The 57,671-nt window shown below is 31.0% G+C and carries 55 protein-coding genes, 1 tRNA gene and 1 other annotated feature (2 of these 57 only partly in view); of the genes, 6 read left to right on the top strand and 50 right to left on the bottom strand.

Annotated features, from left to right (window positions below; translation table 11 throughout):
- Window positions 1-375 carry the 3' end of an RluA family pseudouridine synthase gene (locus DWW96_RS04570; protein WP_022089595.1) on the top strand. It extends 534 nt beyond the left edge of the window, so only the last 375 of its 909 coding nucleotides appear in the window; its start codon lies off the left edge, out of view; it ends in the stop codon at window positions 373-375.
- Window positions 376-757: 382 nt separating this feature from the next.
- Here DWW96_RS04570 and DWW96_RS04565 read toward each other — a convergent pair whose 3' ends face one another.
- The 9 genes from DWW96_RS04565 to DWW96_RS04525 all read right to left on the bottom strand — a co-directional run bounded on the left by DWW96_RS04565 (window position 758) and on the right by DWW96_RS04525 (window position 11,812).
- A complete protein-coding gene (locus tag DWW96_RS04565) occupies window positions 758-1,060 on the bottom strand; it encodes a hypothetical protein (protein WP_117909396.1) in 303 nt (100 codons plus the stop codon).
- Between the two features lie 101 nt (window positions 1,061-1,161).
- Window positions 1,162-1,740: a recombinase family protein gene (locus tag DWW96_RS04560; RefSeq protein ID WP_117909394.1), complete on the bottom strand. Its 579-nt coding sequence runs from the start codon at window positions 1,738-1,740 to the stop codon at window positions 1,162-1,164.
- A 597-nt stretch (window positions 1,741-2,337) separates the two neighbouring features.
- Complete coding sequence (locus DWW96_RS04555) at window positions 2,338-4,362, bottom strand: leucine-rich repeat domain-containing protein (protein WP_117909392.1); 2,025 nt, start codon at window positions 4,360-4,362, stop codon at window positions 2,338-2,340.
- A 571-nt stretch (window positions 4,363-4,933) separates the two neighbouring features.
- Entirely contained in the window at window positions 4,934-5,827 is an 894-nt protein-coding gene (locus DWW96_RS04550; RefSeq protein ID WP_243003018.1) for a zinc-ribbon domain-containing protein, read from the bottom strand.
- Between the two features lie 53 nt (window positions 5,828-5,880).
- The gene (locus DWW96_RS04545) at window positions 5,881-6,177 is read right to left on the bottom strand and encodes a hypothetical protein (RefSeq protein ID WP_117909388.1); all 297 of its coding nucleotides are present in this window, start codon (window positions 6,175-6,177) and stop codon (window positions 5,881-5,883) included.
- A complete protein-coding gene (locus tag DWW96_RS04540) occupies window positions 6,177-6,950 on the bottom strand; it encodes a hypothetical protein (protein WP_117909386.1) in 774 nt (257 codons plus the stop codon). Before DWW96_RS04540 ends, DWW96_RS04545 begins: the two co-directional genes overlap by 1 nt.
- Before the next feature lie 5 nt (window positions 6,951-6,955).
- A complete protein-coding gene (locus DWW96_RS04535; RefSeq protein WP_117909384.1) occupies window positions 6,956-8,635 on the bottom strand; it encodes a hypothetical protein in 1,680 nt (559 codons plus the stop codon).
- Window positions 8,628-10,532, bottom strand: coding sequence for a hypothetical protein (locus DWW96_RS04530; RefSeq protein WP_117909382.1), 1,905 nt, complete (start codon window positions 10,530-10,532; stop codon window positions 8,628-8,630). Before DWW96_RS04530 ends, DWW96_RS04535 begins: the two co-directional genes overlap by 8 nt.
- Window positions 10,532-11,812 carry a site-specific integrase gene (locus DWW96_RS04525; protein WP_117909380.1) on the bottom strand — a complete coding sequence of 427 codons (1,281 nt, stop codon included), beginning with the start codon at window positions 11,810-11,812 and terminating at the stop codon, window positions 10,532-10,534. The genes DWW96_RS04530 and DWW96_RS04525 overlap by 1 nt, the downstream gene beginning before the upstream one ends.
- 440 nt (window positions 11,813-12,252) lie before the next feature.
- Between DWW96_RS04525 and DWW96_RS04520 the strand changes: the two genes are divergently transcribed.
- The 3 genes from DWW96_RS04520 to DWW96_RS04510 all read left to right on the top strand — a co-directional run bounded on the left by DWW96_RS04520 (window position 12,253) and on the right by DWW96_RS04510 (window position 15,006).
- Window positions 12,253-12,831, top strand: a complete 579-nt coding sequence (locus tag DWW96_RS04520) for a hypothetical protein (protein WP_147339807.1) — start codon at window positions 12,253-12,255, stop codon at window positions 12,829-12,831.
- 316 nt (window positions 12,832-13,147) lie between these two features.
- The gene (locus DWW96_RS04515; RefSeq protein ID WP_117909376.1) at window positions 13,148-13,861 is read left to right on the top strand and encodes an ATP-binding protein; all 714 of its coding nucleotides are present in this window, start codon (window positions 13,148-13,150) and stop codon (window positions 13,859-13,861) included.
- An 89-nt stretch (window positions 13,862-13,950) separates the two neighbouring features.
- A complete protein-coding gene (locus DWW96_RS04510) occupies window positions 13,951-15,006 on the top strand; it encodes a tyrosine-type recombinase/integrase (protein ID WP_117909374.1) in 1,056 nt (351 codons plus the stop codon).
- Window positions 15,007-15,126: 120 nt separating this feature from the next.
- Here DWW96_RS04510 and DWW96_RS04505 read toward each other — a convergent pair whose 3' ends face one another.
- Window positions 15,127-15,450 (bottom strand): LysM domain-containing protein, encoded by a 324-nt coding sequence (locus DWW96_RS04505; protein ID WP_117909372.1) that lies wholly within the window; start codon window positions 15,448-15,450, stop codon window positions 15,127-15,129.
- Between the two features lie 266 nt (window positions 15,451-15,716).
- Here DWW96_RS04505 and lexA point away from each other — a divergent pair, with 266 nt between their 5' ends.
- Window positions 15,717-16,334 (top strand): transcriptional repressor LexA, encoded by a 618-nt coding sequence (gene lexA / locus DWW96_RS04500; RefSeq protein WP_022089591.1) that lies wholly within the window; start codon window positions 15,717-15,719, stop codon window positions 16,332-16,334.
- Window positions 16,335-16,481: 147 nt separating this feature from the next.
- Here the strand turns inward: lexA and DWW96_RS04495 are convergent, their stop codons facing one another.
- The 36 genes from DWW96_RS04495 to DWW96_RS04320 form a co-directional block, all read right to left on the bottom strand.
- Complete coding sequence (locus tag DWW96_RS04495) at window positions 16,482-17,798, bottom strand: GTP-binding protein (protein ID WP_117909370.1); 1,317 nt, start codon at window positions 17,796-17,798, stop codon at window positions 16,482-16,484.
- Between the two features lie 272 nt (window positions 17,799-18,070).
- A complete protein-coding gene (locus DWW96_RS04490) occupies window positions 18,071-19,375 on the bottom strand; it encodes an alpha-amylase family glycosyl hydrolase (RefSeq protein ID WP_117909368.1) in 1,305 nt (434 codons plus the stop codon).
- Between the two features lie 14 nt (window positions 19,376-19,389).
- The gene (rsfS, locus tag DWW96_RS04485; RefSeq protein ID WP_117909366.1) at window positions 19,390-19,728 is read right to left on the bottom strand and encodes a ribosome silencing factor; all 339 of its coding nucleotides are present in this window, start codon (window positions 19,726-19,728) and stop codon (window positions 19,390-19,392) included.
- A 102-nt stretch (window positions 19,729-19,830) separates the two neighbouring features.
- Complete coding sequence (gene nadD, locus DWW96_RS04480) at window positions 19,831-21,021, bottom strand: nicotinate-nucleotide adenylyltransferase (RefSeq protein WP_117909364.1); 1,191 nt, start codon at window positions 21,019-21,021, stop codon at window positions 19,831-19,833.
- A gap of 15 nt (window positions 21,022-21,036) precedes the next feature.
- The gene (gene yhbY / locus DWW96_RS04475; RefSeq protein WP_117909362.1) at window positions 21,037-21,330 is read right to left on the bottom strand and encodes a ribosome assembly RNA-binding protein YhbY; all 294 of its coding nucleotides are present in this window, start codon (window positions 21,328-21,330) and stop codon (window positions 21,037-21,039) included.
- A gap of 51 nt (window positions 21,331-21,381) precedes the next feature.
- Complete coding sequence (gene obgE / locus DWW96_RS04470) at window positions 21,382-22,665, bottom strand: GTPase ObgE (protein WP_022089585.1); 1,284 nt, start codon at window positions 22,663-22,665, stop codon at window positions 21,382-21,384.
- A 101-nt stretch (window positions 22,666-22,766) separates the two neighbouring features.
- Window positions 22,767-23,051 (bottom strand): 50S ribosomal protein L27, encoded by a 285-nt coding sequence (rpmA, locus tag DWW96_RS04465; protein WP_117909360.1) that lies wholly within the window; start codon window positions 23,049-23,051, stop codon window positions 22,767-22,769.
- Between the two features lie 2 nt (window positions 23,052-23,053).
- Window positions 23,054-23,377, bottom strand: a complete 324-nt coding sequence (locus DWW96_RS04460; RefSeq protein ID WP_022089583.1) for a ribosomal-processing cysteine protease Prp — start codon at window positions 23,375-23,377, stop codon at window positions 23,054-23,056.
- A gap of 30 nt (window positions 23,378-23,407) precedes the next feature.
- Window positions 23,408-23,716 (bottom strand): 50S ribosomal protein L21, encoded by a 309-nt coding sequence (rplU, locus tag DWW96_RS04455; RefSeq protein ID WP_022089582.1) that lies wholly within the window; start codon window positions 23,714-23,716, stop codon window positions 23,408-23,410.
- 307 nt (window positions 23,717-24,023) lie between these two features.
- A complete protein-coding gene (locus tag DWW96_RS04450) occupies window positions 24,024-24,524 on the bottom strand; it encodes an isochorismatase family cysteine hydrolase (protein ID WP_117909358.1) in 501 nt (166 codons plus the stop codon).
- A 130-nt stretch (window positions 24,525-24,654) separates the two neighbouring features.
- Window positions 24,655-25,434, bottom strand: coding sequence for a tryptophan synthase subunit alpha (trpA, locus tag DWW96_RS04445; protein ID WP_022089580.1), 780 nt, complete (start codon window positions 25,432-25,434; stop codon window positions 24,655-24,657).
- Window positions 25,427-26,611 (bottom strand): tryptophan synthase subunit beta, encoded by a 1,185-nt coding sequence (gene trpB / locus DWW96_RS04440; protein ID WP_117909356.1) that lies wholly within the window; start codon window positions 26,609-26,611, stop codon window positions 25,427-25,429. The genes trpA and trpB overlap by 8 nt, the downstream gene beginning before the upstream one ends.
- A gap of 179 nt (window positions 26,612-26,790) precedes the next feature.
- Window positions 26,791-27,045, bottom strand: a binding site (T-box leader).
- A gap of 101 nt (window positions 27,046-27,146) precedes the next feature.
- Window positions 27,147-27,842 (bottom strand): ElyC/SanA/YdcF family protein, encoded by a 696-nt coding sequence (locus DWW96_RS04435; protein ID WP_022089578.1) that lies wholly within the window; start codon window positions 27,840-27,842, stop codon window positions 27,147-27,149.
- A 10-nt stretch (window positions 27,843-27,852) separates the two neighbouring features.
- The gene (locus tag DWW96_RS04430) at window positions 27,853-29,298 is read right to left on the bottom strand and encodes a response regulator (protein WP_022089577.1); all 1,446 of its coding nucleotides are present in this window, start codon (window positions 29,296-29,298) and stop codon (window positions 27,853-27,855) included.
- A gap of 3 nt (window positions 29,299-29,301) precedes the next feature.
- Window positions 29,302-30,393 (bottom strand): histidine kinase, encoded by a 1,092-nt coding sequence (locus DWW96_RS04425; protein WP_022089576.1) that lies wholly within the window; start codon window positions 30,391-30,393, stop codon window positions 29,302-29,304.
- Window positions 30,394-30,410: 17 nt separating this feature from the next.
- Window positions 30,411-31,592 carry a ribonuclease E/G gene (locus DWW96_RS04420; RefSeq protein ID WP_117909354.1) on the bottom strand — a complete coding sequence of 394 codons (1,182 nt, stop codon included), beginning with the start codon at window positions 31,590-31,592 and terminating at the stop codon, window positions 30,411-30,413.
- On the bottom strand, window positions 31,585-32,262 hold the full coding sequence (locus DWW96_RS04415; RefSeq protein ID WP_117909352.1) for a TIGR03936 family radical SAM-associated protein: 678 nt from the start codon (window positions 32,260-32,262) through the stop codon (window positions 31,585-31,587). The genes DWW96_RS04420 and DWW96_RS04415 overlap by 8 nt, the downstream gene beginning before the upstream one ends.
- The gene (locus DWW96_RS04410; protein WP_117909350.1) at window positions 32,246-34,114 is read right to left on the bottom strand and encodes a TIGR03960 family B12-binding radical SAM protein; all 1,869 of its coding nucleotides are present in this window, start codon (window positions 34,112-34,114) and stop codon (window positions 32,246-32,248) included. Before DWW96_RS04410 ends, DWW96_RS04415 begins: the two co-directional genes overlap by 17 nt.
- A gap of 9 nt (window positions 34,115-34,123) precedes the next feature.
- A complete protein-coding gene (locus tag DWW96_RS04405; RefSeq protein WP_117909348.1) occupies window positions 34,124-34,762 on the bottom strand; it encodes an HAD family hydrolase in 639 nt (212 codons plus the stop codon).
- A 303-nt stretch (window positions 34,763-35,065) separates the two neighbouring features.
- Entirely contained in the window at window positions 35,066-36,334 is a 1,269-nt protein-coding gene (hisIE, locus tag DWW96_RS04400; protein WP_022089571.1) for a bifunctional phosphoribosyl-AMP cyclohydrolase/phosphoribosyl-ATP diphosphatase HisIE, read from the bottom strand.
- 3 nt (window positions 36,335-36,337) lie between these two features.
- Complete coding sequence (gene hisB / locus DWW96_RS04395; protein WP_117909346.1) at window positions 36,338-36,925, bottom strand: imidazoleglycerol-phosphate dehydratase HisB; 588 nt, start codon at window positions 36,923-36,925, stop codon at window positions 36,338-36,340.
- A 22-nt stretch (window positions 36,926-36,947) separates the two neighbouring features.
- Entirely contained in the window at window positions 36,948-38,255 is a 1,308-nt protein-coding gene (gene hisD, locus DWW96_RS04390; protein WP_117909344.1) for a histidinol dehydrogenase, read from the bottom strand.
- Window positions 38,256-38,316: 61 nt separating this feature from the next.
- Complete coding sequence (gene hisG, locus DWW96_RS04385; RefSeq protein WP_022089568.1) at window positions 38,317-38,955, bottom strand: ATP phosphoribosyltransferase; 639 nt, start codon at window positions 38,953-38,955, stop codon at window positions 38,317-38,319.
- Window positions 38,956-38,968: 13 nt separating this feature from the next.
- Window positions 38,969-40,174 (bottom strand): ATP phosphoribosyltransferase regulatory subunit, encoded by a 1,206-nt coding sequence (gene hisZ / locus DWW96_RS04380; RefSeq protein ID WP_117909342.1) that lies wholly within the window; start codon window positions 40,172-40,174, stop codon window positions 38,969-38,971.
- A 90-nt stretch (window positions 40,175-40,264) separates the two neighbouring features.
- On the bottom strand, window positions 40,265-40,801 hold the full coding sequence (locus DWW96_RS04375) for a Holliday junction resolvase RecU (protein WP_022089566.1): 537 nt from the start codon (window positions 40,799-40,801) through the stop codon (window positions 40,265-40,267).
- Window positions 40,802-40,811: 10 nt separating this feature from the next.
- A complete protein-coding gene (locus DWW96_RS04370; protein WP_022089565.1) occupies window positions 40,812-41,798 on the bottom strand; it encodes an RluA family pseudouridine synthase in 987 nt (328 codons plus the stop codon).
- Between the two features lie 131 nt (window positions 41,799-41,929).
- Window positions 41,930-42,703, bottom strand: coding sequence for an SDR family NAD(P)-dependent oxidoreductase (locus tag DWW96_RS04365; protein WP_022089564.1), 774 nt, complete (start codon window positions 42,701-42,703; stop codon window positions 41,930-41,932).
- Entirely contained in the window at window positions 42,700-43,410 is a 711-nt protein-coding gene (locus DWW96_RS04360; protein WP_022089563.1) for a pseudouridine synthase, read from the bottom strand. Before DWW96_RS04360 ends, DWW96_RS04365 begins: the two co-directional genes overlap by 4 nt.
- 283 nt (window positions 43,411-43,693) lie before the next feature.
- The gene (locus tag DWW96_RS04355; protein WP_117909340.1) at window positions 43,694-44,116 is read right to left on the bottom strand and encodes a hypothetical protein; all 423 of its coding nucleotides are present in this window, start codon (window positions 44,114-44,116) and stop codon (window positions 43,694-43,696) included.
- A 142-nt stretch (window positions 44,117-44,258) separates the two neighbouring features.
- Entirely contained in the window at window positions 44,259-44,633 is a 375-nt protein-coding gene (locus DWW96_RS04350; RefSeq protein WP_022089561.1) for a RidA family protein, read from the bottom strand.
- 146 nt (window positions 44,634-44,779) lie between these two features.
- Window positions 44,780-46,729 (bottom strand): ABC transporter ATP-binding protein, encoded by a 1,950-nt coding sequence (locus DWW96_RS04345; protein WP_022089560.1) that lies wholly within the window; start codon window positions 46,727-46,729, stop codon window positions 44,780-44,782.
- Window positions 46,729-48,498, bottom strand: a complete 1,770-nt coding sequence (locus tag DWW96_RS04340; RefSeq protein WP_022089559.1) for an ABC transporter ATP-binding protein — start codon at window positions 48,496-48,498, stop codon at window positions 46,729-46,731. Before DWW96_RS04340 ends, DWW96_RS04345 begins: the two co-directional genes overlap by 1 nt.
- A 10-nt stretch (window positions 48,499-48,508) precedes the next feature.
- Window positions 48,509-48,928, bottom strand: coding sequence for a MarR family transcriptional regulator (locus tag DWW96_RS04335; protein ID WP_022089558.1), 420 nt, complete (start codon window positions 48,926-48,928; stop codon window positions 48,509-48,511).
- An 85-nt stretch (window positions 48,929-49,013) separates the two neighbouring features.
- Complete coding sequence (gene coaE, locus DWW96_RS04330) at window positions 49,014-49,595, bottom strand: dephospho-CoA kinase (RefSeq protein WP_117909338.1); 582 nt, start codon at window positions 49,593-49,595, stop codon at window positions 49,014-49,016.
- Between the two features lie 75 nt (window positions 49,596-49,670).
- On the bottom strand, window positions 49,671-52,307 hold the full coding sequence (gene polA, locus DWW96_RS04325) for a DNA polymerase I (RefSeq protein WP_117909336.1): 2,637 nt from the start codon (window positions 52,305-52,307) through the stop codon (window positions 49,671-49,673).
- 27 nt (window positions 52,308-52,334) lie between these two features.
- Window positions 52,335-52,700 (bottom strand): zf-HC2 domain-containing protein, encoded by a 366-nt coding sequence (locus tag DWW96_RS04320; protein WP_158562646.1) that lies wholly within the window; start codon window positions 52,698-52,700, stop codon window positions 52,335-52,337.
- A gap of 148 nt (window positions 52,701-52,848) precedes the next feature.
- Here DWW96_RS04320 and DWW96_RS04315 point away from each other — a divergent pair.
- Window positions 52,849-52,930 (top strand) — tRNA-Leu (locus tag DWW96_RS04315).
- Window positions 52,931-53,281: 351 nt separating this feature from the next.
- On the opposite strand, the gene DWW96_RS04310 is transcribed toward DWW96_RS04315, so the two are convergent.
- The 4 genes from DWW96_RS04310 to DWW96_RS04295 form a co-directional block, all read right to left on the bottom strand.
- The gene (locus DWW96_RS04310) at window positions 53,282-54,880 is read right to left on the bottom strand and encodes a chitobiase/beta-hexosaminidase C-terminal domain-containing protein (RefSeq protein WP_022089554.1); all 1,599 of its coding nucleotides are present in this window, start codon (window positions 54,878-54,880) and stop codon (window positions 53,282-53,284) included.
- A 73-nt stretch (window positions 54,881-54,953) separates the two neighbouring features.
- Entirely contained in the window at window positions 54,954-55,568 is a 615-nt protein-coding gene (locus DWW96_RS04305; protein ID WP_022089553.1) for an epoxyqueuosine reductase QueH, read from the bottom strand.
- A 44-nt stretch (window positions 55,569-55,612) separates the two neighbouring features.
- Complete coding sequence (locus DWW96_RS04300) at window positions 55,613-56,065, bottom strand: NUDIX hydrolase (RefSeq protein ID WP_022089552.1); 453 nt, start codon at window positions 56,063-56,065, stop codon at window positions 55,613-55,615.
- Between the two features lie 293 nt (window positions 56,066-56,358).
- Window positions 56,359-57,671: the 3' portion of a penicillin-binding transpeptidase domain-containing protein gene (locus DWW96_RS04295; RefSeq protein WP_117909334.1), read on the bottom strand. The gene runs 163 nt beyond the window's last position; 1,313 of the gene's 1,476 nt are visible here — the last part of the coding sequence; the start codon falls outside the window, past its right edge; its stop codon occupies window positions 56,359-56,361.

Raw genomic sequence — 57,671 nt, 5'->3', positions numbered from 1 at the left:
TCTGATGATGAAGGCACTATTGATGCACCAATTGGACGTCATGAAGTTAATCGCAAAAAAATGTCCATTAATTATAAAAATGGTAAAAATGCAGTGACTCACTATAAAGTTTTAAAGCGTTTCAAAAAATACACATACATTGAATGTCAGCTCGAGACAGGGCGTACACATCAAATAAGAGTTCACATGTCGAGTATTAATCATCCTATTTTGGGCGATGAACTCTACAATAACAATAAATGTCCGTTTAAATTACAGGGACAAACTCTTCATGCAAAAACTATTGGCTTTATTCATCCTACAACTAAAGAATATGTAGAGTTTGAAGCACCATTACCTGAATATTTTAAACATTTGCTTGAAATATTAGACTAAAGAACTTATTTTAATGCAATTTTATAAAAAATATAGTTTAAAAAGGCATAATATCAAGTATGTATGCATTAAATTATAAACGCTTATACAATATATGAATGAATTACATACAAAACATTTCGTTAAAGTTGTCTTTTGCGAACAGTTGTGTTACACTAATTATGTGGACGCAATACTTCATAACCAAAAAATTTTTTCCCGTTTATTTAGTACTTTTCCCCATTTTCAGAAAAACATAATTTTTGAAAATGAGTTTTTTAGTACTTTTATTTATCTGAATTCACAGATTAAATAAAAGTAAAAAATAAATAAAGTACATTTCTTAGATAAAATCTACTTTATTGCGACAAGATACAATAATTATTTTACATTCAATTTTGTATTATGCTAATACATTTATTATTAAAATTATAACGCCAATAATCGTTAGTACAACATATCCTATCATTATGCCAGCAATAGTGTCTAAGCATGATAATTGCTTTAGTTTTATGATTTTATCCATATCATCGTCTGTAAACAAATATTCATATTTATATAATTTTTCTTCATAATTGCCTGTTGCTTTTGGTACTTTTTCAATGAATGTATTTTCTTTATTTTTGTTTTCTTCAGTTAACTCGAGTTCTGTCTTGTTCATTAATCCATTTGATTTTAATAATTCAAAGTATTCTTTTTTTGTCATTCACATTTCATCCTTTTTCTATTATTTTTATTCTATTATTTTATCATTTTTATTTTATATTTGCTATGATATATGTTAATTTTTTCCTGTATTAAAAGCAATTATATCTTAGCGTTATTTATTTTTTTCTTTGCTCTAATAAGCGTGCTTTTACTTATTCCTGTTAATTCGGCAACTTGTGTATATGAATTATTGTTTAATAATTCTAATGCGTGGTCTATCTGTTTTCTACTAAATTTTTTAGGTCTACCTTCTTTGAAATCAGGATTTTGTTTTGCAATAGCTTTACCTTCCATTGTTCTTTCTACTATCATATCTCTTTCAAATTCAGCAAATGCAAAAAATACATTTCTGATTAATTTGGATGATGGTGTATTATCCATGACACCAATATTAAGAATGTAAACCTTGATTCCTTTTTCTATTAAATCTGAAACCAATACACTTCCCTGCATCATGCTCCTGGCAAATCTATCTAATTTTGTGACTATGAGTGTATCGCCTTCTTCTATTCTTTCCATTAGTTTATCAAATTCTGGTCTGTCAGTTTTTGTCCCGGTAAAAGCGTCAATATAAATCTCATTAGCTCCTGCTTCTTTCAATGCTCTTTCTTGTGCTTCCAAACTGTTTCCATCTTTAGCTTGTCCCTTTGTACTAACTCTTGCATACCCGTAAATCATGGCTTATTTCCCCTTTCTTTTTGACACCGAGTAATGACACCACTCTATTCCCCTATTTTACTTCCTTCTAATTTTGGTGTCAATACTTTTAAGTTATATACTTAGCAAACTCTTTGTATAGTTTGCGTATTTTTGGCAGTTGCCGGTTTTGTATTTCCGGTAACTGTTTTTTGTATTTATCAATATGCATACGTATAAATAAGTGAGCTTATCTTATTGCCACGCATCTATATAGGTTTTCTGCATACATGTTGCTGTATGTGCACGTGTATATATTTGCATTATCATTATTGACTTTATGTATATATGTGTATGTATTCCCTTATGTATATACCCATAAGGAGCATCATCCAATAATTGACTTATTTTGACACTTATCTTAAAATATAACTGTTTTTTTTACAGTTAATGTAAAATTGCTTAATGAAGGCACCTGCTCCTTTTTCATACCCCCCCGTATTTAAGGCAGGTGCTTTTATTATTATCTCCTTTCACATATTATAAAAAAACAATGGCAGGTACTTATGTGTATCTGCCATTACTTATATATGTATGCTTATTATCCGCTTATATTATTTAATTTATGATTGTAATAATCTACTGTTCTATAAACGTATATCCATTACTGTTTGCCCAGTTTTCTATGTATGAACCCTTTGTTCCCTTAATTGCCTGTAACTTTTCGCAATTATTAAACGGCATACTTCCTATTTTTGTCACGCTCTCTGGTATTGTTATGTTTTCCAAATTACTGCATCCAAAGAATGCGAAACTTCCAATACTTGTTACATTGTTTGGTATTATTATGTCTGTAAGTTTTTTACAATCACTAAATGCATTTTCTCCTATGGTAATTACACCATCAGGAATTGTTATGCTTTCCAATATACTGCATCCGTTAAAGGCATTATCTCCTATACTTGTTATTTTGCTCGGTAACTTTATGCTCTTTAAATAACTGATAGCTTTTAAATTCAAGTTATCAATGGTTGTCAGATTGTCTGAAAGTTCTATTGTTTCCAGATAATAGCAATTTTTAAATGGTTCATCTCCAAGACTTGTTACACTGTCTGGTATTGTTATTTTTTTTAGATTACATGATTCAAATGCATTTTTACCTATACTTGTCACACTGCCAGGTATTTCTATGTTTTTTAATCCACTGCAAGAATTGAATGCTTCATCTCCTATACTAATTACACTGTTTGGGATATTTATGGTTTCTAAGTAATAGCAGTAGTAAAATGCTTCATTTCCTATGCTTGTTACAGTGTTTGGTATAACTATTGTTGTTAAATTGTTGCAGTGGTAAAAGGTTCCGTTGTCAATTTTGGCTAAGTTATTTGGTAATGCGATTCTTTTTAAATGAGAACAACCTCTAAATGCTTCTTCTCCTATGTTTGTAACACTGTCAGGTATTGTTATGCTTAGTAAATCATCACATCCTAAAAATGCACCGTTACATATTTCTGTTACACTGTCTGGTATTTTTATGCTTTCCAAACCGGAATAACTAAACGTATTTGCATTTATTTTGGTTATACTGCTAGGAAGCGTTATGTTTGTTAGGCTACTACAACTTTCAAATGCTTCATCTCCTATAGTTACTACACTTTCAGGTATTGTAATGCTTGCTAAATCACTACATTCTGAAAATGCACCATTACATATTTCTGTTACGCTATCCGGTAGTAACATGGTTTTTAGGCTGGTGCAATACTCAAATGCTTCGTTTCCTATGACTGTTACACTGTCAGGTATTGTTATATCTTCTAAACTATTACATGATGCAAACGCGCGTTCCTTTATACTTACCAAATTTTCAGGTAATGATACACTGTTTAGGAAATTGCAATCATAAAAAGCGCTGACACCTATGCTCGCTACACTGTTCGGTATGACGACTCTTCTTATTTCATTATTGTTTCTAAATGCATTATCGCCAATTTCAACAACTGTCTTTCCATTTATATTATCGGGAATGATTACTTCAGCTTCTGAACCATAATATTTCTTTATTATGCATCCGCCGGATGTATTACTTATAGTCCAACTGCCTACTACTTCATCCTTCTTATTGTTTGCTGTAGTTTCTTCTGCAGGTTTTGTTGTTGGCTGTTCCGTTTGTATTTTTGTAGTTTCTTCTGCAGGTTTTGTTGTTGGCTGTTCCGTTTGTATTTTTGTAGTTTCTTCCACGTGCTTTGTTGTTATCTGCTCTGCTTGTTTTACTGTTGTTGTTTCTTTTGGTTTTACATTAGAATCCTGTTTCTTCGTTGTCACTTCGGCTTCACTTGGCATATTGTTAGAAGTCTTTGCCTTAACAGTAATTTTGCACTTATAGGCTTTCTTTCTAACCTTTGCTGTAATTACTGCCTTGCCTGCCTTTTTACCCGTTACCTTGCCTTTTTTTACCACGGCCACTTTCTTGTTAGAAGTAATCCATTTAACTTTTACCTTGTTATTTGTTACTTTTAACTTAATTGTGCCCCCAACATAGATTGTTGCAAATTTTTTGTTAAGTTTTGTTTTTGGAGCTGCATTTACATCTGTTAATGGCATTAGTGTTAAAGCCATTGCTAAGGATAAAATTACAGCTGCAAATTTTCTTGTCTGTCCTTTCATCTTTGACCTCCCATCTGATTTTATTTCATTGTTTTATTATACCATAAAGAAACGGTTATTGTCTTTTACACTTTATTGACCTTAAGATAAATTTAGTAATTAATAAATATAGAATTTTCAATTTAGGGTACACTAATGTACCCTTAAGTTGACTTTAGGGTACAGTGTTGTACCCTAAATTATTGGGAATTGAAATTATGCAGATATTGACACATATTTATCTTAAATTTATAATGAATTTGTTGCTCATATGACCTAATGGTCATACACACTTTTAAAGGCATTCGGTTTATTTTGATACAGTTTTTCCGGATGTCTTTTTTATGTTTAATTATACACGATTATTAGTTTCTTCCTATTAATATATATTTTTTTAAATTTTTATTAAATGAATTTTTTAGTCAAAATATGTAGTAATCATTTGACACTGTTATAACCAAAAAATTTTTTCCCGTTTATTTAGTACTTTTCCCCATTTTCAGAAAAACATAATTTTTGAAAATGGGTTTTTTTAGTACTTTTTATTAATCTAAATCCACAGATTCACTAAAACCACAAAAAATTTATATAATTAATTTCTTCTTATAATTCTTATTTTACCACGGCAATAAATACATGAATTTCTATTCCTTTTATAATCTTTAATTCGTTCGTATATGGAATATTTGTATGTTCGGTTACAAATAGAACATTTCCACCAAACCTTTTTGGTAGACATAGGAAATAAGTATCGCGGATTTGCTAAAAGTATATTGTTTTTCCATATCCATTCATTATCAATTAAATTTTTATAAAGTTGATATAATGATTTATTACAATATATACATTCTTTTCCTTCTACCCTTTCTGCTATTGTAGCTTTCCAAATACAGTTACATTTTTGACATTTCCACTTATATTTTCTTTCCGACTTATATGTTGGTAAAATCTTATCCGTATCAATAGTGTCACTTTCTTCTAATATTAATTGCCTTTCTATTTCCGGATACAATGCTTTAAACGATGTTTTACCAGGAATAGCATATTTTCCTGTACAATAAGGGCATCCTGAAACTTTAAAGAACCTTTCTTTAGGAGATAAAAAATATTGGTTATTGCACTCTTCACATATCCACCATTGTGGGGTTACTTGTGCTGGATTAAGATACTCTTTTTCTGAATTAACACCAGTTTCCCTATATATCCTTCTACTTTCTTCTTTCGTTATGCCAATGTTGCAAAATATACATTCGCCATTGATAAAATCATTGATAATATCAAATTTGACAACACCACATTTACTACATTTTAAATAGCGTTTCTTATTGTCATCTTCACATATTAAATTAAGTGCATAATTATTCAACTCATCAATCCAGAAATCAGACAAATTAGGATATAATGCTAAAATTGGTCGTTTATAATTTTCTATCTTTCCCTGACAATAAGGACATGCTTTTTCCTTTAATCGAACCTTTTTCCTCATATCTGTTTGATACTTCATTCCACACACATTACAATTCCATTCAAATTTATAATCTAAATCAGGATTATAAGATATTTCATCAGAAGAGACAAAATAAGTCTTGGATTTATATTTTTATTATTATTTTTGCATATTGGACAACCTGGATCGTTATTTTCATCTTCTCTATATGCTATAGTTGTTATATAAGTATGCTTTCCTGATGGACGCTTCCATTCTCCAAAATACATATTACTATCAGCTGGTATTGTTTCTTTTTTATACATATTTATGCCGTATTCGGGATAGAACTCTATTAATTCTTCATATGCTTTAGGATTTGTATTTTTAAGTAATCGTTGTTCGTGCATTACTCTTTCTCCTCGATATTGTTTATTAAATCATGCATTAACCTATTGATATCTGATGTATCCTTATCTGTTTTATTCAAAACTTCTTCTCTTTTATTAATAAACGATATTATTGATTCATTATCGTTCATAATATTTGTTTTTCCACTGTTACTTATAATGCTATTGTTCATCTTAATTAATCCTTTTTCTGCCAGCAATTCATTGGCAATCTCCGGATACACATTTGTATTAATAATATCCAACAAGACTCGTATTCGATTTTTTAATGCTTTAATTTCTTTCTTCAATGTACTTTCTGTTTTAATGCTAGTGTTTTTAGTACTGTGTTGCTCAGAAATTTCTGATTTTAACTTTCTATTTGCAACGAGCAGCTTGTTGTTTCTTTCTCGAATTCGCCTGTTTTCTTCATATATTTTTGTTGCTGACATGCATACTTCTTCATAACTGTTATCCAGCTGTATCAGAGCATTTCGTAACTTTGATTCTGTATCGTTCATACGTAAGAAATTATTGATGTCAAGTCTTTTAAAGTAAATTACTGAATTCAGAACAGTTCTCTCATTTTTATTTCTTATGTCTGTAATATATTCTTTTAATTCATGACATTTCTTCAAATCATAATCAGCTACGTTTATGTTAATCTTACTGCTTATGTACTCTGCTAGATTTTTATATGTCATTTTCTTAATATCTCCGTGACAGATAACAGAGAAATATTCTTTTGAACTATTTACAATTATCTCATTACTTATTTTTTTGGGACGTCCCATATCTACTACTCTCTTTCTCTTTGTTGTTTGTATTTTTGTAACAAATAGCACTCAAAATTTGTTCTATCGTTCTTGAATTTCAACATTGCACATTTTATATCTTCGTTGTTCCCTTTACCTCTACGTACCAATGAAATAAGGTTTTTCAGATAGTTCATGTCCTCATCTATCTTGTTCCTGTATAAATCATTATTATCAAGAAAATACTCAAAATCCGAATTTCGATAATATCTACATCCCTTACAGTATCCGATTTCTCCATTATCACCACACGCTTTTATGCAGTCCGACATATTTCCTTTTGCAAAAAAATTTGAATAGCATCTCCCTCCGTTTTCAACAGGAACATATCCGTCAATTTCTGCCGATGGATAAAAATTAGAACCTAAAACGTATCTTCCTTCATCCGATAATGAATTAATGTAATGAGCATAAGTTCTGCATTCTATATATGTACTCATATTAGAAAAATAATGTGCACTCATGGATATGGAATCATGTCCTGCCATTTCTGCGATTATTTCAAAGGATACTCCTTCTGCCACGGCATTAATCATTGCAATATGCCTTGTGTCTCCCAGGTTTATATATTGAATACTTTTTTTATCTCCAAATAAACTTTTTTCTTTGTTTCTTAAAATGTTAATACCGTATTTTTTCATTACTACATTGTAATAAAATAGCCTTAATGCACAGTTGAGATTTACATATGTGTAATACCTGCTCATTTTCAACTTTTTTTTCTCAAAAAATGAATAATGCGGCTCTGTCCGAAACAATGTATGAATCTCATTATCTTCAAAAGAATCTGTTAATTCAATGTACTTTAAGATTTCTTCATATAGAATTTTGGTAATCGGAAAGTTTCGTATACTGTAATCTTCATTGATATTGTATTTTACTTTTCCGTTTCCACCTTTTAGGTTATTTTTTCGCATTTTTATGTAATAATTATTGTTTTCTCTATATATGCAATCTCTCGGAAGTAAAAGATATTCTCGTGGTCTTGTAGGTATAATAGCTGTAAGTTTCCACCAAAGATAAATCGGAAAATAAAACAGCCATTCTTTTTCTGATAAATTACTATTCCAGTACAAATCAAGCACATGATCAAAACGGAAATAACTGTAAAAATCGCATAACTCTCTTTTGTCTGTTGTTTGATTTAAAATTTTTTCGTCACAACATTCACAAAGATATACGGATATCTGTTCTTTGGCATTTTCATCTGCAAAAGGTAATAGTTCAAAAAAATTATTAAGCTGCACTGGTATTGCAAGATATATTTTCTTTTCATTAAGCATATTAATTGGAATATTTATTATGTTTTTAATGTCATTTGCTATATTTATAAGTGTCGTTACCACTAAATCACCTATAGACATAACAAGATAAGATTTTAAATATCGAATAAATTCATCAAATACTAAGCCGGTTGCCTTTTGATAATTTAGACGGTATGAATCTTTGCTTACATTAAAATAAATTCCTCTTTTTTGATATTCATCATTTATAATCCACCTTTCATCCTCAAACGAATGATTAAGAAATATGTTGTTTTTTCTATATTCATCAAATTTTATTTTCATCTCTTTAATAGTATCTGAATCCATATAGGATTTATCACTTAAGACCTCAAACATATTCCAACTGCTTTTTACAATTGCCTGTAATTTTTCAGCCATTTTTTGTCACCTCTCTTACTACTTTTTCTAATTCAAGCACTTTATCTGTCCCCTTTTTTTCTTTGATCCATGTAAATATTTCATTCATTGCTGGAAGTATGGACTTTATCAGAATTGTTTTATATTTTTGCTTTAGCATAGGATTTTCTGTTTTTCCTAATAGTTTTCGATTTCTGTTAAATTCAGCAGATAATGTATACATTGTACTTTTGGTTAAGATTTCATATTCGCATCCGATACAATTTCCCCTGTCTTTATAAGGACAGTCTTTTCCCATTGCTGTCATAACACACATAACATCTTTATTTTTGGAAACTGCAGTACCTAAAGCTATATTGCTTAAGGCGATATTTACAAGGATTTTTCGTTTTTCTTCCGGTATTGTCATTATCTCTTCCGCTACTTTAACTGCATTATTTAGACTGTTTTCATATGTAATTATCGTATTTTCTATTTCATATGAATTAAGCCCTAATTCTTCAATTATCTTCGTCTGTTCACTCATTGTAAGTTTCTTGTATTCAGCCCCATATGTCATTTCCAACATTTCCGATACAACAAAAGAACATACTCCACGTTCTTCAAGCTGTCTTGCGATATATTCCATGGAATGTCCTGAAACGGACTGGTCCTGCAGATAAACTGCAGTCATTTTAGAAAATTCGGCATATGATACCTTGTGGGAACGAGCAAATGATGCAAACATATATCCTATCGGATGTTCACCAATTGTGGCACTATTATTTAAATCATAATCAACATAATTCTGAATGAACTGCATATATGTTTTATTCATTCTTCTTGTACTATAATCTTCTTCCCAAAATATTTCGGCAATATCTTCCCAAAGATATTCGTCAAATTCTTCATAGCTTTTCACCGGATATATATAATAAGCTCTTTTTTGTTCGCTTTTCATGAAATGAGCTTCTGCCGCCGAAAATAACTTCCCAAAATGTACCTTTATACTTTCCGGAATGAAAAGTTTTATGTAAGGTATATTGTTATATCTGGATGTTTTATTTGGCTTTGGCTGTAGCATATCTATTTCTCTTAATATTTTTTCAACAGAAATAAGTGCATCTTCATCAGATATGTTATTGTTCCTGATTGAATCAAGTACCTTATCCGGCTTATCCATAAGTTTTGGATGGGGAAGGCACTTGATATCTTCATCACGCAAGGCACATATCATATGTAATGATAAAAACAATAATGCTACGGCAGATTTTTCATTATCAGCAATCATTTCATATAGCCTGTTTTCTTCTAATGAATTTTCGGAAAAAAGCAGATAAAACAAACGCATATACATATCAAAACCATATGCGTATTTTCTATGACTTAAACCGTCACGACTACCACGCATTATGCATATTTTCTTATATTTTGTAATCCTTTGTTCTGTCAGCCAGTTAAGAAAATCAGCAAAGATACAACCTGTTGCTTTGGATTTTTCATTTGTAAATATCATTAAAATATGTTCCATGTTTTGAGAATTGATTGTGTATATTTCGTCATTTATATAAGTTATTATAAAATCAAGTATATGAATTCTTTGTTGATATTTTAAGTGGTTTTCTCTTGAATATTTTTTAAAATAGCCTGCTGTTTTCGGCAGTTTTCCATTCAACATATCCAAAAGTTCTTCTACCTGCTCTTTTTTGTCCCCAAATTTTCTTTTAAGAAATATAGTGGAGTTTTTTATGATTTCTTCAACTTTTTCAGAGGGTATAAGTACAATGTCATGTTCATCCTGATGTTTTATAACTGGTTCAATATCAAACCAGTTATTGTCTTCAATGTATGTAATAAAATCATCCACAGATATGCCAGTAGAATTAACATTTGTATATACCTTTTCCCAGATATTATTTAAATCAATATATTTATCCATTAGCATTCACCACCCTTATCCATGTAATCAAACATAAGGGCAAATGCCTCATCATTTATCTTTTGAAATCTTTTAGATAATTCGCTTTTATTCTGCAGATATGTAATTGCACTTTCAGGACTCTTATCCCCTCTCCAATACATTAGTGTTGCAACAGATTCACCATATAACGTCAATCTGACAGAAAACCAATGTCTGAATATATGAGGTGATATGTTATGTTCCAATAAAATGTGAGCATATTCTTGCACTTCTTCATTATCAGAATTAAGCATGATTGGAATTAATTCTTTAATCATATTTCGAAACTTTTGCAGATATGTAGCATATGTCATGGCTTTTCCATTTCTGTTGACATTTAAAGGCATATATTCTTTTTCAAACTTTAAATTGGTCATATATTCCTTATATATTCTATAACATTGCATAAAAGCATTGATAAATCTCGGATATACTTTCTGTTCTCTTTCTTTTTTTATTCCTCCAACATTTATCAGATCACTTCTAAGGACGTATTCTTTTTTTAGGTCTATTTTTATTTCTCTTGCATTGCCATTTGATGTTGAAATATATATTCCAGGTCCTAAAGGACTTATTTCCTGTCTGACATTACATGCTTCGGAAGGTCTTATTCCTGCAAAGGCACTAGAGGCAATGAGCATAAGTATATCCTTGTAGTAAGATGCCGCATAAGATAGAATCATCTTAAATACAGAATCTGGCATATCCCTTAAAATAACTTTTGGTGTTTCAGAGTATATAAGTTCCACTTTTGGTATTGTCTGATATTTCTTAATACCTCTTTTTGTGTAATAATAACCATCCTTAACTAGATTTTCTTTCTCTAATACACAATGCTCTTTGTTTTTGGTAATAAATTCAAGAAGAAAATCAATTACAGAATCAGCGCATTTATTTACAGTACTTCTACTTCTCCCTACTCCACTATCATTTTCAGAACCATACGTATAAAAGAAATCTTGGATCATTTCCAACGTTATATCTATAAGCTTTGTAATACCATAGTCGTAATAACGTTCAAAAAAGATATAATTTAAAAACTGCACAACAAAAACAGTTCTGTTATTTCCGTTGTCTGCAATAGATTTTGCAGAGTTTGTTCTCTTTGAATGCACATAGTTGTGTAGCCTGGTAAAACAGACAATATCTCCACTCTTATCCTTGATTACAATAAAATTACGGGTGATTAAGCGATTTTTGCCAATAACCAACTTATGGTTGTATATAGCAAAATGATATGAATTTTTCTGATCAATCATATGACCCTCCTACTCCGGCAAAACTATTGTCATATGAAACGAAAAAAGTTATTACCCTTAGCATATGATATAAAAAGGGTATACTAAATAAAACAGTTGAATTTCTTAAAACTGTATGATAAAATTTGCATATGAGAATAAATCATAAACTTGGTGAATATCTTTGGTCGGATTGCACCAGGTTTATTTTTTTGCCTATTTTTATCAAATAACTTACCATATAAAAAGTAAAATTGCCATAATTAGGCACTAAATATGAATTTTTCTGAATTTTTATGTTTTTTTACATTTTGATTTAATATTGTGTTAAATTAAATAAAAATATAGTAAGGACAAATGAAATGAAACACAATACTGAATTTGATTCTCTGAAATATCGTGAGGCTGTAAGAGAATTCGCCATAAAGCAACGAATTTCCGGGAATGAAGAATTAGGGAATATGAAAGCAGTATATAAACATATTCAAAATAAGTTACATATTTCATATTCAAAAGCCATAAAATGGGGAAATCAAAAATGTATTGATTCAGGTACAATAAAACCACCTTCTCAGGCCGAACTTGAACAACTAAAAAATATCTTGGGAACCTTTGAAAATGGCAATCAACTACACATATCTTTAAATGAGAAGTGTAAAGAAAATTTAATAAGTAAAGAATTAAAGGCACCTCTTAGAATATATTTTGATGAATTGAAAAATTATCCTTATTTAAGTAAATTACTGCCTTATGAACCATATTCATGTTTTAGGATGCTTCTAAATTCAGAATGGAATTTTATTGTTGGTTTTTATGACAATTTTTTAAAAATACTAGCATCTTATAGTCAGGATATGAATATAGAAGTATATGTACTTCTTTGTAATTTTATTAAAACAAGAATTGAACCGTTTATTCCAGATGTTGAAACTTTTTTAAATAAAAAAAGCATAAATCAGACTGAATTAGTTCAAATAATAAGAGCTTCTTTTAGAGTTGAAGTTTTAGAAAAAATAAACAGTTGGGGAATTTATTTGTAACTGAATAATAATGCATCACATTCGTTACTCAATTGACTGAATATTAAAATAAAGGTATACTATTCGTTAAATAATGAATTATGTATATTCCAAAGTACTAAATTATTTTTTAATAATTTGAAGATATGGGTACTAAATTTTTAAAAATTTTTTAGTATTTAGTACTTTTTTCGTCATTGGTACTAAAACCTTATTGAAGCCCTTGTACAGGGCAATTTATAGGAAAAATAATTTAGTACCGATTTATTTAGTTTTTACTTCCACTACAATGATATTTAATTATAAATAAATAATAGTTTTCAAGGTAGGTAAAATTATGAAATCACAAAAATTATATAGTTACGTAAGAAAGGCTGTTGATGATTTTGGAATGATTGAAGATGGTGATAAAATAGCAATTGGTATATCAGGTGGTAAAGATAGTTTAACTTTACTATATGCATTGAGCGGACTAAAAATATTTTATCCAAATAAATTCCAATTAGTTGCAATAACAGTTGATTTAGGATTTGGTATTCAGGATTTAGATAAGATTAAAGATTACTGCAAAAAATTTGATGTAGAATATCATGTAATAGAAACACAGATTTCTGATGTAGTGTTTGAACAGCGAAAAGAATCCAATCCATGTTCTTTATGTGCGAAAATGCGAAAAGGTGCATTAAATAATAAAGCCGAGGAATTAGGTTGTAACAAAATAGCTTATGCACACCATAAGGACGATATCATTGAAACAATGTTTCTTTCGCTTATTTATGAAGGAAGATTCCACTGCTTCTCTCCTGTTACATATTTAGACAAAAAAAGATTAACAGTTATAAGACCATTAATGTATGTACCAGAAATGGATGTTATTGGTTTTGCTAAAAGATATGAACTACCTGTTGCAAAAAACAGATGCCCGGTTGATGGACATACTAAACGAGAATATGTTAAAAAACTGGTTAGACAGTTGGTAAAAGAAAATCCCGGTTGTAAAGAACGTTTCTTCACTGCTATTATGAATGGATGCTACAATATGGATAAATAATATTATTTTTATATTTTAAAAATAATATTGTATTTCATAAATTTGTATTAAAAAAACAAGAAAGGTTATTTTAAATTTGGTATAAAATTATGGCACAGAATCATACATATCATGAACAGATTAATATTGATAACGAATTAAAATTAAGAGAGTTGCAAAAGAAATTACCTAAATTCTGTTCTACTTTTTTTAGAGGAATTGAACCTACTACTTCTTCACGTACAAGAATAGCATATGCTTATGATTTAGGTATATTCTTTAATTACATTAAAACAGAAAATCCTAAATATTCAAATATAAATATTTCAGAACTTGATTTAGATATTTTAGATAAATTGACAGCTACTGATATTGAAGAATATTTAGAATATCTAAAATATTATATTTCGGATGATGGCAAAGAACATACAAATAGCGAGCGAGGAATAATGAGAAAACTTGCAAGTGTTAGAACTTTATATAATTACTTTTATAGAAAAGAACTTATTAAAAACAATCCTGCTAGTATTGTTTCGATGCCTAAACTTCATGACAAAGAAATAATCAGACTTGATGTTGATGAAGTCGCTGAATTATTAGATGAAGTAGAAAATGGAACAAAGTTAACTAAATCCCAGCAAAACTTTCATACTAAAACTAAAGTTAGAGATATTGCAATACTAACACTTCTTCTTGGAACAGGTATTCGTGTATCTGAATGCGTTGGTATTGATATAAATGATATTGATTTTAAAAACACAGGTATAAAAATTCAACGAAAAGGTGGATATGAAACAATCATTTACTTCGGTGATGAAGTTGAGGAAGCGTTAAAGAATTATATGGAAGAGCGAAAAAGAATTGTTCCTGTTGAAGGACATGAAGATGCATTCTTTCTTTCAATTCAAAGAAAACGTATGGGTGTTCGTTCTGTAGAAAAACTTGTAAAAAAATATGCAGGTCTTGTTACTAATTTGAAGAAAATAACACCACACAAATTAAGAAGTACTTATGGCACAACTTTATATCAGGAAACCGGAGACATATACCTTGTTGCAGACGTTTTGGGACATAAAGATGTAAACACAACTAAAAAACATTATGCTGCAATTGATGATGAACGCCGCAGAAAGGCTAGAAATGCCGTGAAATTACGCAATGATTAAGCACTAGATAAAAATCATTAATAAATAAATTAAAACGCTGTATGACTTAAATTTAGTTCATACAGCGTCTTGTAATTTTATTACATTGCCTATAGTCAATTTGCATTAACTATTATTATATTATTTCTTTATTTCATCTGAATAATACATAACTGATATATATTTCCCAGCGTGAATCTTATCACCACTTCCAATGTGATTATATTTACAGATTTCATCTACATACTCTGATACTGATGCATATTCCGGTGTTATGTATTTCTTAGCGATACTTGTTAATGTATCTCCGGGTTTAACCTCTACACTTGTGTAATATTTATATCTGTTAGAGTCAGCCTTCTTCTGTGCTCCAACATCTGTAAGCTTAACAGTACATACAACTGCAGTTGCAAGTAACATTGTAAAAATAACTGATGATAAAAAACTGTTTCTAAATAACTTCATGTTTAAAATCCTCCATATAATATATTTATATTATTGCTATTACGCGAACACTTGTTTGCTTTGTATAATTATATTAACACCCGAACGTTTGTTTGTCAATACTACTTTCGAATATTTGTTCGGTTTTTTGTTGCGTAATTTTTTCTTATATGATAAAATTAGCATATGAGGTGTACATTAGATGGTACAGTTAAGTATATTTTAAAATTTTTTTTTTGATTTTGAATATATTTTAAAATTTTATATATTATTTGGAGGAATTACATATGCCTGGTAAGATTACAGCTAAACAGCAACAGATTCTCGATTACATAAAAGAAGAAATATTAAGAAAAGGATATCCACCTACAGTTAGGGAAATCTGTGAGAAAGTTGGTTTGCGTTCTACTTCTTCTGTTCATTCACATTTAGCTACTTTAGAAGAAAACGGCTACATAAGAAGAGACCCTACTAAGCCTCGTGCTATCGAGATAATTGATGATGAATTTGGACTTGCACGAAGAGAAATGTCTAATATTCCGGTTGTTGGAAGAGTTGCTGCAGGTGAGCCATTACTTGCAGTTGAAAACATCGAAGATTATTTTGCATTGCCAACTGAATTTTTACCTAATAACGAAACGTTCATTTTGAAGATTCACGGTGAAAGCATGATTAACGTAGGTTTTTACGAGAATGATTATATTATTGTAGAAAGAACTTCTGCTGTAAGTAATGGAGATATTGTAGTTGCTTTAATAGATGATTCTGCTACAGTTAAAAGATTTTATAAAGAAGATGGCCATATCCGCCTTCAACCTGAAAATGACAATATGGATCCAATAATTGTCCCTGATTGTGAGATTTTAGGTAGAGTTCATTCATTATATAGACCTCATGTTGTTTAAGCTAACATAATATAAACATGTTATTTAAACTAATATAAAAAAGATATCAGTTGAAATAAACATTTTCATATCGAATAAGATAAATTTGTTCATTTTTACTGATATCTTTTTGTAATGTTATTACAATACTTTCTCGTTAGTGTGTTTTTATGCAAGGCAATCATCTAATGATTTAATTATAGCTTCTTTATCAAGATTCTGACCGATAAATACTAATTTAATCATACGATCGCCTACTTCTTCGTCCCAATCCTTAACTAATGTAGGATCATCTTTCATTGCCTGAGCACGTACTCTTCTTGGTGCTGTAGCATACCATCTGCCGGCATTTGTAATATTAATCTGTTTACCTGCCTGTTCAAACATATAAGCGTCATTATTGTTCTCAGCTGCCCAGATAATACCTTTGCTTCTGATAATACCTTTAGGCATATCATTAATCCAGTCTTCAAATTTTTCTTTAGCAAAAGGTTTTCTTCTATAATATACAAAACTTCCGATACCGTATTCTTCTGCCTCACCCTCTCCATGATGATGGTGGTGATGGTGATGATGTCCATGATGTCCGTGGTCATCATTTTCATGTTCATCATGATGATGATCGTGTCCCTCATGATCGTGGTCATCATTTTCATGTTCGTCATGATGATGACCGTGTTCCTCATGCTCGTGTTCCTCATGCTCGTGTTCCTCATGCTCGTGTTCGTCGTGGTCATGATGTTCGTCTTCATCTGCGTCATAATTTTCAAGAGCCTGAATCCAACCTGCTGACATACTTGCTTCATCGAAATCAAATCTTTCAGTATTTAAAATTTCACTTACAGGAACTTTTCCGTAGTTAGTATCAATTGTCTTAGCATTTGGCTGAAGAGTTTTAACAATAGTTTTAACCTTGTTTAACTGTTCTTCTGAAATAGTATCAACTTTGTTGAAAATAATAGTATTACAAAATTCAATTTGCTGAATAAGTAAATTTTCGATATCTTCATCATCAATATCATCTTTAACAAGATTTTCACCACATCCAAATTCGTCTGCTAATCTTGCTACATCGACAACAGTTACAATATTATCAAGACGGCAAAGTTTTGCTCTCTTATCATAAGAACCGTCTAACATAGTAATAGACTGAGCAATTGGCAATGGCTCACAAATACCACTTGCTTCAATTAATAAATAATCAAATTTACCTGATGAAACTAAATCAATAATCTGATTAATTAAATCAACCTTTAATGTACAACAGATACATCCATTCTGAAGTGGAACAAGATTGTCATCTTTCTGTGTAACCTGTCCGCCTTTAGCTATTAAGCTTGCATCAATGTTAACCTCACCAATATCGTTAACAATAACCGCTACTTTATATCCTTCCTGATTAGAAAGGACTTCATTAAGTAATGTTGTCTTTCCTGCACCTAAATAACCTGTAAGTAATGTAACAGGTACAATCTTCTTTGCCATTTAAATCTACCTCTTTTCATAAAAATTATGTTATTGCTCAATTGTATACAAATTTAAAATTTCAATTACAAAATTAAGCAATAAAATTTAATTTAGCCATTTGTACATTTAATATAATAAAATCATTTTTTAACAAAATTATGAACAATTTCAAAATAATGAATTATTATTCATTTTATATAATACCAGGTTTAACCTAATAATCAAATTTATAAGCAAATTATAAGTGATTTTAAATTATAAATAAAATATTTTATAATTTAAGACTATTCTTAAACTAATTTCAAAATATATGAACTATAAGCTTTCATTTCAAAACCATTTGCTACTCTTAATTCTTTATTAGTCAACAAATCAATGCAATTTGCTGAAACATTAAAATTAGCATAAAAATTATTTTCATCTGCATTAATGCAAACTAATACAGTCTCTGTATCAACACATCTTTTGATTACACATTGCTTATTTGTAAGTAAAATAGTAGAAAAATCTCCGTAATTTAATGCAGTTGAATTTTTCTTAATATCAGCTAATTTAGAAATGTGCTTAAACAATTCATTTTCAATTGGCTGTTCAAATGAAGGACGCAAAGCTTGGTCTCCCTGACTTTTATCAGCTTTTTCGCCCCATTCACTTCCATAATAAACACAAGGAATTCCAGGCATTCCAAACATCAATGTATAAATCAATGGCAAATGATTTTCATTACTTAGTATGCTTGCAACTCTTGTTACGTCATGATTATCTACAAATGAAAATAGATGCTTTCCTTTGTATAAAGTCCAATTTTCGGGTCCGAACTGTCTGTTTAAAGAATGGCATATTTCAAACATATTCATAGAATTAAAACTTGAATATAAACCTTTATAGCACTCATAATTTGTTGCTGAATGTAACATTGAATCATTCATTCGCTGATTGTAATCTCCATGAAGCATTTCACCAACCAAAAAGAAATCATTTTTTAATCCATCACAATAATTTCTTAATCTATGCAGAAACTCAGGTGAAAGACAATAAGCTACATCAAGCCTTATTCCATCAATATCAAATTCATCAATCCAAAATTTGACTGCATTAAGTATATGCTGCACTACTTCTTCATTTCCAAGATTTAACTTAACTAAATCATAGTTACCTTCCCAGCCTTCATACCAAAGTCCATCATTATAATTGGAATTTCCTTCAAAACTGATGTGGAACCAATCTTTATATCTGGAATTTTCTCTATTCTTTAAGACATCCTGAAATTGATAAAATCCTCGTCCTACATGATTAAATACACCATCTAAAACAATTTTTATACCATTTTCATGGAGCTCTTGGCAAATATTTTTAAAATCTTCATTTGTGCCTAATCGTTTATCGAGCATGCAATAATCCCTTGTATTATAACCATGTGTATCTGATTCGAATAAAGGAGAAAAATAAATTGCATTTGCTCCAAGTTTCTTAATATGTGGAATCCACTCTGAAACTTTATTGATTCTATGCTCTAATACACCATCATTTTCAAATGGTGCACCACAAAATCCAAGTGGATAAATCTGATAAAATACACTTTCATATGCCCACATGTATATCACCTCTTTTATAATTCAACAACTTTTCCGTCACGCCAGATTCTCTCTAAATCATAGAATAAACGATTGTCTTTATTAAATACATGGACAATAATATCTTCATAATCCATTAATACCCAGTCACCACTTCTATACCCCTCGATATGAGTGGGATTTTTGCCGATTTTATGCATTTCTTCATCAACATTATCTACCATTGCCCTTACCTGATTATCATTGTTTCCGCTGGCAATAATAAAATAATCAGCCATTGTAGAAATTTCAGATATATCAAGTACTGTAATATCTACACCTTTTTTATCATCTAACGCGTCATAGGCTATTTTAGCCATCTCTCTGATTTCCATATTGTTTCCTCCGTAATTATATTATAAATCAAGATAACTGTTTTATTTAAAAATAATATTTCTATCAAATTAATTATAATTAGTAATCCAAATATGATTAATTTATCTATTCTCTATAACATTTTTATAAAATTCATATGCCTTACATGTATTTACATCAATATTATCCGTGGAATTACCTTTTGATTTTAAATAGTTAAGTGTATCTCTCAAAATTGTATATACAGTTAAATCAATATCTGAATATGCAATTTTGCGTAAATAATCAAGATTTGGTGCCTGATTTCTTGACGGCTCAATATAATCTGCCGAGAAAATAATTTTCTCTAATAAAGTCATATTAGGCTTTCCTGTTGTATGGAATGTTATTGCTGATAAAACGTCATCATCATTTATTCCGTATTTATTTCTAGCAAGAACGGCACCCGCTTTACTATGCAAAAGAAATTGATTCTTCATTTCCATATCAGTTATTTCGATGTTGTTATCTTTACACAATTTAACTTTTTCTTCATCTGGAATACATTTAGCACAGTCATGAAGTATTCCTGCAAGATATGCCGTATTAGGATTCTCACCCAATGCTTCAGCCATCTTTTTTGCTGTATTTGCAACACCTATTGTATGTTCATAGCGGTGTGGATTAAGTTCTTTCTTTAAATCTTCTAATATTTCAGCCGGATTCATTCTTTTCACCTGATTTGTATTTTGATATAAATTATGTTCTTTAATATATTTGTATATTTGATTTGGGATTTCATCTTTATGTTCTGACAAATGCATTCTTATTTCAGACGAAGATATATCTGTCGCTTCAACAAAAATTACTTCAATATTACAGTCATACTTTTCTTTTAAAGAAGTTATTTTTGCATTTATATTTTTCATTGACCCATCATTTCTTGCTGCAACAAGTACTGTATAACAGGAAAAAATAATTTCAGGGTGATACCATGATTCAATATTCATCAATGAATCACTGCCAATAATAAAATAAAATTCATTATCAGGATAATCTTTTTTTAGAAAAGTCAATGTATCAGCCGTATATCTGTAGCCATTCTTATATTCGTAATCACAAGGTATAAACGAACAATTATCTCTCAATCCTATATTCAGCATTTCAAATCTCACCTCAAAAGAATTAACTGTTTCTGAATTCTTGTGAGGTGGATTAGGTGATAACATAAACCAAATCTGTTCCAAATCAAATTGTTTCTTAGCTTCACTGGCAATATTTATATGAGAAACATGTAATGGGTCAAATGTTCCTCCAATAATTCCAATTTTCATATAATCACCTTAATTTTACGGAAGAATTATTTTTCTATCCTTTTCTTCTTTAGCCGGTCTGTATAATACGATTTTTCTTCCTGTAACAGCTACTAAAGTTGATTTTGTACGTTCTGCAATAACCTGTCCGACTTCTTTACAATCATCAAAGCAGTTCTTTAAAACAGATATTTTTATAAGTTCTCTCTTAGCAAGTGCTTCGTCAATTGCTTCTGTAAGCTCAGGTGTTACACTAGACTTACCAACCTGAAAAATCGGATCCATTGTAGCAGCTAATTTTCTTAAATATGCTCTCTGCTTACTTGTCATATCTATCTCACCTATTCCATTACTATGGAATTTCCTTTCTTTTGAAAATCATTATTTATAATAATCAAATTCATGTCCATATATCTTAACTGTATCTCCATCAGTTATACCTAATGCTTCAAGTTCATCTAAGATACCATTTTCCTTCATAAAATTCTGGAAGAATACAAAACCTTTTTCTGATTCAAGATTTGTATATCCTAACATTCTTTCAATACGAGGACCTTCTATAGAATATAAACCATCTTTAATTTTTTCAACTGTATAAGGATCTTCTACGTTGTCAAAGAACTGTTTTGGATCATATTCCTGTTCAAATACAGTTGGGGCATCATCGAATTCATCAAGCATTTCTCTAACATGATATAACAATTCCTTGAGTCCTTTACCACTTACGGCTGAAATTGGATAAACCTTAATTTCCGGTTCAAATTCTTTCTTGATGTCATCAATAATAGTATTGCTTTCTCCATAAATTGCATCTATTTTGTTTGCTGCAATTACCTGTGGTCTGTTAAGCAAATCAGGATTATATGCTTCTAATTCAGCATTAATTGCCTTAATATCTGCAATTGGGTCTCTTCCTTCAACAGAAGCGGCGTCAACCATATGAATAATTACCTTTGTACGCTCAATGTGTCTTAAAAATTCATGTCCTAAACCTACACCTTCGGATGCTCCTTCAATAAGTCCCGGTATGTCTGCAATTACAAATCCTTTTCCCCCAGGCAAATCGACAACACCCAAGTTAGGATTTAATGTTGTAAAATGATAATTAGCAATTTTAGGTTGCGCATTTGTTACTCGTGATAAAAGTGTTGATTTTCCAACATTTGGGAAACCTACTAAGCCAACATCTGCAATAACCTTTAACTCTAAAATTACGTTAAGTTCCATTGCCTGCTGTCCCGGTTGTGCGTATTTAGGGGCCTGCATAGTAGGTGTAGCATAATGCTGATTGCCTTTTCCTCCACGACCACCATTTAAAACTGTTACGCGCTGATTATCTCCGCTCATGTCAGCCACAACTTTACCTGTTTCGACTTCACGAATAACTGTTCCTTCAGGAACTTTTATAATAAGGTCTTCACCATTTTTTCCATGTTTATTCTTCTTACCGCCATCTTCACCCGGCTGAGCCTTGTAATTGCGGTTATGTCTAAATTCGTATAAAGTATTTAATCCTTTATCTACTTCAAAAATAATATCGCCACCACGGCCACCGTCTCCACCATCCGGTCCGCCATTTGGCACATATAATTCTCTTCTAAAGGAAACGTGTCCGTCTCCTCCTTTTCCTGATTTAATATAAATCTGTGCACGATCTGCAAACATTATTTATACCTCCATCTCAAACTAAATTAATAGAGTTACAAAAATTATATATAAAAGAAAAGCTTCAAACCACGAATGATTTGAAGCTTTGAAATCATTAATTATTCTGCTACAGGATAAACAGAAACCTGTTTCTTGTCTCTTCCTTTTCTTTCAAATCTTACGATACCATCTGATGTAGCAAATAATGTATCATCACCACCACGGCCAACGTTAACACCTGGGTGAATCTTTGTACCACGCTGTCTGTAAAGGATGTTTCCAGCTTTTACAAACTGTCCGTCTGCTCTCTTAGCGCCGAGTCTCTTTGATTCTGAATCTCTACCGTTCTTTGTAGAACCAACACCTTTTTTATGAGCGAAGAACTGAAGGTTCATCTTCATCATAGCTATACCTCCTTAAAATCTAATGTTATATACTCTTTGTTTTCGTTTTCAATCTCCCTTAACCCAAGGGCAAGAGAATCAATCAGCAATTCTGATTTACTGCCAGGTTTATATGAAAAAATTAATCGAATTAACCCTGCTTCTTCATCTGTATCCAATAAAAATTCATCATTAGTAAATGTTTCTATTGAATTAATGCAATTAATGGTTAAAGCTGAAATAGCCGCACAGACAATATCTTCACCTGCATCAGCATATCCTGAATGACCACTAACCTCAAAGCCTTTATATAAACCCTGTTGTTTAAAAATTGTTACCTTAGTCATAAGATAATCCCTTCTAAACTCTAACTAAAATTAAGCATTGATCTTGTCAATTTTAACTTCTGTGTACTGCTGTCTGTGACCATTTTTCTTATGATAACCAGTTTTTCTCTTGTATTTGTAAACGATAACCTTTTTAGCCTTACCGTCGCCAACAACTGTTGCTTCTACTGTAGCTCCAGCTACTGTAGGTTCACCAACTTTAACTTCGTCTCCGCTTACGAGAAGAACCTGGTCAAATGTATATGTGCTTCCAGCTTCAGCACCGAGCTTTTCAACTCTGATTGTTTCACCTTCAGAAACCTTATACTGTTTTCCACCTGTTGCTATAACTGCGTACATACGGCACCTCCTATTTAACATTACTCGCCAGTTTCGGTGATTGCATAAAGCAATACTTATAACCACACTGAGCGGCATACTCATATATATTATCATATAGATATATGGATGTCAAACACATTATAAAAATTTATTCTTATTTTCTGTAAGTATTTTTTCATCCAATAATAAAGCATTAGTCCATGATAAATTATAAAAAAGTATTATGTCATTAAAAATTTATTTACCATTATATTATGATGCCAGGCAAAAAACAACTTTAATGTCTTCGGATTGTTACGTGCTACGTATTTCAACAACCCCGGCATCATATTATATTAATCTGACAAGACTTTGCTGTTGCAATAGCTGCTGCTTTCGATTCAGGTGTTACTCCTGCTGTTGCATCTTCGACAATATTTATTTTTATTTCAGGATAAAATGCTTTAATAATAAGTGCATTGGATATAACACAAATATCTGTGCAAAGGCCTACTAAAACAACTTCGTCAAAATTATCTAACTTACCTTTCCAACCATTAAATCCAAATGATTCTTTATCAATTATTTCTGCACCATCCGTATTTAATATATCGTGTATCTGCCATCCGTGTGTATTTTTTATACAATGTTTTACAGATAAATTTTTTCCTTCCTGAGTATCAAGATAATTTTCGTAATGAGTATCTCTTGTAAAAAATAAATTATCATAATCTTTTTTATCTATTAAATCATTTACATTTGGCAATATATTTTGTGCTTCATTTGTCCCTAAAGAACCGTCTATAAAATCATATTGCATATCTATTACTATAAGCGCTTTTCTCATAATTAATATCTCCTTGTAATATAGAGTGTAAATATCTTTATTAATATTAACATTTTTCTAATACAATGCCAATGATTAGTTAATGTAAAAAAGGAACCAACGTCATCCGTCGGCTCCTTTAAACGCAACATTAATTAGCTTTCATTACAGCTTCTTTCATGCTTTTTACATATTCATTTATATATGGAAGACAATCTTTTCCATATTTAGCTACAATTTTTACAATGGCACTTCCAGCAATTGCACCATCGGAATATTTAGCTACGTATTCTGCCTGCTCAGGCGTTGCTATACCAAATCCAAAAGCACATGGAACATCAGTTGTTTCACGAACTAATTTTATCATTCCTCCTAAATCAGTATTAATATCACTTCTTACACCTGTTACTCCTAACGATGAAACACAGTATATAAATCCTGTTGCTTCCTTTGCTATCATTTTAATTCTGTCATGAGATGCCGGTGCAATTAATGAAATTATATCTACATCATGATTTTTACATTCATCTGCTATTTCATCTTTTTCTTCGTATGGCAAATCAGGAATAATTAATCCCTGTATTCCACATTCATTACATCTGTCCAAAAATTTGTCGACGTCATATGCGTAAATTGGATTAATGTAAGTTAAAAATACTAATGGTACCGAGACTTCATCTTTTATATCTTTTAATGCGTCAAACAATTTATCGGTTGTACATCCATTTGCCAACGCTCTCTCATTTGCCTCCTGAATAATAGGGCCTTCTGCAATTGGATCGGAAAATGGTATTCCGATTTCAATTAAATCTGCCCCTGCTTTTTCCATTTCTTTAATGATTTTCTTAGTTGTATCTAAATCAGGATCTCCGCCTGTTACAAATGCAATAAATGCTTTTCCATTTTCAAATGCTTCATGTATCTTACTCATAAATCTCTACTCCTCTATATCTTGCTATTGCTGCTACGTCCTTATCTCCACGTCCGGAAACATTAACTACAATTATTTTGTCTTTATCTAAAGTTGGTGCATACTTCATTGCATATGCAATTGCATGTGAACTTTCAATTGCCGGAATTATGCCTTCTGTTCTTGATAAATATTCAAATGCATTAACTGCTTCATCGTCAGTTATTGAAACATACTGTGCACGACCTGTTTCATTTAGCATTGCATGTTCCGGTCCGATTCCGGGGTAATCAAGTCCTGCAGAAATTGAATAAACAGGTGCAATCTGACCATATTTATCCTGGCAGAACAATGATTTCATTCCATGGAAAATTCCCATTGCTCCATTTGCAACAGATGCTGCGTTTTTAGGAGTATCAACACCAAGCCCTGCAGCTTCACAGCCAATTAATTTAACAGATTTATCTTCTATAAAATTATAAAAAGCTCCCATTGCATTTGAACCTCCACCTACGCAGGCAATTACTGCATCAGGAAGTTTTCCTTCTTTTTCCATTAACTGTTCTTTTATTTCTTTGCTGATTACACTCTGGAAATCACGTACAATTGTTGGAAATGGATGCGGTCCCATTACTGAACCTAAAACATACAATGTGTCATCAACACGTCTTGTCCATTCTCTCATTGCTTCATTTACTGCGTCTTTTAATGTCATTGTTCCCGATACTACAGGATGTACCTTAGCACCTAAAAGTTCCATTCTAAAACAGTTTAAAGCCTGACGCTCTGTGTCTACTTTTCCCATATAGATTTCACATTCCATTCCCATAAGTGCAGCAGCTGTAGCTGTTGCAACGCCATGCTGACCTGCTCCTGTTTCAGCAATAACTCTTGTTTTACCCATTTTCTTAGCTAAAAGAACCTGACCTAAAACATTGTTTATCTTATGAGAACCTGTATGATTCAAATCTTCTCTCTTTAAATAGATTTTTGCCCCACCTAAATCCTTTGTCATTTTTTCTGCATAGTATAACAAAGATGGTCTTCCCGCATAATTTTTCATTAAGCCATCAAGTTCCTTTACAAATTCAGGATCATTTTTGTAATGCTCATATGCTTCTTCAACTTCTTTAACTGCATTCATTAATGTTTCAGGAACATACTGTCCTCCAAATTCTCCAAATCTTCCTTTTTTCATAGTGTCTCCTTTCCAATTGACTGCCTGAAAGAATTAGCCATCTTTCATACAGAATCGGTACGTTTCAAGTAAAAATGTACATCCATTAAAGATTCCCTCTTTTATCGAGTCACATTATTCTTTTTAGCGATACGTTATATTTCATAAAAGAAATTTAAAATAAAAAAAGCTTCTGTCCCAAAAGGGACAAAAGCTATAAATTCATAAACTTCTGCGGTACCACCCAAATTAATGTGTATCACATTCACTCATTCACATACCAACATATGCTACTTCCTATAACGGTGAAGATCCGTCAGCACTACTTCCATAATATCCGGTTTCGAACTGCCCTCACAAGTCCATTCATTACCTTAGATTTATTGTCTCACACCAAACGACAACTCTCTGAAAAATCGTCCCGATAACTACTTACCCTTGCTCATCGGTTTATTAATTTGTGTTAATTTTATGCATTGTTTATGCATTTGTCAAGTTACACTTATTTATATTTTAAAATATTGTAAATTTTCACGAATTTATTTGTGCAAATATGCTATTTATCATTTGTAATATCTCCGCTATCTTCAAGAGAAATCTTATCGCCTAAATAAGTTGGTTCGGGTTTATATATCAATTTAAAGAAATCTTTTGCTCTGGCAATCCACTCTCTAAATACACGATATTTTTGCTTAGCCAGATAATCTCTTTTATCTGCAGACACGCCATATGCTTCAATCCCTAATTTTTTCGCTATATATAACGCTCTGGTCAAATGATATTTTTGACTTACAATAACGATTTTTTTTACGCCAAATATTTCTTTAGCTCTATACATAGAATCATATGTTGAAAATCCGGCATGATCCATGAAGATGTCATCTGATGGAATTCCATCATTTATAGCATAATCTTTCATTGTATTAACTTCATCATAAGAAACTCTTCCATGGTCTCCTGACATAATTATTTTGGGCGAAGCGTTAACATTATACAGTTCTTCAGACGTCAAAATTCTATCTTCAAGCATCCAAGTAGGTTTTCCACTTGGTGCAACACCTGCTCCAAGTACTAAAATACAGTCTGCATCCATATCTTTGCATTCGTCTACACTAAGAATTTTTGATGATGTTACTGATTTCATATATATGTTAATTACTGCAATAACTATTACTATAAATGCAATTATTATAAACATCACAATAATTAATCTTAAAATTATTTTTCTTAATAGTATTTTCTTATTTCCCATAACTGTCCCTTTAGCCTAAATTATTTCGATACTGTGACGGTGTAAGTCCTGTGATAGCCTTAAATGTTTTCATGAAATGTTTCTCATGTTCATAACCGACAGCCTGAGATATTTCATTTATTTTCATATCTGTATCAGTTAATAACTTTTTAGCTTCTCCAATTCTGATATCCTTTAAATAGTTTACAAAATTTGTTCCTGTATACTGTTTAAATGTAAAAGAAAATAAAGAATAGTTCATGGAAACATAATTTGACACTACTGCCATATTTAAATCAGTTGCGTAATTTTCCTGAATATATTTAATTGCATTTTTTATTTTGATATTTGCCTTATGCTCATCAATATCTGTACTTACAAGTTCATCAAAGCCTCTAATCCAGCGTTTGACAACTTCCATATATTCATCTATTGTCTGAAAACTATAAATATCTGATAATTCCATAATATCATCTTCTCCAACTTTAAGAGTGTTCTGATACACTTTAATAGTTGTATTAAGAATTATTTCCATTTGTTCTTTAAATTCATTTATGTAATATTTTCTGGCTTTAACACCATCAACAAATGATTCTAACTGTTCAATAGCTTCATCTAATTTATTTGAACAGATAAGATTAGCTGTCTGCATCATAAATTTAACACCATATTCATATTCTTCATCAGGTTTACTAAACTCAGCTGCATCCACACGTTTAATCATAGTTTCAAATGCGGTTTTTCTCATTGTTGCTGCTTCATGATATGCCTGTCGCAAATCTAAAAGATTATAATATACATTGCTTATTCCGATGTAATAATTATCAAATGATTTTAGAACTTCATCTTTATACTCTGAATCTACGATTAAAATGTTAAGAGAATCCTTACCTTCAAGATAATAATATTTTCCATCCATTTCATCATCAATTTCACTTTCAGGGCAGCTAAAGCAACAAACCACAAAGTTTTTTACCTGAAAATACGCTCTTGCCATTTCAGTTATACTTTGCATTTCCTTATGAGTAACATTATCGTATATCATCATATACTGCATCTGCTGATATACTACCTGCCTCTGCTTTTCATAAGATTCTTTTTCCTCAGTAATTATGTCATCAAATTTTTTCAAAACCTTTGCCAGCTTGTCTCTGTCAACAGGCTTCAATATGTATTCGTTTACACCATTTCTCATCATTTCAACTGCATAGTCAAATTCATCAAATCCACTTATAGCTGCAATCAATGGCTTTTTTGTCATTTTCTGGATTTCTTTTACTAATGAAATTCCGTCCATTTTTGGCATCCTAATATCCGTAAACATAACATCTACATTTTGTTTTTCTAATATTTCCAGAGCAGCTAATCCATTATTACATTCAATTATTTCTTCTACATCAACACCCGAACGTAAAACCATGGACTTAATACCCTGTCTTATCAGTTTTTCATCTTCAACAATCATTAATGTCTTCATATGCTACTGCTTCCTCTCTAACGGTAATTGAATAACCACTTTAGTAAATAACCCTTTCTTTGAGAAAATATCTATTCCGTACTCTTTTCCAAAGAACATCTGAATTCGTTCATTTACGTTCCTTAGCGCACGACCATGCTCCTTTGAATCATCTTCATGGGGCAAATATAGATTAACTTTAATCTCTTTCAATTTTTCCTCGTCCATACCTTTACCGGCATCAGAAACTTCTATTGCCAGAATATTTTTTTCTACAATATCATATACCTTTATATAAATTGAAGTATCTTCAGCCATATCCTCTATACCGTGGTATACTGAATTCTCAACTATTGGCTGCAAAGTCATTTTTGGAATTTCAATATCCATATATTGTTCCGGAATATTTAGCGAAAGATATATTTCATAATCAAATCTTAAATTTAAAAGATTTAAATATGTCTGGACATATTCTAATTCTTCCCTTAATGTAACTAAACCCGAAGTCCATTTCATACTATATCTGAACATCTGACCAAGTGATGTTATTGCATCAGATATTTCATAATCACCTTTTATCTCCGCCATCATCTTTATGCTTTCCAAGACATTATACATAAAATGAGCATTAATCTGATTTTGTAGTGATTTAATCTCAACATTCTTCATTAACAGCTGCTTTTTAACATTTTCTTTATTAAGCTGCTCTATATGATCTACCATATCGTTAATCTGATGCCCTAGCATAGCAATCTCGTCATCTCCATCTTCAGGCACATGCATATTATTTGTAGATGAAATTTCATTGAAATTAGCAGAAAGTTTTCTAAATCTCTGAAAAATTTTAAAAATAAGCATTGAAACTGAAATAAACAGCGCTGAAGACATTATAAAGATTATGGCTATATATCCACATTCTTTTGAGTTCAAATCATTGTCCATAAGTAACATAATCATGACCACACATATACATATGTATATTATCAAAATCCACCAAAACGTTTTCATGAACATTGATTTATATTTTTTTTCTTTTTTATTATTTAGATAACTTTCTATATCATTTATATCTTCTAAATCATCTAAATCTATGTTTTCATGCTTTTCTTCTTTCATATTTTCCTCATAACATATTATTTCTGAATTATTTCGTATAAAGATTTTTTTCCTTTTTTTCTTGTAATTTCCATCAATCCTAACTTTGTAATATCAACTGCAATACATCTTGAATAATCATATTTAAGAATTTCATTCATCTTGTTAAGTAATATCTGTTCATTTTCCTTATTTCGCATTGAAATAAAATCAACAATAATAATTCCCGAAATATTTCTGATTTTCAACTGTCTGGCAACTTCATGCGCAGCCTCAATATTTATCTTATAAAATGTTTCTTCTTTATTTGATTTCAGTTCAGCTTTTCCCGTGTTTACATCAATTACAGTCAATGCTTCTGTCGGCTCTATGATCAGATATGCTCCTGAATTTAACCATACTTTTTTATTTATTCCGGACATAAGATGCTTTTCCAATGAATAGCATTTGAATAAAGGCAAATCTCTATTATAAAATTTACAGTTAATTTTGTTTTTTGAAAGTTCATCGAAAATCTGTTTCTTATCAGTAATAACAATTCCATTTTCTTTATCGATAAATTCCTGACATTCTTTTGTTAAGATTGACTCATTTTCTTTAACTATAGATTTTCCTTTTAAATGCATAGCTTTGTTTTTTATTTCTTCAAGCTGATTTATCAGATCTATGATTTCGCCTTCAATCATTTGTTCTTTTGCATCTTTTGCTGATGTTCTGGCAATAAAACCATATTCATCGTTTTTATACTTATCAAGTATTCTTGTTAGCTGATTTCTTGTTGTCTTGTCCTGAATTTTTTTAGAAATACTTATATTAGTATTTCCAACTGTAAGTACACAGTATTTTCCCGTCAGATTGATATTTGATGTTAGTGAATAATCTTTAGTTTTAATTTTATCTCCAGACACCTGAACTAAAATTTTGTCACCCTGGCATACTTTATTGTTATTTTTTACATTTAAGAAAAATGGGGAATTATCATTCAAAGAATAATATCCCTTCAAGTCATTTCCAAATTCAATAAATGCTGCATTTATATTTTTTACTACGTCTTTTACATATCCAATATAAATATTACCAACAACAGACTCGCTATCCATATGAGTTATTCTTTGTAACTTTTCTTTATAAAAATAAAATCCCAATAATTTGTCATTATAAAAATCAGATAAAATCAATTTTGATTCTGACTCATTTGTTAAACCATCAGTACTACTCAATTGTCTCTCCTATTTCATCTAAAGAAACTAATTTATCATCCACCATACAATACATTTCCTCTCTTTGGTATGTAATTAATGACGGAATATCTTTTTGCAAATAATTAAACAATGATGAAATAACTAAATCCGGTTTTAGGTTAGAAGCACTACCTTGAGCAACTTTCATAAACAACCCTTCATCCGTTAGTTTTAGTCCATATATCCACGGTTTAATATCAATTTCTTTCTCACTTTTTTTCGTTTTCTTTAAAACAACTATTTCCGGCTGACTTAAATATACTACCAAATCATCTTTAGTTAATAATTTGTTAAGTCCTAATGCCGTATAATCTGCTCCAGCAATGATTGCCATACAATTCTTTGCGTTATCATCAAGTAACTTATATTTTAAAACTTCAATTCCTTCTACATTAGCCTCGTTAATACGTTTTATCATTTCATTAGAGCTATCTGTAGAGTTAACTTCAATATCAAAATATTCACCATTGCTTACTATACCAACTCCAAGCGGTGCTGCAAAAGACATTTTCTGATGCGGTGAAAATCCTTCCGAATAACAAATATCAACATTTGCTCTACGCATAACTTTTTGAAAATATCTCATCGTGTCAAGATGTCCAATAAATTTCATGTGTCCCTGTTTAGAGAATTTAATTCTTATTTTCATAACATATTCCTCCTCCAAATGAGTTTGCACCACATCCCGAACATCTTGTCATGCAGTTTGGTGTAACCTTTTGTGCCTGTGAATTATGGTATTCACGAAGCAAAAATTCTTTTGTAATTCCCGCATCTATAAAATCCCACGGGAATATTTCATCCTCACTTCTTTGTCTGCTTATATAGAAGTCCAAATCCACATTCGTTTCTTCAATAGCCTCTTTCCATTTTTCAAAATCAAAACTTTCAGACCATGAATCATATAGACAGCCTTTTTTATATGCTGATAATAATGTCTTTGATAATTTTCTGTCTCCTCTTGCAAAAAGACCTTCTAATACACTTACATCAGCTTCATGCCAATTATATTTAAGGCTTTTTCTGTTGAGCATAGATTTCATCTTGTCATTAACAATTTTAGCTTTATCTAAGAATTCAGGAATAGTGTTCATTGGAGACCATTGAAAAGCTGTAAATGGTTTTGGCACAAAAAATGATGTGCTTGCCGTAATCTGGCATTTTCCAATACGTTCTTCTTTTGGAACAGTAGCATAATATTCTTCTGCAATCTCTTCGCAAAGTTCCATTATTCCTTCTATATCATCTGTTGTTTCACCGGGAAGTCCTAACATAAAATATAATTTTACTTTATTCCATCCTGCTTTAAATGCAAGTCTTGAACCATTAAGTATATCTTCTTTTGTAAGTCCTTTATTTATTACATTTCTCATTATCTGAGTTCCTGCTTCAGGTGCAAATGTAAGCGAACTTTTCTTTACATCCTGAACTTTACTCATTATGTCGAGCGCAAATGAATCAATTCTAAGTGACGGTAATGAAATATTTATATTTTTTTCTTTAAATTCATCAATTAGAAAATTAACTATTCCCTTTAACTGTGAATAATCACTTGTACTCAATGAGCTTAATGAAATTTCCTCATGACCTGTTGATTCAATCATCTTTCGTGCAGTATCTTTTAATTTTTCAAGACTTTTCTCTCTTACAGGTCTGTAAACCTGACCCGCCTGACAAAATCTACATCCTCTTGAGCAGCCTCTCATAACTTCAAGTACAACTCTATCCTGTGTTGCTTTAATAAAAGGAACTAAAGGCTTAGTCGGATAATATACTTCATTCATATCAAGAACTATATCTTTTCTAACCTTATCCCTTGCATTCTCATTATTTTTTATCATTTCTTTAATTGTTCCATCTTCGTTGTATGTAACATCATAAAACTGTGGAACATATATACATGATAAATGGGCTGCTTTTTCTAAAAATTCTTTTCTCGAACCACCATTTTTTTTATTTTCTTTATAAATATCTAATAACTCATCATATTGAGTTTCGCCCTCACCAATGTAGAACATATCAAAGAAGTTTGCAATTGGTTCCGGATTGTATGAGCATGGGCCTCCTCCAATAACAATAGGGTCGTCCTCTCCACGCTCTGTAGCAATTAAAGGAATTTTAGATAAATCTAAAATCTGTAAAATGTTTGTATAACACATTTCATATTGTAATGTTATACCTAAAAAATCGAAATTTTTTATAGGTTCCTGACTTTCAATTGCAAATAACGGAATATCTTTTTCCCTCATTATTTTATCCAAATCAAGCCATGGAGAATAAACTCTCTCGCAATAAGTATCTTCACGTCTATTAAACATGTCGTAAAGAATCTGTATTCCTAAATGTGACATTCCAATCTCATATACATCAGGAAAGCACATTGCAAATCGTATATCCACTTTTTTTGGATCCTTTACAATCATATTAACTTCATTTCCAATATATCTTGCCGGCTTATCTACCTGCAATAAAATCTCATCTGATAATGCTAATTTTTTCAAAAATCTATCCTACTTTTCTACTAATTTGTCTATTAAATCAGGCAATTCATTTAATCCCTGAATTTCTTCTTCATCACCATCTATATTTCCGAATCCGTATGCTGCAAATATAAATGGGATTCCAGCTGCCATTGTTGCATCATAATCGCCTTGTGTATCTCCAACATAAAATGCTTTATCAAGATTATTTCTTTCAATTACTAATCTAATATTGTCAGCTTTTGGTTTCCCTGTTCTTCCCGGATTTTCAAAATCAGTTACATATTCTCCTAAATCTGTAACCTTTAAAAATGCCTCTATATATCCTGCCTGACAGTTGCTGACAATATAAACGCTATATTTTTCATTTAATTTCTTAAATATATCTTTAATGTCAGGGTACAACACTCCTGAATGTGTAAGTAAATATTCATTTTCGTACTCGCAACATTCCTGCAAAATCTTGTAGCGACGTTCTACAGGTATATTTGGTAAAAGATTATCAGCAATTGTTTCCATAAGCTTACCCATCTGCTGTTCTAACTCTTTAGTTGTTAGTCTTAAATCAATGTCATCATATCTCTCAAAGACAACATTCCATGACTCTGCTATCTGCTTTGTAGCATTCCATAAAGTGCCATCTAAATCAAATATAATTCCTGTCTTCATTTTTTTGCTCCATTTCTTATACTATTATGAATAACTGACCCCAAAACATTCGATTAATTTTTATTGTAGCATTAGAAAAACATTTATATTTCTTTAGTAATTTAATACAATAAAATCATTTTTACTCATATTAATATAATACTATATCACCAAAAATTTTACAACTACAGTTATCCTAATGGGTCGAATTCTGTTAAACATAAGTTGATTATTTAAACTATCTATTATCATAATTATTATAAAAACAAAAGAACCACCCTTAAGCAGTTCTTTTTGTAAATAAATATATAAATATTATATCCATTATCTTCGTGATAATTCCTTAGTGATTTCTTTCCATGTAACTCCCTTTTCAGCCATTAATACCATTACATGATATAAAAAGTCAGATATTTCATATTTAACTTCCTGTGGATCCGGATTTTTTGCTGCAATTACAATTTCAGTTGCTTCTTCTCCGACTTTCTTTAATATCTTATCAATTCCCTTATCAAATAAGTAATTAGTATATGAACCTTCTTTAGGATTTACCTTTCTGTCTAAAATTGTCTTATATACATCTTCAAATACATGAATTGGATTTGATTCATCAAACTCTTTCTTAACAAGTTCATTAAAGAAGCATGTGTCTGCTCCTGTATGACACGGAACTCCAACCTGATGTACTTTAGCTAACATTGTATCTAAATCACAATCCATAGACAATTCCTTTACATACTGGAAATGACCGGATGTTAATCCTTTTACCCATATTTCATTACGGCTTCTGCTAAAATATGTCATTTTTCCCGTCTTAATTGTAAGATTAAATGCCTCTTCATTCATATATGCAAGCATTAATACCTTATCAGTCTTATAGTCCTGAACAATTACAGGAATCATTCCATCACTATTAGTCTTAAATTTGTCAAATGTAATCTTTGATTCTAAAACATCAACTTTTACATCTTCATCCTTTAACTGAGCCTTGAAATTCATATAATCAAATGCCTCATCTAATCCTGCATGTGAAACACCATACACTTTTTCTTCTTTTGCAAATGAAATAATATCCTCAAAACTATACATACAGTCATAAGCTAAAACCCTTATGCCATATCCTAAAGCTTCTCTTGCACAATTATTTGCAATAATAAGAGATGCTCCATCATATTTTAATGTTTTTATTTTGTTCATATCAAAAGTACTGTCTATCATTACAGCAATCTTGTCACTTCCAAATCTTTCAGAAGCCTCAGATACTAATTCAAGATTACTTTCTTTATTTCCGTCTAAAATCGCTTTCTTAGCACCTGTATATATGTATTTCTTTACATCTTCAAGTCTTTTAATATTTCCGCCAACTAATATCGGAATATCCACCGCATCAGCAATAGAAACCATTGTTCCAATATTGTTATCATGTTGAGAATCTGTTTCTGATATATCAAAAATAATTAATTCATCAGCTCCTCTGTTATTATACAAAGTTGCAAGTGCTACTGCATCTCCGTCACCAACAATTTCCATTGTATTTTTATTTACGACCTTTCCATCTTTTAAATAAATGGAAGGAATAATTCTAAAACTCATTTATTATAAACTTCCTTTCGTAGATAGTACATCTTCAATTCTTTCATCAATCATTGTTGCATTGTCCAGTGATTTGGAAAATGCTTTAAAAATCCCTTCAATCATATGGTGATTATTACCGGATTCAAGCATTTTTATATGTAAATTCATTCCTACAGCATATGCTATGGCATGGAAAAATTCTTTTACCATTTCAGTATCAAATTCGCCAACTTTATCTACTGTAAATTCAGCATCAAAATTTAAATAAGGTCTTCCTGACAAATCAAGCGAACATAGCACCAAAGATTCATCCATCGGTAAAATTACAGAGCCATATCTTTTGATTGATTTTTTATCTCCAAGTGCCTGTTTTATGGCAATACCAAGAGCAATTCCCGTATCCTCAATTGTATGATGGCAATCAACAAATAAGTCTCCCTTAACTTTTACATCTAAATCAAATAAACCATGTCTTGCAAAATTATTAAGCATATGGTCAAAAAAGCCAATTCCTGTATCAATATTAGCTTTTCCCTTTCCATCTATATTAAATGTAATATCAATCTGGGTTTCATTTGTCTTTCTGCTGTAAGTACCTACTCTGTTCATATACCGTTACCTTCCTTATATTTTATATTTCATCATTTTCATCGAATCTTACACGAATAGAATTTGCATGAGCTGTTAATCCTTCAGCCTTTGCAAACTTCTGAATATCTTTGCTTATAGGTTCTAATGCCTGTCTTGAATATGAAATAATACTTGATTTCTTAATAAAATCATCAACACTAAGTGGCGAGAAGAATTTTGCTGTTCCATTAGTCGGTAAAACATGGTTTGGTCCTGCAAAATAATCTCCAAGTGGTTCTGAGCTATATTCTCCAAGGAAAATAGCCCCTGCATTTCTAATTTTTGTCATTACATCAAACGGATTTTTAGTAACAATTTCTAAATGTTCACTTGCTATATCATTTGCAACAGAAATTGCTTCATCTAATGTATCAACAACTAAAATATATCCAAAATTATCTAATGATTTTTCAAGTATTGCTTTTCTTGATAATTTAGAAACAAACATATCTGTATATTCTGATACTTTTTTTGCTAAATCCATACTTGTTGTCACTAAAATTGCTGACGCTAATTCATCATGTTCTGCCTGTGAAAGCAAATCTGCAGCAACATATCTTGGATTTGATGTTTCATCTGCTAACACAAGGATTTCACTTGGCCCTGCAACGCTGTCAATACTTACATAACCAAATACTGCCTTTTTAGCAAGAGCAACATAAATATTTCCAGGGCCTACAATTTTATCAACCTTAGGAATGCTTTCAGTTCCAAATGCCAAAGCAGCAATCGCCTGTGCTCCACCTACTTTATAAATTACATCTACACCTGCTTCATTTGCAGCTACGAGTGTTCCGGGATTAACTTTTCCATCTTTTCCCGGAGGTGTTACCATACATATTCTGTCAACACCGGCAACCTTTGCAGGAATAATGTTCATTAATACAGATGATGGATATGCTGCCTTTCCACCAGGTACATATACACCTACTTTTTCAAGTGCAGTAACTTTCTGACCTAAAATTGTTCCATCAGGCTTGCTGTCAAACCAACTGTATTGACGCTGTTTTTCATGATATTCCCTTATATTTTTAATTGCTTTTCTAATAACATCTACTAATTCAGAATTTTCAAGAGAATTATACGCTTCCTCAATTTCTTCCTTTGTTACCACGATATTATCTGCATTAATATCTGCCTTGTCAAATTTTGCTGTATATTCAAAAACAGCCTTGTCGCCATTTTCTTTAACATTATTAAGTATTTCATTTACACTGTCATTATAACTTCCGTAATTATTAGGACTTCTTTTAAGTAAATCAGTCAAAATATTTTTCTTAGAAGCTTCATCTAACTTTACAATACGCATAATTTCTTCTCCTTTTACCACATACTACTATACATCAAATTTACAATAATTTATATAGGAATTATTTAATATTAGCCCTCAAATCCTTTATGATTTTTCTAATTCTTTCATCTTCCATCTTCATGCTTACTTGGTTAACAACCATTCTTGCTGATAAAGGACAAACTTTTTCTAATACAGTAAGTCCATTTTCTTTTAATGTTGTACCTGTTTCTACAATATCAACTATTACTTCTGATAAACCAACAATAGGCGCAAGTTCTACTGAACCATTAAGTTTAATAATTTCAACTGTCTGATGTTTTTTATTATAGAAATAATCTTTTGCAATATTTGGATATTTTGAAGCAACTCTTATCATTCCATGATTTTTTAATAAATCTCTCGCAGATTCAGGACCACATACACACATGTTGCATTTTCCAAATCCTAAATCTAATACTTCGTACAATTTTCTCCCTTCTTCAAGAATTGTATCTGCTCCTACAATTCCTATATCAGCAGCTCCATATTCAACGTATGTAGGTACATCACTCGCCTTGCTTAAGAAGAATTTTAATTTTAATTCTTCATTTACAAAAATAAGCTTACGTGTTTTTTCGTCTTTCATTTCTTCACATTCAATACCTATATCTTCAAACATTTTCATTGCTGTTTTAGCTAATCTTCCCTTTGCAAGGGCAAATGTTAAATATCTCATTTTATTTAAACTCCTATAATTCCTTTACACCATCTTTAGATACATATGTTACATTTATAGCTCCGTCTTCTTTTTTGAATTCAACATATTCATCAATCGAAATATTTTCTTTCTTAGGAATAAGCTCTGTCTTAATACCTTTTTCCCTAAGACCTGTTGCAAGCTGCAATGCCGTCTTTCTAAGTTCTGTATCATATATTAACACTTCATATGCATAATCTGTATCACCTTCCATTTTCTGGCTGCTCATAGCCATAAGGAGCTGATCCATATATACTGCAAATCCTATAGCTGCGCTATCTTTCCCAAACTGACTTAATAGTTTATCATAGCGGCCACCTGCAACAATTGCATCTCCTGTTCCATATGTGTATGCCTTAAAAATAATTCCTGTATAATAATTAAAATTGCTAAGCATTCCTAAATCAAATGAAATATAATCAGCAACTCCATAATCAACTAAAATAGAATATACTTCCTCTAATTTCTCAATTGCCTTTAATGATTTTTCGTTCGTTGCAAGTTCTTTTGCTTTATCAAGTACATCTGAACTTCCAAATAAAGAAGGCAATTTAAGAAATGTATCTTTTACGTTTGAAGTGATATCTTTAGAATCAAGTAATTCTTCAACACCGAAGAAATTCTTATTTTCAATTCTAACTCTAAGTTCTTCCTCAACATCATCTTCAAATCCACATTCTTCTAAAAGTCCCTTATAGAAGTCAACCTGACCAATTTCAACAAGAAATTTATCAAAGCCTGCACTCTTTAATGAATTTACAACAAGGGCAACCATTTCTGCATCAGCTTCAACTGAATCATCCCCGATTAGTTCACAACCAAGTTGTGTTATTTCCTTTAATTTTCCCTGTAATTCTGAATTATTAATGTATGTATTTGCGTTATAACAAATCTTAATAGGTACATTGACATCCATATAATTCTTTGCTGCAATTCTTGCTATTGATGGAGTAAGGTCAGGTCTTAATACCAAAGTATTTCCTTCCCTATCAAAAAACTTATATAAATTCTTTGATGGTACTGAACCTCTTTCCTTATTAAAAATATCAAAGAATTCAAATGTTGGAGTCTGAACATTATGAAATCCATATAAATTAAATATATTATTAATTTTATTTTCTATAGTTAACTTTCTTGCACACTCTTTTCCGTATACGTCTCTTACACCCTCTGGTGTGTGTAATAATTCTTTACTCATTTTTATCTTTCCTTTACACTTTAGTCTGCTAACGTGCTACCACGGTAGCACAGCAAATATAATACAATATATTTTTTTTCGTGTCAATGCCTATTCTTCTCTAGATTCGAGGTCAATATTAATCGTTTCTAAATAATGAACCAGTATACCCGGCGCAGATTTTATTTTATATTTCTTATCTATTTCATCAAATCTGAAACTTTTTCTTCCTCCATTTATACTTCTTTCATAAAATTTTTCTATATCACAGAAAGGAATATAGTACATTTCATTTTTATGACTATAAAATAATATAATAAAAGATACTCCACCCTGTTTTTCAAAATCCTTCATGAATTTAACCTGATGTTCGTGTATGTTCATCATCGGAAATGTATCTGTTGCACATTCTTTGGCATCAAAGCACACTGGTATTCCCTGCACAGCACCTATATAATCTACTGTACTTTGCTGATCAAAATATGCTAATGTTATATGTCTTGTCTGTTGATCAATTCTTACCGGGGTAATTGGTGTTGGAATTTTTTGAATTAACGCCAATCCTTTTTCCCTATAACTTTCATTCGACATATTAATCATATCTTCTAAAGTAGAGCCTCTAAGCCCACGTGAATTCCATGTTCCCATTTTCTTTCCTTTATAAATTTAATCCAATCTCACTAAATACATTTTCAAATAATTGGGGAATTTTAGCTTCGAATGTTTTTTGTTTAAGTTTTTTTAATTCATCCGGCATTTCATCAAATTTAAGTTGCCAGGCGTGTAATAGTTGATATTTTACACCACATTTTTTTCTGAAAATTTCATTAATATCTGCTCTTCCATATTTGGTATCTCCTATTATAGGATGTCTAACGGATGCAAGATGCGCTCTTATCTGATGCGGTTTTCCCGTAATAAGTTTAACTTTCAAAATAGTATATTTGCCATTTGTTTTTAAACATTCATATTCTGTTTCTATATATGAACTTTCTTTCAATGGTTTATCGTATATTTTCACCTTGTTAGATTTAGAATCTTTTGTCAAATATCCTTTAATCTTTGTTTTTCCATTAATTTCTCCCGAAACGACTGTAATATAGTATTTGCCAAATGTTCTATCTTTTAACATATCCGACATCACCTGTAGTCCTAATAAACTTTTTCCTGCAATTAACAGACCGCTTGTATTTCTGTCTAGTCTGTTGCAAATGCCCGGCTTAAAAGTTTCTAATTCATTTTCACTAAGCTGTTTTGTATCTAGTAAATATTCGATTATATATTCATTCATTGAAATATCATTCTTCTTTGCTTTTTGGCTTAAAACGCCTGCCGGTTTATTTACTATAATTACATTTTCATCTTCGTAAACTACATCTAATGAAATTTTATGCGTTGCCTTGCCAGATGCTTCAATATTTTTTGAACTTCTAAACTTATCTATAGTTTCATCTGTCATAAATATTTTCACACAGTCTCCAACTGCAAGTTTGTCTTTTCCGTCAGATTTTTTATTGTTTAATGTAATATTCTTTTTTCTAAGCATCTTATACACAAAGCTGGCAGGTGCAGCGTTAAAATACTTAAAAAGTAACTTGTCAAAACGTTGCCCTGCCTCATTTTTATTTATAATTATTTCTCTCATTTTATCTCCTAATGCTGATAATCAGTCACGTTTTATGTTATAGCATTTTGATTAATATAAATTTTAACTATTATAAATTCTTTGCATTTTAATTTATCAATTATTCTTGTAACAATGTCAAATTTAAATATTTATTTTTTCAATTTATGCATTAAATTCAATAATTCGATTATAAAACGATGTGGAACAACTTTGGCTAAAACTCTATAAGCTCTCATTGTCCTTCCATAAACTGAAATTTCTTTACATCTTATACTATCGTCTATTGCCTTACTTACAACTGCTTTCTGGTCAGCCATAAACAATTTCTTAAATGCATAAACAGTTCCATATCTTTCTGCTTTATTAAAAAATGGAGTATTAACAGGTCCCGGACATACTGCAGTAACATATATTCCTAAATCTTTTAATTCTCCTCTTAAAGCTCTTGAAAAACTCAATACATATGATTTAGTAGCACAATAAACTGCAAATCCCGGCTGTGGATTAAATGCCCCTGCCGAAGCTATATTAATAATTCTTGAATTAACTGCCATAAACGGAATGCAATCATGCGTCAAAGAAGTTAAAGCTCTGCAGTTGACATCAATCATGCTTAAATTATCATTATATGAAATTCTGTCAAAATCTCCAACCATTCCAAATCCGGCACAATTTACAAGCATCTTTACCTCCGGCTGTATATTGTTTATTTCCTGTACAAGTGGAAACAATGCCTTTCTGGAATTAAAATCAGCAATAAAATTTCTTGTTTTTGTATGCATTTTCTTTTTTGTTTTTGCTAATTCCTCTTCATTTCTTCCGACAAGCCAATATTCGTCAATTGAATGTAATTTTTTGTCTAATTGTAATGCAAATTCTCTTCCCATTCCGGAAGATGCTCCTGTAATAATCACTATTCTCATACATTGCCTCCAATCTGCGCAATTTCCTGCGCTGTAAGTTCTCTATAATCGCCTAACATAAGTGTATCATCAAGTTTTAGTTTTCCCATTGATATACGTTTTAAATATATAACTTCCATACCTATGGCTTTAAACATTCTCTTAACCTGATGAAATTTACCCTCTGTTATTGTTAGCTCAATTTCTGAAATATCATCTGATTTTAAAATGCTTAATACCGCAGGCTTAGTTAATTTCTTTTCACCTATATCCAGTCCTTCTTTAAAAAGTTCAATATGCTCATTTTTCACTCTGCCATTAATCTTTGCATAATATGTTTTATCAATATGTTTTGTTGGTGAAGTAAGAATATGTGCTAGCTCACCATCATTCATGATAAGCAAAAGCCCTTCCGTATCCTTATCTAATCTACCAACAGGAAACAAACCTTTTGATATAGATGCGTCAAATAAATCCATTACTGTTCTATCTCTTGAATCTTTAACGGCAGTTACGACACCTGCCGGTTTATTAAGCATATAATATATATTTTTCTTATAAGCAATTGTTTTACCATTAACGGAAATTATATCCTTTGTTTCATCTATGTGCAGTTCCGGTTTTTTTATAATATCTCCGTTAACATCAACGCATCCTTTTCTGATATATTGTTTAACCTGACTGCGGCTGCCAATATTCATATCACACAAATATTTGTCTAGTCTCAATGCCCTACTCCCTTTTTAAATATATTTACTATTCTACCACTATTAAAGAAATCATGCTATTATGATTTTTTATTTTTATACAAAATGTAATGTTTTTATGTAATCTATGATTATGTATATATATATCTTTTATTAATTTTTAAGTCGTTTTTACGTATGCATCAAAGTTGAGGAATTTTGACTTCGACATTTTTTATAAATAAGCAAAAAACTGCTCCATATCGCTGACAGGAACAGTTTTTGCGTATAAATCAATATTTAATTTTTATTACATATAACAAAACTACTTATTTAATTTATAATAAATTTTCCTAACCTGTTCAATCTGTTCAGGTGTCATCTTTAATGTTGGAGAATTTATATTATCATCTGTATTAGAATTCTCTATAATGAGAACAGTACTTCCTTTCTCAGGTGTATGTGTATGGAACGTTCCTCTCTTTACATTATATATTTTAAGTGGTTCCATCTTTATACCGTCTATTTCTGATATGACATCACCATTTCCACCTGTAAATAAAGTACATTCGCCTGCTAAAAGCACAAAAACCTCATCCGTTTCATCATGCTTTTGCATTTTATCTAAATTCTTAACTTCTAATTCTTCGCAATAACGAAGTTCTGCAACCCTCCATGACTGATATGTAATTAAAGGTAAATATCCTTCACCATCATAAGAGCACACATCTATCCATTCTTTTTTCATCGCTTCTCCTTCTCTACTTTTATATTTAATATGTTAGGGCCCAAGGCCCCAACTTTGATGCATGCGGTTTGTTCCGTGTTACGCACTCACACAATCCTATCTAATCATATTTTACAAATTATAAAGGCAGATTTTAATATAATTAATCTACAACTGCAATAACTTCTACTTCACAAAGAACATTTTTAGGAAGCTGCTTTACTGCTACACAACTTCTTGCAGGTTTTCCTGTAAAATATTTTTCATAAATTCCATTAAAAGTTGTAAAATCTTCCATATTTGCTAAGAAACATGTTGTTTTAATTGTGTTTTCATAATCTACACCGGCTGCATTTAAAATTGCCCCTAAATTTTTCATTACCTGAGTAGTCTGTTCTTCAATTGTTGTCCCAACAATTTCACCTGTTGCAGGATTTAATGCAATTTGTCCTGATGTATATAAAATTCCATTTGCAATAACTGCCTGTGAATAAGGTCCTATTGCTGCAGGGGCCTTGTCTGTGATAATCTTCTTCATGTTAAATTCCTCCTATAACTAATATGTATAGCCTCTTTTTATCAAAGACTAATTGTCGAAAACTTTCACAAAATTAAGTTTGTTGATTTTGTTTCCTAATTATATTTCTCTCAATAAATGCTATCAAATCGCATCTAAAAAGTCAATTATGCAAGTGCTTTATTTCCTGTGTAAAGTTGATAATATTTACCCTTTTGTTCAATTAGTTCATCATGAGTTCCTCTTTCAATAATACGTCCCTGTTCAAGTACCATTATACAGTCAGAATTCTTTACAGTTGATAATCTGTGGGCGATAACAAATGTTGTTCTTCCCTTCATCAGTTTATCCATACCTTCCTGTACTAATTTTTCAGTTCGTGTATCAATTGAACTTGTAGCTTCATCCAAAATTAATACCGGTGGGTCAGCAATTGCTGCTCTTGCGATTGCCAATAACTGTCGCTGTCCCTGAGATAAGTTTGCACCATCTCCTGTTAACATCGTGTCATATCCATTAGGAAGGCTCATAATAAAATTATGTGCATTTGCCAGCTTAGCAGCAGCCTCAATTTCTTCCCGGGTAGCGTCAAGTTTACCAAAAGAAATATTTTCAGCCACAGTTCCCGTAAACAAATGTGTATCCTGTAATACAATTCCTAAAGAATGTCTCAAATCATCTTTCTTGATTTTGTTTATGTTAATACCATCATATCTGATTTTTCCATCCTGAATATCATAAAATCTATTAATAAGATTTGTGATAGTTGTTTTACCTGCACCTGTAGAGCCTACAAATGCAATCTTCTGTCCAGGTGTTGCAAACAAATCTACATTATGAAGTACAATTTTGTCATCGTTATATCCAAAGTCAACATCATCAAATACAACATCACCTTTTAACTGTTTGTATTCTACTGTTCCGTCTGCCTGGTGAATATGTTTCCATGCCCAGATTCCTGTCTTTTCTTTTGCTTCAACAAGTTTATCGCCTTCGAATTTTGCATTTACTAATGTTACATAACCATCATCTGTTTCAGGTGTTTCATCTAACAGCTTAAATATTCTGTCAGCACCCGCTAATGCCATAACAATTGCATTTACCTGCTGACTAATCTGATTTATAGGCATTGAAAAATTCTTATTAAATGTAAGGAAACTTACCAATCCACCCAATGTTAATGCATTACCTAAAAATGTAACTTTATTTATTGCTAAAAATCCACCTACAATCGCTGTCAATGCATAACTTACATTCCCAAGCTGAGCATTTATAGGTCCTAATATATTTGCAAATTTATTTGCATTATTTGCACTGTTATATAGCTGATTATTTATTTCAACAAAATCGTTAATATTTATCTCTTCATGGTTGAATACTTTAACTACTTTCTGTCCTTCCATCATTTCTTCGATAAATCCATTAACTTTACCTATATCTTTTTGCTGCTTAATAAAATATTTACCACTAAGTCCTGCTGATTTTTTTGTTGCATATAGCATAATCGCAATCATAATTAAAGTTACAATTGTTAAAGGTATACTTAATGCAACCATGCTGGCAAATACCGTAACAATTGTTATACCACTATTTAAAAACTGTGGCATACTCTGACTAATCATCTGTCTTAATGTGTCAATATCATTTGTATACATAGACATAATGTCACCATGTGAGTGGGTGTCAAAGTATTTGATTGGAAGTTTTTCCATATGTTCAAACATCTGATTTCTTAAATTTCTTAAAGTACCCTGCGTAACATAAACCATTATTCTGTTATACGCAAATGTAGATAGTGCACCTATTCCATAAAATATGGCTACTTTTACCATTGCATGCATAAGTGGTGTATAATTAGGGGCTCCGCCGGCGTTTAAAGTTTTAACCATTGGTATTATATAAATATCTATAAGATTTTTTGTAAACCATGTTCCCTGAACGTTTGCTACTACACTAACTACTATGCAAATTGCAACTATTATAAGAGCTACTCCATAAGATTTGAACAGCATACCAAATAATCGTTTCATAATAATTCCGGGATTTTCAACCTTTGGCTTTGGCCCACGGCATCTGCCACCTGGTCCGCCTTTGAATTCTTTTACCTTTTCAGCCATTACTGTTCACCTCCATTCTCATCAAAATCTCCACTTCCTTCAGTCTGAGATTCGTACACATCTTTATATATTTCATTATTCTTTAATAATTCTTCGTGAGTTCCAAATCCATTTATTTTACCATTTTCCATTACTATTATTTTGTCTGCACTTTCAATACTTGAAATACGTTGTGCAATAATAAATTTTGTAGTATTTGGAATTTCCTGCGCAAATGCTTTTCTGATTTTTGCATCAGTTGCTGTATCAACAGCACTTGTTGAGTCATCTAATATAAGAATTTTAGGTTTCTTTAACAACGCTCTTGCTATACAAATTCTTTGTTTCTGACCACCTGATACATTTGTACCACCCTGTTCAATATATGTATTGTATTTTTCAGGAAACTTTTCAATAAATTCATCTGCACACGCAAGCTTACATGCAGCTACACATTCTTCTTCAGTTGCGTTTTCATCTCCCCAACGAAGGTTATCTAAAATAGTTCCACTAAAAAGTACGTTTTTCTGTAAAACTACAGAAACCTCATTTCGCAATGTGTCTAAATCATATTCTCTTACGTCTTTTCCACCAACTAAAACTTTTCCATCATTTACATCATACAAACGGCAAATCAAGTTAACAAGACTAGTCTTAGCGCTACCTGTTCCACCTATAATACCTATTGTTTCTCCAGATTTAATATCTAAATTAATGTCTTTTAAAACATAGTTCTTACCATTTTCTTTGTATTTAAAATTAACATTGTCAAATTTTACACTTCCATCTTTTATTTCAAATATAGGATTTTGAGGGTTTGTAATGCTGCTCTTTTCGTCTAATACTTCTACAATACGTTTTGCACTTGCAGCACTCATTGTTACCATAACAAATACCATCGAAAGCATCATTAAACTCATAAGAATATTCATACAGTATGCAAGCAAACTTGTTAGTTCTCCTGTATCGAGCGTAGGATTTGCATTCACAATCATGTGTGCACCTACCCAGCTTATTAAAAGAATACATGTATACACTGTTATCTGCATTACAGGTGAATTATAAGAAATAATTGTTTCTGCTTTTACAAACATGTTATATACATTATTACTTGCCTTATGAAACTTATCTGTTTCATATTCTTCTCTTACATAAGCTTTAACTACACGAATTGCTGATACATTTTCCTGCACGCTTTCGTTTAAATCATCATATTTTCTAAAAACCTGTTTAAAATACTTATTTGCATTTAACATAATAAATACTAAAATAATTCCTAAAATTATAACTGCAATTAAATATATTGTTGCAATTCTTGGGCTTATGTAAAATGCCATTGCCATAGCACATATCATACTAAATGGTGCTCTAATACACATTCTAAGAATCATCTGATATGCATTCTGTACATTAGTAACATCCGTTGTCATTCTTGTTACAAGTCCTGATGTACTAAATTTGTCAATATTTGCAAATGAAAATGTCTGAATATTTCTAAACATTGCTTCACGCAAATTTTTAGCAAATCCTGTTGAAGCTTTTGCACCTGCAATTCCTCCACCCATTCCTGCAACAAGTCCTAATAATGCAAATACAAACATTATTACGCCCATCATTACAATATAATTAGTGTCACCTTTTCCATTATTTCCATTAATTCCATTATTAATAATTAAGCCCATAATAAATGGAATTAATGTTTCAAAAATTACTTCTCCAATCATAAAAATAGGAGTCAATATTGAAGCCGCTTTGTATTCTTTGACTTCCTTTAATAATCTTTTAATCATCTTCTCCTCCTTACTCTTTTAAATTATCAATAGCTTTGTTTAACAGTCTGTAAAATATTTCTTTTTCCTCTTCTGTAAAAGAAGCAACTACCCTGTTTTCCATAATAGTTCTGCCCCGTTCCATTTCACAGCTTATTTCTTCTGCCTTACTAGTCAGAAAGATATTCCTACATCTCCTGTTGTCTTCATCCACAACAACAGTAACCAGTCCTTTTTCCTGCATTCTTTTGAGCAAACCTATAGTTGTAGAATGCTGAATATCAAGTTCCTTGGAAATGTCTTTTTGAGTTATTTTTGTATTGGGATTATCTTCAAGAAAACGTAAAACACGCATTTGTGAAAAAGTTAGTCCAACTCTTTCAAGTTCCTGATCAAAGTTTTGCTTGAATACTTTATCAAGCTTTTTAATTAACACTCCATAATGTTCCAAATTTTCACCTCATACTAAAAAATCTTACAACATGTAGCACGCTACATATTGTAAGATTTTTTCATCTTTAAGTCAATAATTTATTTTAACAAAATTGTGAAGAAAGTATGAAATCTATTTGTTCATGTGTTTCTTCTTCGCTATTAGAGTTGTCTATAAACTCATCTGAAACACGATTAAATTCTTCTTCGGACATTTGATTCATAATAACGTTTCTTGTCTTTTCTTCACTATATCCTCTGCTATCCATCAATCTCTTAATTCTTTTTTCTAAATCACAATAAACATACCATATTTCATCGCACATTTTATCAATACCACTTCCAATTAAGATAGCTGACTCAACAATAACAAGTTGATTTGAACTATTATTGATTCTGTCAGTTATTTCCTTAATTGTTCCCGGATGAGTAATATTGTTTAATGTCTCTAATTTTTTTGCATCATTGAATACAATTTCCGCGAGTTTTTTTCTGTCTATATTATCATCTTTATCTAGGCTCTCGGGAAATTCTCGTATCACCTTATTGTATACTTCATTTCCCTTTTCCATGATTTCTTTAGCCACCTTATCAGCTTCGATTATATAAGCATTGTATTTTTCTTTTAAATATGTGAGGACTGTAGACTTTCCACAGCCCACACCACCTACTATTCCTATTATCATTTTTTGTTTCCTTATTAGATGTATATTGAATACATTTTTTATTGTTATTTATAATTTTGTATTATGAAGTAATCTTTAATGAGCTTCATTCCAGTTGTTCCCAACTTCAACCTCAACTTCTAACGCCACACGCAAATCAGCCGCATTCTTCATATTATCAACTAAAATTTGTTTTACCTGTTCCACTTCATCTTTGTAAGCTTCAACCAACAATTCATCATGAACCTGCAATACTATCTTTGATTTTAAATTTTGTTCTTTTAAAGCTTTGTCCACGTTAATCATTGCGATTTTCATAATATCTGCAGCTGTTCCCTGAATCGGTGCATTCATGGCAACTCTTTCCCCAAACGATTTTTGCATAAAATTGCCACTTTTCAATTCCGGTATCGGACGTCTTCTTCCAAATAAAGTAACTGAATAGCCTTTTTCTTTTGCACTTTCGACAGCATCATCCAAATATTTTTTTACACCCGGATAACTTACAAAATAGTCCTTGATATATTTATCAGCCTCTTTTCTACTGATTGATAAATCCTGGCTTAATCCAAATGAACTGATTCCATAAACAATTCCAAAATTTACTGCTTTAGCATTGCTTCTCTGTTCTTTAGTAACTTCATCTAAAGGTACATTAAATACCAAAGATGCTGTGCTTTGATGTATATCCTTTGCTTCTTTATAAGCATTTATCAGATTCTCATCATCTGACATATGAGCTAAAATTCTAAGTTCAATCTGAGAATAATCTGCATCTACAAACACACATCCTTCTTTTGGAACAAATACTTTTCTAACTTCTCTACCAAGTGCAGTTCTAACAGGAATGTTCTGAAGATTTGGATCAGTACTGCTGATTCTTCCTGTCGCAGTAATTGTCTGATTAAATTTGCCATGAATTCTACCATCTTCTTCTATAAACCCGGCAAGTCCATCTGCATAAGTTGATTTTAATTTTGTAACCTGTCTGTAAGATAATATTTTTTCAACAAACGGATAATCCGGCTTTAATTTTTCTAAAACATCCGCAGATGTCGAATAACCTGTTTTTGTCTTTTTGCCACCCGGAAGACCCATTTCGTTAAATAAAATTTCACCAAGCTGTTTAGGTGAATTTATTTTAAATTCATGTCCGGCCTCTTTATAAATTTCTTCTTCAAGCGTTTTAATACTTTCAGCTAGCTTATCACCATATTCTTTTAATGAATCAGCCTCAACCTTAATACCTGTTTTTTCCATATCATACAATGCATACGTCAAAGGAACCTCAATCTTTTCATATAAATCTATCATTCCTTCGTTTTCTAATTTTTCTTTTAAAGGTTCAATAGATTTATACAATACATAAGAATTATATGAAGCATATTTAGAAATATTATCTATGTTTTCTAAAACACTTTTATCCTTTTTATAATTTGCGAAAATTTCATCATATGCAGGCACTTCAAACTCTAAATAGTCTCTTGCTATATCATCATATTCGTAAGTAGATTTCAAGGGATTAAGTAAATATGCTGCAATTCCTGCATCAAATAATTTATTTTCAGTCTCCGTTTCTACAAATCTAAGATTACTTTTTATATCATTCACACTAACTTCTACAGCATTACTTACAATATAATTTAATTTTTCTTTTAAATATTCACCTGTTATAAACCCACTTACAGGAATATAGTATGTTTCATCATCACTTATAGTTATAGAAATTCCTCTGATTTCATCATTATTTAAATCGATAAACAATCCAACTTTCTTTAATTTTTGAATTTCTGACAATAGATTTTCAACTTCACCAAAATCCTCCATTATCTTAAAGTTTTCTTCAAAAGTATTTTCTGTGCTTATTGAATCAAATTTAGAAATCATGCTTTTAAATTCAAATTTCTTTACCATTGCAAGTGCTTCTTTATTAAACATATCTTCTAAAACACAATCAGATATTTTCACTTCAACAGGTACGCTTGTATTTATAGTAGCAAGTGTTTTGCTCATTTGGGCCATATCAAAATGTTCTTTTAAAGCTTCTCTGTTTCTTTTATTTTTTATATCATCTGCATGTTCAAATGCATTTTCAATAGAACCATATTCACTTATAATTGTAGTTGCACCTTTTTCTCCAATCCCCGGAACTCCTGGAATATTATCAGAAGAATCTCCCATAAGTGCCTTCACATCAATAAATTCCTTAGGTGTCACGCTGTATTTTTCTAATACCTGTGTAACATTATAATCTTCAATTTCTGTTTTTCCTTTTTTTGTTTTAGGGATTCTGATTTTAACATGTTCTGTTGCTAACTGAAGTAAATCTCTATCTCCTGAAATAACAGACACCTCAAGTCCCTGCTCTTCACCTGCTTTAGATAGTGTTCCAAGTATATCATCAGCTTCAAATCCAGCAAGTTCAGTTGTTTTAATATTCAAAGCCTTAAGCATTTCTTTCATCAAAGGTACCTGCTGTTTTAATTCAGGAAGCATTGGCTTTCTTGTACCCTTGTATTCTTTGTACATTTCATGCCTAAATGTAGGTTGATGTACATCAAATGCAACGCATAAATATTTTGGATTTTCCTCATCAATAATTTTAAACAAAATATTTAAAAAACCAAAAATAGCATTTGTATGTGTTCCTTCAGAATTTGTAAAATCAGGGACACCATAAAATGCTCTGTTTAAAATACTATGTCCATCTATTAATACTAATTTATCTCTCACTTGATTTCTCCATTTCCATCTGTTTATTTATATATATCCAATAAGAACGCCAATCAAAAATCCAATTATACATATAACTATAATGCCACATACAACAATTGATATTTTAGTTGCCCACTTTTGTTTTTTTTGTTTTGTAAACCATTCATCATAAAAACTGAATATATCTTCTAATTCCTGGTCATACCCAACATCCTCTCCACTATTGTCAGGTGCCGGTACATCACCTAAACCTCTATTAATTAAATAATATAATTCTAAATCTTCCCTACATTTTTTACAGGTTCTTGCATGTTCAATAAATTCTTCAAGTTCATCTGTATATTCAATTTTATCAAAAATAAAATCATGAATTAAATTTTGAAATTCTCTGCATTCCATACATTTATTCATAACAAGTAATTTACTTATTATTCTCCTTTTTACACAAAAATTCAACCTCTTTGCAATACCATTATAATACATCATTTACTATTACACGTCAAAGCAAAAAAGTAATTGACTTTTTTATATATCAATGTTACAATCTATTTCGTTGTATGCGGATGTGTCGGAATGGCAGACGAAGCAGACTCAAAATCTGCCGGGGTTTCCCCGTGCGGGTTCAAGTCCCGCCATCCGCATTATATAAAAGGCACAAGATATATCTTGTGCCTTTTTGTTATGCACAATGAGTCAAATACTATCAGCCTTTTGCTTGCAAAAAAGGCTGATAGTATTTGACGAATGTATAATCACTGAGAAGCAGCGTAGCGGATTCGAAGTGTTATTCATGGCAAAGCCATGTGCATAACAAAAATTATAATATGTCAGGCTTTTTGCCTTTTGCTTGCAAAAAAGGCTGATAGTATTTGACGAATGTATAATCACTGAGAAGTAGCGTAGCGGATTCGAAGTGTTATTTATGGCAAAGCCATGTGCATAAATAAAATTGCCAGCTTTATATTTTTTTAAGCTGGCAATTTATATTTACATTATTTAATTTCAACTAATGAATACGAATCTCCAGATACATTTGCTCTAAAACATGCCCCTGTGTCGCATGAAATTGCGTATGTATCTTCTTTTGTTATTGAACCTGAATCAGATTCTATTGAAAACGAAACAATATAGTAGTTCTTTTTTTCTACTTTGGCAATACTCTTATACGTAAAGTAAGCTACATCGCCATTTTTATACTCACCATATTCATTTTCCATTGTTTTATTTTTTACAAGAATTGTTGTAAGCATGCTTACTGCCTGATCATATGAATATTCATATACTTCTTCGTAATCATAAACTCTTGTTACAACTTTACTGTATATTCCTTCAGAATTCATTGCAATAAATGAAAATACTGTGTTTCCTTTTGGCATCTTAATTTCTTTTGTATATTCTGTTGATTTAGAATCAGGAATACTTCCATCTTTAGTATAATATATTTTGCAATCTGCATCGGCAGTTACCGTTATTTTCTTCTGAGTATCATAAACTCCGCTATCAATGCTTACCACAGGCATATTTACTGTAGGAAACTCTAATCTATATCTGGCAGTCAATTCTTTACTACTCTTTCCATTTGAATCAATAGAAATAGCTTTAATAGTATAAGTACCCTGTTTTTCAAATTTAATTGGCGTGGAATACTTTGTACTATCTTCTGATGGTTCTGAACCATCGAGAGTATAATATATATCCAAATTATTAGATACATGTAATGATATTTCTATCGGCTTGCTATATGTTCCTGTTTCCACACTTGGATTTGGAATTGTTCCATCAAAATTAGACAATTTTTCTTTAATGGAATAATCTTCAACCGAATCAATTAATTTATCAATTTTATCACTCATATCATTATTTTGATACAAAATAATCAACGCTTCATAATATGATATTTCTTTTGGGTTTAATGAAATAAGTTTCTCAAGAACACTAATTTCTTCATCGGCATATTCACCCATATATTCATAGCAATGCCATAATTTTTCATATACAGACACTCTTTCTGAATTATTTATTGCGTGATTAGATGCACTATTATATTGAGTCGCTGCAGCTGCATAGTTTTTAGCATCGTAATAATCGTTTCCTGCTTTATAATACTTATTAAACTTTTCTTCATTTTTTGATCTTGTAAACAGCACAACAGAAACAACTATTACAGCTGCAAATAATATTCCTAATATTGTTAATATAATTATATTCTTTTTGCTTTTCTTTTTAGGCTTTTTATTTACACTTTGATAAGATGGTTCATCGTTCTTAATTCTCGATTTCTGATTGTCAAATCTACTTATCTGAGGCTCTTTTTTCTTTTCATTTTCTTCAAAAGTATTCTCTTCAAAATCAATCGGTTTTCTATTAATCGGGGTTTCCATTACATCTTTTTTATGTAAATCAATATTGGTCTTTGTTGCATTTAAATCTGGACTAATCCCGCTTACTATTCTGGTTGCAGAGAGATCATCATTATTCAAATCAATATTATTGACGGTCTCATTGTCACCATTTGAATATAACGGTGCTCCACAAACAACACAAAAAGATTGATCACTTTCGCATTTTGCTCCACATTTTGGACAATTCATAATTACATCTCCTTCTTAATTATGGATTTTACTTGAATATATCATAATTACCATTTCTTTGTAAACATATACTCTATTCATCTCTCTGTGAATATACACATCCACAGTAATTTTGTCGATATAAATCATACTCTTTCGACAACTCTATCGATCTTTTATAACCCTCTTTCTTCTTGAAGTCTGAAAACAAATATGGAATTTTATATTCTATCGACAGTTTTTCTCCAATAGAATTTAATTTTTCTGAGTTTTTTAATGGGCTAATGGATAAAGTTGTTGTAAAGAAATCAAAGTTCTTTTCTGATGCATACTTTGCAGCCTTTCTTAGGCGAAGTTCATAACATCTAAAGCATCTTTCTCCTCCCTCTTTACATTCTTCATATCCTTTTGCAATATCATAAAATTCTCCATCGTCATATTCCATAATCTCCAAATCTACTTCATTAACTAATGGCATTTCTTTAATAAGTCTCTCTAATTCTGAGGCTCTATAATCATATTCCTTCTTTGTTGATATATTAGGATTATAAAACAAGACTGTAATCAAAAAATAATTTGATAAATATTCAAGAACATAACTGCTACATGGTGCACAACATGCATGAAGTAACAATTTAGGTTTTTCATTATTTTTTACAATTCCATTAATTGTTTTCTCTAATTCCTTTTGATAATTTATTTTATTCATTTACATATAAAGAGGCCTCTGCGGATGCAAATGCCTCTACTTCCTTATAAATATTTTTTATTTCCCCATAAATTTTGTCTTTTCAACTCAAGATACTCATTATATCCTTTTTCAAGTATCTGCTTTTCATTAGGAAATTTCAGCAAATGATAAGCTTCTATAAACTTATAGTATCCTGAATCAAGAAAATATTCTTCTCTTTGTGGCCTGCTGTAGTAACTATCCGCCATCATTAAATACCAATGAACTTCTTTATGAACTGTATCGCCTGGTATGTTAAAATTATATTCGCTTTTTCCGATATACTTAACAATATGTGCATTAACTCCTGTTTCTTCACACACTTCACGCAATGCAGTCTGTTTATACTCTTCTCCCTGTTCAACCGTACCTTTTGGCAAAACCCATCCTTCATATCGATTCTTATAATTCTTATATAAAGTTAATATTTTGCCACGAAATATTACAACACCACCACAACTTACTGCTTTCTGCATAACAATCCTCCTGTAAGTCAATATGTTTATGGTGTTCATATGCTTGAGAGTTGCCTAAACGCATCTAACGTATGTAAAGATCATATACAAAATTATCATCAATACATATCAAACATTCATACTTTAGTATACAAAATCTTATCTGGTATTTCAATAAAACATTGTTATTAAATTATTATTCAACAAAATTATATGATCTTGGAACGGGTCACAAGAGCTTTCACCCACTTATGAGCAGGTTCATGTAGGATTAAACCTTTTGACTCTGGCATCATTTATTATAATGACACACATTACTCAAAATAATCATCGAATATTGCTTTTACACATTTTACTGCTGAATCGCTTCCTTCAGGCATGTCTTCAATTACAACTGCAATGGCAATTTTTTTACCATCTTTTTCTCCGTATCCGACAAACCACGAATTTACATTATTATTCTTATCTATTTCAGCAGTTCCTGTTTTACCATACGCTGTATATTTTGAATATGCCATGATTTTACCAGTTCCATATTCAACAACGGCTCTCATATATTTCTGGAGCTGCTTTGCTTCTTTTTTAGTCATTAATCTGGCATATTCTTCATTCTCTGTCTTTGTAACTACAGATTTATCACTTGATTCTATTTTATCAACAAGATATGGCTTCATCAATTTTCCATTATTAGCTATTGATGAAGCTATCATGGCCATATGAATTGGTGTAACTAATGTAGTTCCCTGACCTATACTTGTCTGCATTATGTCAAATGTAGTTGATTCATTTGACAAATTAAATTCACTCTTGTTATATTCAATTTCAATAGGTAATTTTTCATTAAATAACAATCCTTTTGCTGTGCTTGCAAACTTTGTCATATCAAGTTCAGTTCCAATAGTTGAAAAAGCACTGTTACATGAATATGCAAATGCGTCAATCAATTCTTCACTATAATGTGCATGTCCATCAAAGCATTTGATAGATACATTATTTATAGTTGTACTACCCTTACAATTAAAATGAAAATCATTATAATTTTTATTTTCACGCATATATTCTAATGTTGTAACAATTTTAAATATTGAACCCGGTGTATATTTTCCCTGAGTAGCTCTATTAACAAGTCTGCTATCGCTTGTATCTTTTGCCAGTTTATCCCAAATATCATCAATTGTATTCGGATTATAATTTGGCTTCGAAGTCATAGCTTTGATTGCTCCACTCTCTGGATCAATGATAACTACAGCTCCCTTATTTTTACCCAAACTATCAGTAGCACTTTTTTGCAAAGAAACATCTAATGTTGTATATACATCATTTCCTTTTTCTTTTACATTCATAAAATCGTCGACTATTTTTTGAATAGGACTGACATTTGTACTTAAAAGCTCGTAATTGTAAACTTTCTCTAAACCTGATTTTCCATGATTTTTTATTCCGATTACATGAGAAAATAATTCATCATATGGATATTCTCTGGTTTCATTACCTGCATCATCAGTTTTAGTATATGCAAGTTTATCTCCATCAGCGCTAAATATAGTTCCTCTTACTACAGTTTCAGCATATCCATCAATTCTTTTATTATAATCGTTATTTACAACATCATGACTCTCTACAACAA

The organism is Eubacterium sp. AF17-7, assembly GCF_003461285.1.
GTDB lineage: Bacteria > Bacillota > Clostridia > Lachnospirales > Lachnospiraceae > Eubacterium_U > Eubacterium_U album.
The sequence above is the reverse complement of the archived record's forward strand: the minus strand, read 5'-3'. Positions and strand labels throughout refer to the sequence as shown.

Excerpts from the sequence above, each read along its gene's own strand:
- rpmA (WP_117909360.1), bottom strand. The coding sequence starts at position 23,051 with ATGATGAAGATGAACCTTCAGTTCTTCGCTCATAAAAAAGGTGTTGGT.
- DWW96_RS04520 (WP_147339807.1), top strand. The coding sequence starts at position 12,253 with ATGAAAGCAGTATATAAACATATTCAAAATAAGTTACATATTTCATAT.
- hisD (WP_117909344.1), bottom strand. The coding sequence starts at position 38,255 with ATGCGTATTGTAAAGTTAGATGAAGCTTCTAAGAAAAATATTTTGACT.
- DWW96_RS04505 (WP_117909372.1), bottom strand. The coding sequence starts at position 15,450 with ATGAAGTTATTTAGAAACAGTTTTTTATCATCAGTTATTTTTACAATG.
- hisG (WP_022089568.1), bottom strand. The coding sequence starts at position 38,955 with ATGAGATATTTAACATTTGCCCTTGCAAAGGGAAGATTAGCTAAAACA.
- DWW96_RS04365 (WP_022089564.1), bottom strand. The coding sequence starts at position 42,703 with ATGAGAATAGTGATTATTACAGGAGCATCTTCCGGAATGGGAAGAGAA.
- DWW96_RS04405 (WP_117909348.1), bottom strand. The coding sequence starts at position 34,762 with ATGAAGACAGGAATTATATTTGATTTAGATGGCACTTTATGGAATGCT.
- DWW96_RS04490 (WP_117909368.1), bottom strand. The coding sequence starts at position 19,375 with ATGTGGGCATATGAAAGTGTATTTTATCAGATTTATCCACTTGGATTT.
- lexA (WP_022089591.1), top strand. The coding sequence starts at position 15,717 with ATGCCTGGTAAGATTACAGCTAAACAGCAACAGATTCTCGATTACATA.
- DWW96_RS04450 (WP_117909358.1), bottom strand. The coding sequence starts at position 24,524 with ATGAGAAAAGCGCTTATAGTAATAGATATGCAATATGATTTTATAGAC.
- DWW96_RS04300 (WP_022089552.1), bottom strand. The coding sequence starts at position 56,065 with ATGCAGAAAGCAGTAAGTTGTGGTGGTGTTGTAATATTTCGTGGCAAA.
- DWW96_RS04555 (WP_117909392.1), bottom strand. The coding sequence starts at position 4,362 with ATGAAAGGACAGACAAGAAAATTTGCAGCTGTAATTTTATCCTTAGCA.
- DWW96_RS04305 (WP_022089553.1), bottom strand. The coding sequence starts at position 55,568 with ATGAATAAAATAAATTATCAAAAGGAATTAGAGAAAACAATTAATGGA.
- rplU (WP_022089582.1), bottom strand. The coding sequence starts at position 23,716 with ATGTACGCAGTTATAGCAACAGGTGGAAAACAGTATAAGGTTTCTGAA.
- DWW96_RS04495 (WP_117909370.1), bottom strand. The coding sequence starts at position 17,798 with ATGGCAAAGAAGATTGTACCTGTTACATTACTTACAGGTTATTTAGGT.
- DWW96_RS04415 (WP_117909352.1), bottom strand. The coding sequence starts at position 32,262 with ATGAAAATAAGAATTAAATTCTCTAAACAGGGACACATGAAATTTATT.
- DWW96_RS04535 (WP_117909384.1), bottom strand. The coding sequence starts at position 8,635 with ATGGCTGAAAAATTACAGGCAATTGTAAAAAGCAGTTGGAATATGTTT.
- DWW96_RS04375 (WP_022089566.1), bottom strand. The coding sequence starts at position 40,801 with ATGGGAACATGGAATTCACGTGGGCTTAGAGGCTCTACTTTAGAAGAT.
- DWW96_RS04460 (WP_022089583.1), bottom strand. The coding sequence starts at position 23,377 with ATGACTAAGGTAACAATTTTTAAACAACAGGGTTTATATAAAGGCTTT.
- hisIE (WP_022089571.1), bottom strand. The coding sequence starts at position 36,334 with ATGAGTTTTAGAATTATTCCTTCCATTTATTTAAAAGATGGAAAGGTC.
- DWW96_RS04435 (WP_022089578.1), bottom strand. The coding sequence starts at position 27,842 with ATGGGAAATAAGAAAATACTATTAAGAAAAATAATTTTAAGATTAATT.
- DWW96_RS04550 (WP_243003018.1), bottom strand. The coding sequence starts at position 5,827 with ATGAGGAAAAAGGTTCGATTAAAGGAAAAAGCATGTCCTTATTGTCAG.
- DWW96_RS04425 (WP_022089576.1), bottom strand. The coding sequence starts at position 30,393 with ATGAAAGAAGAAAAGCATGAAAACATAGATTTAGATGATTTAGAAGAT.
- DWW96_RS04510 (WP_117909374.1), top strand. The coding sequence starts at position 13,951 with ATGGCACAGAATCATACATATCATGAACAGATTAATATTGATAACGAA.
- rsfS (WP_117909366.1), bottom strand. The coding sequence starts at position 19,728 with ATGGAAATCAGAGAGATGGCTAAAATAGCCTATGACGCGTTAGATGAT.
- DWW96_RS04540 (WP_117909386.1), bottom strand. The coding sequence starts at position 6,950 with ATGGGACGTCCCAAAAAAATAAGTAATGAGATAATTGTAAATAGTTCA.
- DWW96_RS04350 (WP_022089561.1), bottom strand. The coding sequence starts at position 44,633 with ATGAAGAAGATTATCACAGACAAGGCCCCTGCAGCAATAGGACCTTAT.
- coaE (WP_117909338.1), bottom strand. The coding sequence starts at position 49,595 with ATGATAATAGGAATAGTAGGTGGTGTGGGCTGTGGAAAGTCTACAGTC.
- DWW96_RS04345 (WP_022089560.1), bottom strand. The coding sequence starts at position 46,729 with ATGGCTGAAAAGGTAAAAGAATTCAAAGGCGGACCAGGTGGCAGATGC.
- DWW96_RS04430 (WP_022089577.1), bottom strand. The coding sequence starts at position 29,298 with ATGAAGACATTAATGATTGTTGAAGATGAAAAACTGATAAGACAGGGT.
- DWW96_RS04530 (WP_117909382.1), bottom strand. The coding sequence starts at position 10,532 with ATGGATAAATATATTGATTTAAATAATATCTGGGAAAAGGTATATACA.
- DWW96_RS04310 (WP_022089554.1), bottom strand. The coding sequence starts at position 54,880 with ATGAATTGTCCAAAATGTGGAGCAAAATGCGAAAGTGATCAATCTTTT.
- DWW96_RS04560 (WP_117909394.1), bottom strand. The coding sequence starts at position 1,740 with ATGATTTACGGGTATGCAAGAGTTAGTACAAAGGGACAAGCTAAAGAT.
- hisZ (WP_117909342.1), bottom strand. The coding sequence starts at position 40,174 with ATGAGTAAAGAATTATTACACACACCAGAGGGTGTAAGAGACGTATAC.
- DWW96_RS04545 (WP_117909388.1), bottom strand. The coding sequence starts at position 6,177 with ATGCACGAACAACGATTACTTAAAAATACAAATCCTAAAGCATATGAA.
- DWW96_RS04515 (WP_117909376.1), top strand. The coding sequence starts at position 13,148 with ATGAAATCACAAAAATTATATAGTTACGTAAGAAAGGCTGTTGATGAT.
- hisB (WP_117909346.1), bottom strand. The coding sequence starts at position 36,925 with ATGAACAGAGTAGGTACTTACAGCAGAAAGACAAATGAAACCCAGATT.
- trpB (WP_117909356.1), bottom strand. The coding sequence starts at position 26,611 with ATGAAAAAAGGAAGATTTGGAGAATTTGGAGGACAGTATGTTCCTGAA.
- yhbY (WP_117909362.1), bottom strand. The coding sequence starts at position 21,330 with ATGACAAGTAAGCAGAGAGCATATTTAAGAAAATTAGCTGCTACAATG.
- nadD (WP_117909364.1), bottom strand. The coding sequence starts at position 21,021 with ATGAAAATTGGAATTATTGGAGGAACATTTGACCCATTACATGTTTCT.
- DWW96_RS04355 (WP_117909340.1), bottom strand. The coding sequence starts at position 44,116 with ATGAAAAAAGAATGGATAGATGTGTGCTCTTATGATGGTGAAGGATAT.
- trpA (WP_022089580.1), bottom strand. The coding sequence starts at position 25,434 with ATGAGTAAGATACATGAAGCATTTGAAAATGGAAAAGCATTTATTGCA.
- DWW96_RS04370 (WP_022089565.1), bottom strand. The coding sequence starts at position 41,798 with ATGAGAGAAATAATTATAAATAAAAATGAGGCAGGGCAACGTTTTGAC.
- DWW96_RS04525 (WP_117909380.1), bottom strand. The coding sequence starts at position 11,812 with ATGATTGATCAGAAAAATTCATATCATTTTGCTATATACAACCATAAG.
- obgE (WP_022089585.1), bottom strand. The coding sequence starts at position 22,665 with ATGTTTGCAGATCGTGCACAGATTTATATTAAATCAGGAAAAGGAGGA.
- DWW96_RS04320 (WP_158562646.1), bottom strand. The coding sequence starts at position 52,700 with ATGAATAAATGTATGGAATGCAGAGAATTTCAAAATTTAATTCATGAT.
- DWW96_RS04565 (WP_117909396.1), bottom strand. The coding sequence starts at position 1,060 with ATGACAAAAAAAGAATACTTTGAATTATTAAAATCAAATGGATTAATG.
- DWW96_RS04340 (WP_022089559.1), bottom strand. The coding sequence starts at position 48,498 with ATGATTAAAAGATTATTAAAGGAAGTCAAAGAATACAAAGCGGCTTCA.